The organism is Caballeronia concitans (assembly GCF_001544615.1).
Taxonomy (GTDB): Bacteria; Pseudomonadota; Gammaproteobacteria; order Burkholderiales; family Burkholderiaceae; genus Caballeronia; species Caballeronia concitans.
Genome location: NZ_FCNV02000001.1, coordinates 1,196,489 through 1,254,159 on the forward strand (window position 1 = coordinate 1,196,489; position 57,671 = coordinate 1,254,159).

The 57,671-nt window shown below is 65.4% G+C and carries 50 protein-coding genes, 1 tRNA gene and 1 riboswitch (2 of these 52 running past the window's edge); of the genes, 23 read left to right on the plus strand and 28 right to left on the minus strand.

The features are described from left to right. The 7 genes from rlmH to upp form a co-directional block, all read right to left on the minus strand. Window positions 1-368, minus strand: partial view of a 23S rRNA (pseudouridine(1915)-N(3))-methyltransferase RlmH gene (rlmH, locus tag AWB72_RS05555; RefSeq protein WP_040048839.1) — the 5' portion only. It extends 103 nt beyond the left edge of the window; 368 of the gene's 471 nt are visible here — the first part of the coding sequence; the start codon lies at window positions 366-368; the stop codon falls past the left edge of the window. 12 nt (window positions 369-380) lie between these two features. Beyond that, complete coding sequence (gene rsfS / locus AWB72_RS05560) at window positions 381-833, minus strand: ribosome silencing factor (RefSeq protein ID WP_040048838.1); 453 nt, start codon at window positions 831-833, stop codon at window positions 381-383. Between the two features lie 12 nt (window positions 834-845). After that, window positions 846-1,568, minus strand: a complete 723-nt coding sequence (locus AWB72_RS05565; RefSeq protein WP_084592724.1) for a nicotinate-nucleotide adenylyltransferase — start codon at window positions 1,566-1,568, stop codon at window positions 846-848. Next, window positions 1,559-2,518, minus strand: a complete 960-nt coding sequence (gene hemF / locus AWB72_RS05570; RefSeq protein ID WP_040048837.1) for an oxygen-dependent coproporphyrinogen oxidase — start codon at window positions 2,516-2,518, stop codon at window positions 1,559-1,561. Before hemF ends, AWB72_RS05565 begins: the two co-directional genes overlap by 10 nt. A gap of 110 nt (window positions 2,519-2,628) precedes the next feature. Continuing rightward, the gene (gene purD / locus AWB72_RS05575; RefSeq protein ID WP_040048836.1) at window positions 2,629-3,918 is read right to left on the minus strand and encodes a phosphoribosylamine--glycine ligase; all 1,290 of its coding nucleotides are present in this window, start codon (window positions 3,916-3,918) and stop codon (window positions 2,629-2,631) included. A 223-nt stretch (window positions 3,919-4,141) separates the two neighbouring features. Further along, window positions 4,142-4,870 (minus strand): YebC/PmpR family DNA-binding transcriptional regulator, encoded by a 729-nt coding sequence (locus AWB72_RS05580; protein WP_040048835.1) that lies wholly within the window; start codon window positions 4,868-4,870, stop codon window positions 4,142-4,144. Between the two features lie 334 nt (window positions 4,871-5,204). Further along, complete coding sequence (gene upp, locus AWB72_RS05585; protein ID WP_040048834.1) at window positions 5,205-5,858, minus strand: uracil phosphoribosyltransferase; 654 nt, start codon at window positions 5,856-5,858, stop codon at window positions 5,205-5,207. A 255-nt stretch (window positions 5,859-6,113) separates the two neighbouring features. On the opposite strand from upp, the gene AWB72_RS05590 reads away from it, so the two are divergent. The 4 genes from AWB72_RS05590 to kdpE are packed head-to-tail and all read left to right on the plus strand — an operon-like array spanning window position 6,114 to window position 8,987. After that, on the plus strand, window positions 6,114-6,893 hold the full coding sequence (locus AWB72_RS05590) for an SDR family oxidoreductase (protein WP_040048833.1): 780 nt from the start codon (window positions 6,114-6,116) through the stop codon (window positions 6,891-6,893). 3 nt (window positions 6,894-6,896) lie between these two features. Continuing rightward, window positions 6,897-7,286, plus strand: a complete 390-nt coding sequence (locus AWB72_RS05595; protein WP_040048832.1) for a methylglyoxal synthase — start codon at window positions 6,897-6,899, stop codon at window positions 7,284-7,286. A gap of 31 nt (window positions 7,287-7,317) precedes the next feature. Next, entirely contained in the window at window positions 7,318-8,292 is a 975-nt protein-coding gene (locus AWB72_RS05600) for a quinone oxidoreductase family protein (RefSeq protein ID WP_040048831.1), read from the plus strand. Then, a complete protein-coding gene (kdpE, locus tag AWB72_RS05605; RefSeq protein WP_040048830.1) occupies window positions 8,289-8,987 on the plus strand; it encodes a two-component system response regulator KdpE in 699 nt (232 codons plus the stop codon). Before AWB72_RS05600 ends, kdpE begins: the two co-directional genes overlap by 4 nt. On the opposite strand, the gene AWB72_RS05610 is transcribed toward kdpE, so the two are convergent. The 6 genes from AWB72_RS05610 to AWB72_RS05635 all read right to left on the minus strand — a co-directional run bounded on the left by AWB72_RS05610 (window position 8,984) and on the right by AWB72_RS05635 (window position 19,683). After that, window positions 8,984-9,679 (minus strand): SDR family oxidoreductase, encoded by a 696-nt coding sequence (locus tag AWB72_RS05610; RefSeq protein ID WP_052449698.1) that lies wholly within the window; start codon window positions 9,677-9,679, stop codon window positions 8,984-8,986. The two genes, kdpE and AWB72_RS05610, sit on opposite strands and share 4 nt — an antisense overlap. Window positions 9,680-9,782: 103 nt before the next feature. Beyond that, entirely contained in the window at window positions 9,783-13,118 is a 3,336-nt protein-coding gene (locus tag AWB72_RS05615) for an efflux RND transporter permease subunit (protein ID WP_040048829.1), read from the minus strand. A 3-nt stretch (window positions 13,119-13,121) separates the two neighbouring features. Beyond that, window positions 13,122-16,244: an MdtB/MuxB family multidrug efflux RND transporter permease subunit gene (locus AWB72_RS05620; protein WP_087127892.1), complete on the minus strand. Its 3,123-nt coding sequence runs from the start codon at window positions 16,242-16,244 to the stop codon at window positions 13,122-13,124. Between the two features lie 15 nt (window positions 16,245-16,259). Next, the gene (locus AWB72_RS05625) at window positions 16,260-17,618 is read right to left on the minus strand and encodes an MdtA/MuxA family multidrug efflux RND transporter periplasmic adaptor subunit (protein WP_040048827.1); all 1,359 of its coding nucleotides are present in this window, start codon (window positions 17,616-17,618) and stop codon (window positions 16,260-16,262) included. A gap of 336 nt (window positions 17,619-17,954) precedes the next feature. Continuing rightward, on the minus strand, window positions 17,955-18,797 hold the full coding sequence (locus tag AWB72_RS05630) for an IclR family transcriptional regulator (protein ID WP_052449697.1): 843 nt from the start codon (window positions 18,795-18,797) through the stop codon (window positions 17,955-17,957). A 577-nt stretch (window positions 18,798-19,374) separates the two neighbouring features. After that, window positions 19,375-19,683, minus strand: a complete 309-nt coding sequence (locus AWB72_RS05635) for a hypothetical protein (protein WP_052449696.1) — start codon at window positions 19,681-19,683, stop codon at window positions 19,375-19,377. Between the two features lie 325 nt (window positions 19,684-20,008). Between AWB72_RS05635 and AWB72_RS05640 the strand changes: the two genes are divergently transcribed. Beyond that, window positions 20,009-20,455, plus strand: coding sequence for a BCAL1086 family glycoprotein (locus AWB72_RS05640; protein ID WP_052449695.1), 447 nt, complete (start codon window positions 20,009-20,011; stop codon window positions 20,453-20,455). Window positions 20,456-20,565: 110 nt separating this feature from the next. Next, window positions 20,566-23,208, plus strand: a complete 2,643-nt coding sequence (locus tag AWB72_RS05645) for a mechanosensitive ion channel family protein (RefSeq protein ID WP_040048826.1) — start codon at window positions 20,566-20,568, stop codon at window positions 23,206-23,208. 17 nt (window positions 23,209-23,225) lie between these two features. On the opposite strand, the gene AWB72_RS05650 is transcribed toward AWB72_RS05645, so the two are convergent. Beyond that, on the minus strand, window positions 23,226-23,804 hold the full coding sequence (locus AWB72_RS05650; RefSeq protein ID WP_084592730.1) for a cysteine dioxygenase family protein: 579 nt from the start codon (window positions 23,802-23,804) through the stop codon (window positions 23,226-23,228). Between the two features lie 117 nt (window positions 23,805-23,921). On the opposite strand from AWB72_RS05650, the gene AWB72_RS05655 reads away from it, so the two are divergent. Beyond that, window positions 23,922-24,395, plus strand: coding sequence for an Lrp/AsnC family transcriptional regulator (locus AWB72_RS05655; RefSeq protein ID WP_040048825.1), 474 nt, complete (start codon window positions 23,922-23,924; stop codon window positions 24,393-24,395). A gap of 288 nt (window positions 24,396-24,683) precedes the next feature. After that, window positions 24,684-24,917, plus strand: coding sequence for a hypothetical protein (locus tag AWB72_RS05660; RefSeq protein WP_040048924.1), 234 nt, complete (start codon window positions 24,684-24,686; stop codon window positions 24,915-24,917). Between the two features lie 7 nt (window positions 24,918-24,924). Here AWB72_RS05660 and AWB72_RS05665 read toward each other — a convergent pair whose 3' ends face one another. Beyond that, a complete protein-coding gene (locus tag AWB72_RS05665) occupies window positions 24,925-27,393 on the minus strand; it encodes an FUSC family protein (protein ID WP_040048824.1) in 2,469 nt (822 codons plus the stop codon). Between the two features lie 202 nt (window positions 27,394-27,595). Here AWB72_RS05665 and recC point away from each other — a divergent pair, with 202 nt between their 5' ends. The 4 genes from recC to arfB are packed head-to-tail and all read left to right on the plus strand — an operon-like array spanning window position 27,596 to window position 37,380. Then, window positions 27,596-31,027, plus strand: coding sequence for an exodeoxyribonuclease V subunit gamma (recC, locus tag AWB72_RS05670; protein WP_040048823.1), 3,432 nt, complete (start codon window positions 27,596-27,598; stop codon window positions 31,025-31,027). After that, on the plus strand, window positions 31,027-34,740 hold the full coding sequence (recB, locus tag AWB72_RS05675) for an exodeoxyribonuclease V subunit beta (RefSeq protein ID WP_052449709.1): 3,714 nt from the start codon (window positions 31,027-31,029) through the stop codon (window positions 34,738-34,740). The genes recC and recB overlap by 1 nt, the downstream gene beginning before the upstream one ends. Next, complete coding sequence (locus AWB72_RS05680; protein WP_052449694.1) at window positions 34,737-36,956, plus strand: AAA family ATPase; 2,220 nt, start codon at window positions 34,737-34,739, stop codon at window positions 36,954-36,956. The genes recB and AWB72_RS05680 overlap by 4 nt, the downstream gene beginning before the upstream one ends. A 16-nt stretch (window positions 36,957-36,972) precedes the next feature. Further along, a complete protein-coding gene (arfB, locus tag AWB72_RS05685; protein ID WP_040048822.1) occupies window positions 36,973-37,380 on the plus strand; it encodes an alternative ribosome rescue aminoacyl-tRNA hydrolase ArfB in 408 nt (135 codons plus the stop codon). Window positions 37,381-37,602: 222 nt separating this feature from the next. On the opposite strand, the gene AWB72_RS05690 is transcribed toward arfB, so the two are convergent. The 6 genes from AWB72_RS05690 to thiC form a co-directional block, all read right to left on the minus strand. Then, on the minus strand, window positions 37,603-38,532 hold the full coding sequence (locus tag AWB72_RS05690; protein WP_052449693.1) for a DMT family transporter: 930 nt from the start codon (window positions 38,530-38,532) through the stop codon (window positions 37,603-37,605). A gap of 114 nt (window positions 38,533-38,646) precedes the next feature. Further along, window positions 38,647-40,248 (minus strand): L-lactate permease, encoded by a 1,602-nt coding sequence (locus AWB72_RS05695; protein ID WP_040048820.1) that lies wholly within the window; start codon window positions 40,246-40,248, stop codon window positions 38,647-38,649. A gap of 154 nt (window positions 40,249-40,402) precedes the next feature. After that, window positions 40,403-40,531, minus strand: coding sequence for a hypothetical protein (locus AWB72_RS29635; protein WP_280174554.1), 129 nt, complete (start codon window positions 40,529-40,531; stop codon window positions 40,403-40,405). Window positions 40,532-40,810: 279 nt separating this feature from the next. Continuing rightward, entirely contained in the window at window positions 40,811-41,362 is a 552-nt protein-coding gene (locus AWB72_RS05700; protein ID WP_052449692.1) for a hypothetical protein, read from the minus strand. Between the two features lie 186 nt (window positions 41,363-41,548). Further along, window positions 41,549-41,761, minus strand: a complete 213-nt coding sequence (locus AWB72_RS05705) for a YMGG-like glycine zipper-containing protein (RefSeq protein ID WP_040048819.1) — start codon at window positions 41,759-41,761, stop codon at window positions 41,549-41,551. Between the two features lie 201 nt (window positions 41,762-41,962). Continuing rightward, entirely contained in the window at window positions 41,963-43,894 is a 1,932-nt protein-coding gene (gene thiC / locus AWB72_RS05710) for a phosphomethylpyrimidine synthase ThiC (protein ID WP_040048818.1), read from the minus strand. Window positions 43,895-44,020: 126 nt separating this feature from the next. Then, window positions 44,021-44,161: riboswitch (TPP riboswitch) on the minus strand. Window positions 44,162-44,456: 295 nt separating this feature from the next. On the opposite strand from thiC, the gene AWB72_RS05715 reads away from it, so the two are divergent. Beyond that, window positions 44,457-45,395 carry an EamA family transporter gene (locus tag AWB72_RS05715; RefSeq protein WP_040048817.1) on the plus strand — a complete coding sequence of 313 codons (939 nt, stop codon included), beginning with the start codon at window positions 44,457-44,459 and terminating at the stop codon, window positions 45,393-45,395. 114 nt (window positions 45,396-45,509) lie between these two features. On the opposite strand, the gene AWB72_RS05720 is transcribed toward AWB72_RS05715, so the two are convergent. After that, window positions 45,510-45,644 (minus strand): entericidin A/B family lipoprotein, encoded by a 135-nt coding sequence (locus AWB72_RS05720; protein WP_040048920.1) that lies wholly within the window; start codon window positions 45,642-45,644, stop codon window positions 45,510-45,512. Between the two features lie 170 nt (window positions 45,645-45,814). Further along, entirely contained in the window at window positions 45,815-47,269 is a 1,455-nt protein-coding gene (locus AWB72_RS05725) for a sensor histidine kinase (RefSeq protein ID WP_040048816.1), read from the minus strand. Window positions 47,270-47,432: 163 nt separating this feature from the next. Here AWB72_RS05725 and AWB72_RS05730 point away from each other — a divergent pair, with 163 nt between their 5' ends. The 5 genes from AWB72_RS05730 to AWB72_RS05750 all read left to right on the plus strand — a co-directional run bounded on the left by AWB72_RS05730 (window position 47,433) and on the right by AWB72_RS05750 (window position 49,860). After that, window positions 47,433-47,609, plus strand: coding sequence for a DUF1328 domain-containing protein (locus AWB72_RS05730; RefSeq protein ID WP_040048815.1), 177 nt, complete (start codon window positions 47,433-47,435; stop codon window positions 47,607-47,609). Between the two features lie 108 nt (window positions 47,610-47,717). Continuing rightward, window positions 47,718-47,879, plus strand: a complete 162-nt coding sequence (locus AWB72_RS05735; RefSeq protein WP_040048814.1) for a DUF1328 domain-containing protein — start codon at window positions 47,718-47,720, stop codon at window positions 47,877-47,879. 155 nt (window positions 47,880-48,034) lie between these two features. After that, complete coding sequence (locus tag AWB72_RS05740; RefSeq protein ID WP_040048813.1) at window positions 48,035-48,607, plus strand: ferritin-like domain-containing protein; 573 nt, start codon at window positions 48,035-48,037, stop codon at window positions 48,605-48,607. A gap of 111 nt (window positions 48,608-48,718) precedes the next feature. Continuing rightward, on the plus strand, window positions 48,719-49,351 hold the full coding sequence (locus AWB72_RS05745) for a response regulator (protein WP_040048812.1): 633 nt from the start codon (window positions 48,719-48,721) through the stop codon (window positions 49,349-49,351). A 68-nt stretch (window positions 49,352-49,419) separates the two neighbouring features. Then, complete coding sequence (locus tag AWB72_RS05750; protein ID WP_244285519.1) at window positions 49,420-49,860, plus strand: response regulator; 441 nt, start codon at window positions 49,420-49,422, stop codon at window positions 49,858-49,860. Between the two features lie 88 nt (window positions 49,861-49,948). Here the strand turns inward: AWB72_RS05750 and AWB72_RS05755 are convergent, their stop codons facing one another. Beyond that, window positions 49,949-51,187 (minus strand): MFS transporter, encoded by a 1,239-nt coding sequence (locus tag AWB72_RS05755; RefSeq protein ID WP_040048810.1) that lies wholly within the window; start codon window positions 51,185-51,187, stop codon window positions 49,949-49,951. A 160-nt stretch (window positions 51,188-51,347) separates the two neighbouring features. Here AWB72_RS05755 and AWB72_RS05760 point away from each other — a divergent pair. After that, a tRNA-Leu gene (locus AWB72_RS05760) sits at window positions 51,348-51,432 on the plus strand. A gap of 56 nt (window positions 51,433-51,488) precedes the next feature. Here AWB72_RS05760 and AWB72_RS05765 read toward each other — a convergent pair. Next, window positions 51,489-51,770, minus strand: a complete 282-nt coding sequence (locus tag AWB72_RS05765; protein ID WP_040048919.1) for a hypothetical protein — start codon at window positions 51,768-51,770, stop codon at window positions 51,489-51,491. Between the two features lie 174 nt (window positions 51,771-51,944). Between AWB72_RS05765 and AWB72_RS05770 the strand changes: the two genes are divergently transcribed. The 3 genes from AWB72_RS05770 to AWB72_RS05780 all read left to right on the plus strand — a co-directional run bounded on the left by AWB72_RS05770 (window position 51,945) and on the right by AWB72_RS05780 (window position 53,455). Then, window positions 51,945-52,292: a hypothetical protein gene (locus AWB72_RS05770; protein WP_040048918.1), complete on the plus strand. Its 348-nt coding sequence runs from the start codon at window positions 51,945-51,947 to the stop codon at window positions 52,290-52,292. Window positions 52,293-52,404: 112 nt separating this feature from the next. Continuing rightward, window positions 52,405-52,989 (plus strand): TMEM175 family protein, encoded by a 585-nt coding sequence (locus tag AWB72_RS05775; protein WP_040048809.1) that lies wholly within the window; start codon window positions 52,405-52,407, stop codon window positions 52,987-52,989. A 7-nt stretch (window positions 52,990-52,996) separates the two neighbouring features. Continuing rightward, window positions 52,997-53,455, plus strand: a complete 459-nt coding sequence (locus AWB72_RS05780) for a metallophosphoesterase family protein (protein WP_040048917.1) — start codon at window positions 52,997-52,999, stop codon at window positions 53,453-53,455. A gap of 59 nt (window positions 53,456-53,514) precedes the next feature. Here the strand turns inward: AWB72_RS05780 and proP are convergent, their stop codons facing one another. The 3 genes from proP to argA form a co-directional block, all read right to left on the minus strand. After that, window positions 53,515-54,999 (minus strand): glycine betaine/L-proline transporter ProP, encoded by a 1,485-nt coding sequence (proP, locus tag AWB72_RS05785; protein ID WP_040048808.1) that lies wholly within the window; start codon window positions 54,997-54,999, stop codon window positions 53,515-53,517. 662 nt (window positions 55,000-55,661) lie between these two features. Then, the gene (locus tag AWB72_RS05795; RefSeq protein ID WP_040048806.1) at window positions 55,662-55,934 is read right to left on the minus strand and encodes an oxidative damage protection protein; all 273 of its coding nucleotides are present in this window, start codon (window positions 55,932-55,934) and stop codon (window positions 55,662-55,664) included. Window positions 55,935-55,998: 64 nt separating this feature from the next. Continuing rightward, on the minus strand, window positions 55,999-57,369 hold the full coding sequence (gene argA, locus AWB72_RS05800) for an amino-acid N-acetyltransferase (RefSeq protein ID WP_040048916.1): 1,371 nt from the start codon (window positions 57,367-57,369) through the stop codon (window positions 55,999-56,001). A gap of 22 nt (window positions 57,370-57,391) precedes the next feature. Here argA and hrpA point away from each other — a divergent pair, with 22 nt between their 5' ends. Next, on the plus strand, window positions 57,392-57,671 hold the 5' portion of the coding sequence (gene hrpA, locus AWB72_RS05805; RefSeq protein WP_084592723.1) for an ATP-dependent RNA helicase HrpA. Its footprint extends 4,445 nt past the window's final position; the window shows 280 of its 4,725 coding nt (coding positions 1-280); its start codon is at window positions 57,392-57,394; its stop codon lies beyond the right edge, outside the window.

Consider the following 57,671-nt stretch of genomic DNA (forward strand, 5'->3'; position numbering starts at 1 on the left):
ACGCGCAGCATGATCTCGGCGCGCGCCTTCACTTCGGGCGCAAGCCCGTCCGCGCCGCCGATCACGAAGGCCACGTCGCGTCCGTCCTGCTGCCAGCCGGGCAGGGCGTTCGCCAGTTGCATCGTGGTCCAGTCGCGGCCGCGTTCATCGAGTGCGATCACGCGCGCGTTCTTCGGCAAAGCGGCTTCGATACGCTGCCTCTCCGCAGCCATCACGCTCTCGGCGTTGCGTCCCGACGAGCGCTGTTCGGGCTTGATCTCCTTCAGCTCGATGCGCAACTCAGGCGGCATGCGCTTCGCGTATTCGTCGAAGCCATTCGTGATCCAGTCGGGCATCTTGTGTCCGACGGCAAGGATGACCAGCTTCATGAAGACGCCGCGTTACGCCTGCTTGCGCGTGGTCTTGCGCGCCGGGCGCTTGACGGCGGGCGCTTCGTCTTCGTCCTCGTCTTCGTCATCCGTGACACGCGCGCCGCCGAACATGTTCGGCTTTTGCAGCTTCACGCGCACGGGCTTGTCGCCCCAGACTTCTTCGAGGTTGTAGTACTGGCGCAGCGCCGGCTGAAGAATGTGCACGACCGCGTCGCCGCAATCGACCAGCACCCATTCGCCGATCTCTTCGCCTTCCGTGCTGACGATGTCGCCACCCGCTTCCTTGACCTTTTCGCGCACACTGTTCGCGAGCGCCTTGGTCTGCCGGTTCGACGTCCCGCTCGCCACGACCACGCGGTCGAACAGCGACGTCAGGTGGGTTGTGTTGAACACCTTGATGTCTTGCGCCTTGACGTCTTCGAGACCGTCGATGATCGCGCGTTGCAGCTTTTGAAGTTCCATAATTCCGTGTCTTTACCGTGTCCGGTACAGGTGATGTTGAACAATATAGTCCCATACGGCCGATGGGACCTGGGCGCGGACGCCGCCCGAAACCGGGCTCGCCGCTGCCGTCGATGATTGGCGCGCTTCCTCGCGGATCGCCGTGGCGGATACGTCGATGAGAAGCGTCTCGTCGATCAGCACGTGTCCATGCGGACTCGCGCGCAACACGTCGGCCGATGCGCGGCGCGCTTCGACTTCCGCCGCGACTTCGGCGGGCAGCGTGCCTAAGCCGAAGCCCGGCCGCGTTTCGACGCACACGTGCGCGAAGTCGAAGAGCCGCTTCCATTGATGCCACGAATCGAGCTTGACGAGCTGATCCGCGCCGATCAGAAGTGAGATCGACGCCGCCGCGCCTTCGCGCTCGCGCCAATGAGCGAGCGTGTCGATGGTGTAGGTGGGGCCGTCGCGTTCGATTTCATCGGTGGCGACGGTGATTTCCGCGCCGTCCAGATCGAGCGATGCCGCCGCCGCGCGCGTCATCGCCAACCGATGATGCGGCGCCGATACGCCTTCTTTCTGCCACGGCTGGCCCGCAGGAAGCAGCACGAGTTCGGTCAGCCGCAACAGGTCGGCGAAGCGCCGCGCGAGCGCGAGATGACCCGCGTGGATCGGATCGAAGGTGCCGCCGAGCAAGCCGACGCGCCTCGCGCACATTGCGTTCGCGGCGTGATTCGACGCGCCGGTCACAGCCATTCCCTGCGCACCAGAAAATCCCGATACAGCCGCGCTTCCGGCGTGCCGGGTTCGGGTTGCCAGTCGTATCGCCAGTGGGCGACGGGCGGCATCGACATGAGAATGGACTCGGTGCGTCCGCCGCTTTGCAGGCCGAAGTGCGTGCCGCGGTCGAAGACGAGATTGAATTCGACGTATCGGCCGCGCCGGTATGCCTGAAACTCGCGCTCGCGCTCGGTCCACGGCGTGTCGCGCCGGCGCTCGATGATCGGCAGATATGCTTTCAGGAACGCATCGCCGACGCTGCGCATCATCGCAAACGAGCGCTCGAAACCGGGCTCGGAGAAATCATCGAAGAAAATGCCGCCGATACCGCGCGCTTCGTTTCGATGTTTCAAATAAAAATACTCGTCGCACCACGTCTTGAAACGCGGATACAGGTCCGAGCCGAACGGTTCGAGCGCGTCCCGGCACACACGATGAAAAAGCACCGCGTCTTCCTCGTAGCCATAAATGGGCGTGAGATCCATGCCGCCGCCGAACCAGAAGACGGGCGCTTCGCCTTCCTTCACCGCCGTCAACATGCGCACGTTCATGTGCACGGTCGGGCAATGCGGATTGCGCGGATGCATGACGAGCGATACGCCCATCGCCTCGAAACCGCGTCCCGCGAGCTGCGGACGTGCCGCGCTGGCCGACGGGGGCAGGGCGTCGCCTTGCACGTCCGAGAAACCGATGCCACCGCGCTCGAAGAATCCGCCGCCTTCGAGAATGCGCGTGACGCCGCCGCCACGCAGATGCGCGCCGGGCTCGCGGGTCCAGGCGTCGGTGGCGAAGGGCGTGCCGTCGAACGCGCCGAGCGCATCGGCGATGGAGCGTTGAAGGCCCGTCAGATAATCGCGGACGGCCGCGATGTCGGGCGATGCGTCCAGTCGTGCCTGGTTTTCCGCGCTGCGGTTCGGTTCACTCATCGATCGATGCACTGCGCCAGCCGGCTGGCGCGTAGGTAAATGATGCGCTTGAAACACGCTGCCGGACGCGAGGTCCGGCAGCACGGTGTCGCGTTGAGCTGCGGGGCGCCTCAGCCGTGACGGTCGGACTGCTTGCGGTTGACCGCGCGGTAGCCGATGTCGCGGCGGTACTGCATGCCGTCGAACGAGATCTGGTTGACTGTATCGTAGACCACGGATTGCGCGCCGCGCACGGAATCCGCGAGGCCCACGACGCACAGCACGCGTCCGCCGGACGTCGTCAGCTTGCCGTCAGCGAGCGTCGTGCCCGCGTGGAACGTCACGGAATTGTCCGTTTCGGCCGGAATGCCGGTGATGCGGTCGCCCTTGCGCGGCGTTTCCGGATAGTTGTGCGCGGCGAGCACTACGCCGAGCGCCGTGCGGCGGTCCCAGTCAAGTTCCGCGCCGTCGAGCTTGCCGTCGATGGCCATTTCCACGACCTTCGAGAAATCTCCCTTGAGACGCGCCATGATCGGCTGCGTTTCGGGGTCGCCCATGCGGCAATTGAATTCGAGCGTCTTCGGATTGCCGTTCGCGTCGATCATCAGGCCGGCGTACAGAAAACCGGTATAACGGATGCCTTCGTTCTCCATGCCGCGCACCGTCGGCAGGATGATTTCGCGCATCACGCGGGCGTGCAGTTGCGGCGTGACAATGGGCGCGGGCGAGTACGCGCCCATGCCGCCGGTGTTCGGACCCTTGTCGCCGTCGAGCAGGCGCTTGTGGTCCTGGCTGGAGGCGAGCGGCAGCACGTGCTTGCCGTCCACCATCACGATGAAGCTGGCTTCCTCGCCCGTCAGGAATTCTTCGATCACGACGCGCGCGCCGGCATCGCCGAACTGGTTGTCGGCGAGCATGGAATCGACGGCGGCGTGCGCTTCTTCCGCGCTCATCGCCACGACCACGCCCTTGCCGGCGGCCAGTCCGTCCGCCTTGATGACGATCGGCGCGCCTTTCGCGTCGATGTACGCGTGCGCGGCGGCGGCGTCGGTGAAGGTCTCGTATTCGGCGGTCGGAATGTTGTGGCGCTTCATGAACGCCTTCGCGAAGTCCTTCGAGCTTTCGAGCTGCGCGGCTTCCTTCGTCGGCCCGAAAATCTTGAGGCCGCGTGAACGGAACAGATTGACGATGCCCGCCGCGAGCGGCGTTTCCGGTCCCACGACCGTCAGCGCGACGTGCTCTTTCTCGACGAAATCGGCGAGTTCCGCCGGATCCGTGATGTCGATGTTGCGCAGACGCTCGTCCTGCGCGGTGCCGCCGTTGCCCGGCGCCACATAGACGATCTGCACGCGAGGCGACTGTGCGAGCTTCCATGCCAGCGCATGTTCGCGACCGCCGGAACCGACGACGAGTAACTTCATTTGAATCCCCGAAAAACTGTGTGAAAGCAGTGGCGGCGCACCGGCCGGCGCTCGAACGAGCGAGCGCGAGAGACACGGCAGGACAACGGCGCCGGACGTCCGGCGGCGCGTCGCGACGGTTCGAAGGCGGCTCGCGCGGACATCGGCTGCGTCACGCGCCTTCCCAACCGTGAAGCCTCAAGCGAAAGGCATTCCAATGCCGCGAGGCGGCTTTGCCGCGCGGTTACGCCTCGTTGATCGCGGCGTTTGTATAGACTTCCTGCACGTCGTCGAGATTTTCGAGCGCGTCGAGCAGCTTTTGCATTTTCACGGCGTCGTCGCCGGTGAATTCGACTTCCGTCTGCGGTTTCATCGTCACTTCGGCGAGTTCCGCCTTGAAGCCCGCGGCTTCGAGCGCGTCCTTCACCTTCTGGAAATCGTTCGGCGGGCAGATCACTTCGATGCTGCCGTCCTCGTTCGTCACGACGTCGTCGGCGCCGGCTTCGAGCGCCGCGTCCATCAGCTTGTCTTCCGGCGTGCCGGGCGCGAACAGGAACTGCCCGACGTGATCGAACATGAACGACACCGAGCCGTCCGTGCCCATGTTGCCGCCGAACTTCGAGAACGCGTGGCGCACTTCCGCGACGGTGCGGGTGCGGTTGTCCGTCATCGTGTCGACGATGATCGCCGCGCCGCCGATGCCGTAGCCTTCGTAACGGATTTCTTCGTAGTTCGCGCCATCGACGCCGCCGACGCCGCGCTGGATCGCGCGGTTGATGTTGTCCTTCGGCATGTTGGCGTCGTAGGCCTTGTCGACGGCGAGCCGCAGACGCGGGTTCGAGTCGATGTCGCCGCCGCCCATGCGCGCCGCGACCTGAATTTCCTTGATGAGGCGCGTCCAGACCTTGCCTTTCTTCGCGTCGGCCGCTGCTTTCTTATGCTTGATGTTGGCCCATTTCGAATGACCCGCCATTACCTTTCTCCGTCGCGCGCGGCGAGAAACCGAGCGCCAAATGTGCTGTGATGCGTGCTGAAAATATCCGCGCCGCCTGTGTTCGCGCCTCGTTGCTGCCGAGCGGCGGTATTTTTGCCGGCCGACGCGGCGGCGTGCGCGCGTCTTTCGCGAGGCGTCTGCATGACGCGCCGCCAGGGCTTAAAGGCCCGCTTTGCCGGCTAGGAACAGACCGAAATTTTATCATGACCCCAAGCCCCGGCAGCAGCCACGGGCTTCATTGGGCGATGAAAACAGAACCGCCGCACGGGCGTGCGGCGGCGAAAGAAGTGAAAAGAAGCGAAAAGCGCGTGTGTCAGTTTCTGGTGCCGAACAGGCGATCGCCGGCGTCACCCAGTCCGGGGACGATATACGCATGCTCGTTCAGATGCGAATCGAGCGACGCCACGTAGAGCTTCACGCCCGGATGCGCGTCCTGGAACACCTTCACGCCTTCCGGCGCCGCCACGAGCGCGACGAAGATGATGTTCTCGTCCAGCACGTTGCGGCGCTTCATCACGTCGACGGCGTGCACCGCCGAATAGCCCGTCGCGACCATCGGATCGCAGAGAATGAACACGCGCTCCTCGAGATCGGGCGGCAGGCGCACGAGATATTCGACCGGCCGGTGATCGTCCGCGCGGTACACGCCGATATGCCCGACGCGCGCCGACGGAATCAGGTCGAGCAGGCCGTCCGACATGCCGATGCCCGCGCGCAGCACCGGCACGATCGCGAGCTTCTTGCCGGCGATGACCGGCGCGTCGATCTCGACGAGCGGCGTGGCGACGCGTTTGGTCGTCAGTTGCAGGTTGCGCGTGATCTCGTAGCCCATCAGCAGCGTGATTTCGCGCAGCAGTTCGCGAAACGTGCGCGTGGACGTGTCCTTGTCGCGCATGTGGGTGAGCTTGTGCTGAATCAGCGGGTGATTGAGGATGAAGAGATTCGGAAAGCGGCTGTCTTGTTTCATGGGTCTCGCGCAATGCGCGTCCTGCTCGGGTGATGGTTCTGCCGTGGGCAACCGGTGCGCCGGACAAGGCAGTGGCGACAGTTTACCGAAAAGGCCGCCATCGCTTAGGAATAATCTTCCGCGGTTTGCCCGTCAACGCACGCCGACGTTGCTGCCCCGATTCTTCTAGAATGCGCGAGAGGCGTTTCGAAGCGCGCAACGCACGACGCTTCGGGCCAACGATTCGAACACGCAACAACGACAGGAGGAAGGACGATGGATATGGGAATCGCGGGGCGCACGGCGCTCGTGTGCGCAGCAAGCAAGGGACTCGGGCGCGGCTGCGCGGAAGCGCTCGCCGCCGAGGGCGTCAATCTGGTGATCACGGCCCGCACGGCCGAAACGCTCGAAGCGACCGCCGCGAGCATCCGTTCGAAATACGGCGTGAACGTGCAGGCCGTCGCGTGCGACATCACCACGCCCGAAGGCCACGCCGCCGCGCTCGCCGCGTGCCCGCAGCCGGATATTCTCGTGAACAACGCGGGCGGCCCGCCGCCGGGCGATTTCCGCAACTTCACGCACGACATGTGGATCAAGGCGCTCGAAGCGAACATGCTCACGCCGATCGAGCTGATCAAGCGGACCATCGACGGCATGATCGATCGCGGCTTCGGGCGCATCGTGAATATCACGAGTTCGTCGGTGAAGGCGCCGATCGACGTGCTGGGCCTCTCCAACGGCGCGCGTTCGGGGCTGACGGGCTTCGTCGCGGGCGTGGCGCGCAAGGTCGCGTCGACGGGCGTGACCATCAACAATCTGCTGCCCGGCACGTTCGATACGGACCGCATCGCCGTCACGTTCGAGGCGCAGGCGAAGGCGCAGAACGTTTCCATCGACGAAGTGCGCGCCCGCCGCGCCGAAGCGCTGCCGGCCGGCCGCTTCGGCAATCCGGACGAATTCGGCCGCACCTGCGCGTTCCTGTGCAGCGTGCACGCGGGCTACATCATCGGGCAGAACATCCTGATCGATGGCGGCGCTTATCCGGGGACCTATTGAGCCATGAGCACACGCGTCGCGCTGATCGCGCACGACATGAAAAAGGACGACATCGTGGCGCTCACGGGCCAGTATGTCGACACGCTCGCCCAGTGCCAGCTCGTCGCGACCGGCACGACCGGATCGCGCATCGCGGCGGCGCACGGGCTGGACGTCGAGCGCAAGCTGTCCGGCCCGCACGGCGGCGACCTGCAGATCGGCGGGGAACTGGCGGAGGGCCGGGTCGACGTGGTGATCTTCCTGCGCGACCCGATGACACCGCAGCCGCACGAGCCGGACATCAACGCGCTTGTGCGCGCCTGCGACGTGCACAACGTGCCGTGCGCGACCAACATCGCGACGGCGGGCATGATTCTCGACGAGCTGCGCGCGCGCCTCGTGCACGCGGGCTGATGCATCCACGAAATCAGGAGACGATCGAGCGATGACCAAGGCAATCCGATTCGACAAGACAGGCGGCCCCGAAGTCATGAAGTGGGTCGATGTGGACGTGGGCGAGCCGGGCAAGGGCGAGATCCGCGTGAAGCATCATGCGGTGGGGCTCAATTTCATCGACGTGTACTTCCGCACCGGCCTCTATCCGATGCCGCTGCCCGGCGGTCTCGGCATGGAAGGCGCGGGCGAGGTGACGGCGGTCGGCGAGGGCGTCACGCAGTTCAAGCCGGGCGATCGCGTGGCGTATGCGTCGCGTCCGCCGGGCGCGTATGCCGAAGAGCGGGTGATGGCCGCGGATTACGTCGTCAAGCTGCCGGATGCGATCGGCTATGAAGACGCCGCGTCGATCATGCTGCAAGGGCTGACCGCGCAATACCTTTTGCGCCGCACGTATCGCGTGAAGGAGGGCGATACTGTGCTGATTCACGCGGCGGCGGGCGGCGTCGGCATGCTCGCGTGCCAGTGGGCGAAGGCGCTCGGCGCGACGGTCATCGGCACGGTCGGCTCGGACGAGAAGGCCGAGATCGCGCGCTCGCATGGCTGCGATCACCCGATCGTCTATACGCGCGAGAACTTCACGCAGCGCGTGCGCGAGATCACGAACGGCGCGGGCGTGCCCGTCGTCTACGATTCCATCGGCAAGGACACGTATATCGCCTCGCTCGATTGCCTCGCGCCGCTCGGGCTTTTCGTGAGCTTCGGCAACTCGTCGGGGCCGGTGCCGCCCATCGATTCGTCGGAACTCGCGGGACGCGGGTCGCTGTTCTTCACGCGTCCGACGCTCTTCAGCTACATCGCGAAACGCGCCGATCTCGATGCGATGGCCGCCGAGCTGTTCGAGGTCGTCTCGTCGGGGAAGGTGAAGACGAACGTGCGGCAGCGGTATCCGCTCGCGGACGCGGCGCGCGCGCACGAAGACCTGGAAGCGCGCAGGACGACGGGCTCGACCATTTTGTTGCCTTGAGCGAGCCGTCATTCACCGTCGTCCTGATCGAGGACGAGAAGCAGATTCGCCGATTCGTGCGCGTGTCGCTGGAAGCGCAGGGCATGACGGTGCACGAAGCGGAGAACGGCCAGCAAGGGCTCGTCGCCGCCGCGACGCGCAAGCCGGATCTCGTGATCGTCGATCTCGGCTTGCCGGACACGGACGGCATCGACGTGATTCGCGAGCTGCGCGGCTGGACCGACGTGCCGGTGATCGTGCTTTCGGCGCGTACGCAGGAAGAAGAGAAAGTCGCCGCGCTCGATGCCGGCGCGGACGACTATCTCACCAAGCCCTTCGGCGTATCCGAACTGATGGCGCGGATTCGCGCGCATCTGCGGCGGCGCAATCAGGCGGCCGGCAGCGAGACGCCCGTCGTGACGTTCGGCGATGTCAGCGTCGACCTCGCGTTGCGGCGCGTCACGAAGAACGGCGAGAACGTGCATCTGACGCCGATCGAATATCGCCTGCTCGCGACGCTCGTGCGTGACGCGGGGCGCGTGCTGACGCACCGGCATTTGCTGCGCGAGGTGTGGGGGCCGTCGCATGTCGAGAGTCCGCATTACCTGCGCATCTACATGGCGCATCTGCGGCAGAAGCTCGAGCGCGACGCCGCGCAGCCCGAGCATATCGTCACCGAAACCGGCGTGGGGTATCGGCTCGTCGGCGTGAGCTAGCTTCGCTGAATGTGCCGCGCGAGCACGGGCGAAAGCGGATCGGTGGCGAAGAGCGCATCGAGCGCGTGGTCGATCGGCTCGTTGCCGCCGACGAAGCCGATCTTTATATCCTTCACGCCGCGCATCACGCATCGCACCGCCAGTTCGGCGACATCTTCCCGCGATACAGGCGGCAAGTTCAGCGTGCGCTCGCCGGCCAGCGCGATGCCGCCGTGCGCCGGTTCGTCGGAAAGCGGACCGGGCCGCAGAATCGCGTAAGGCACGCCACGATGCGCGATGTAATCGTCGGCTTCGCGCTTCATGCGCGAATAGTGACGCAGCGCGAACGGACTCTTCTCCGGATGCAAGGCCAGGAGCGCGCTCACGACGACGAGCTGCCGCACGCGGCGGCGCTTCGCGTAATCGGCGGTGCGCATGACGGCGTCGCGGTCGATCGCGCGCTCTTCCTGCACGCCTTCCGTCTCCGCCGATCCGGCCGCGTAGATCACGTGCGTGATGTCGTCGAAGGCGTGGGAGAAGTCGTTGTTCAGGTCGCCGAGCACGATCTCCGCGCCGAGCGCCGCGAACTCGCTCTTCTGCGCGGACTTGCGCAACAGCGCGCGAAAGGGGATGCCGTGTTGATGCAGTCTGCGCGCGACAGGGCGGCCCGTGCGGCCGTGCGCGCCGATCAGCAGGACTTTCATCGCTAACATTCGGGTCGCTCCGTTCCCGTTGCCGGTCTGAACACCCTAGGCGATTTTTACGATGCGCGCCACGTGAACTTGCCCCAAGGCTCACGTGGGCGCGCTTCCCGAATCAGTCGGCCGCGCCCGCCGCCTGCGCGCCGCTCTTGCGACGCGCCCGCCGTGCTTCCGCACGCACGCGGAAGCGGTCCATGTACAGGTAAACCACAGGCGTTGTGTAGAGCGTGAGCATCTGGCTGACGATCAGCCCGCCGACGATCGCAATGCCGAGCGGCGCGCGCATCTCCGAGCCTTCTCCCGTGCCGAACGCGAGCGGCAGCGCACCGAGGAGCGCGGCGGCGGTCGTCATCATGATCGGGCGGAAGCGCAACAGACACGCTTCCTCGATCGCATCGCGCGATGTCTTCGCGCCGTGCCGCGTCGCCTCGATGGCGAAGTCGACCATCATGATCGCGTTCTTCTTCACGATGCCGATCAGCAGAATGACCGCGATCAGCGCGATGATGCTGAACTCCGTCTTGAACAGCAGCAGCGCGAGCAGCGCGCCGACGCCGGCTGAAGGCAGCGTCGAAAGAATCGTGATCGGGTGGATATAGCTCTCGTACAGAATGCCGAGCACGATATACACCGCCGCGAGCGCCGCCAGAATGAGGAGCGGCTGATTGTTCAGCGACTGCTGGAACGCCTGCGCCGTGCCCTGGAAGCTGCCGTGGATGGTCTGCGGCACGCCGATCTCGGCCATCGTCTCGTAGATCGCGGCGGTGGCGTCCGAGAGCGATTTGCCCGGCGGCAGGTTGAACGAAATGGTCGACGCGACGAACTGGCTCTGGTGGTTCACCGACAGCGGCGTGTTGCCCGGCCCGAACTTCGCGATGGCCGAGAGCGGCACCATCGTTTCCTTCGACGTGGACACCGCCGCGCCCGACGACGATCCCGACTTGCCGCTCGCCGCGATCGCGTTGGTGGCCGAGTTGCGCACCGATTCGAGCGCGAGCGCGGAGGCGGTGTCGGCTGCGCTCGTCGACGAACCGCCCGCGCCGGTCGATCCGGTGGCCGCGGTGGATGCGGTGCTCGTCGCGCTGGACGTGGTCGTCGAATTCGTCGATGCCGATCCGCTCGCCGTGCCGCCCGACGTGCTGATGTAAAGCTGCTTCAGCATCTCGGGGTCTTGCCAGTATTTCGGCGCGACTTCCATCACCACGTGATACTGCGACAGCGCGTTGTAGATGGTCGAAACCTGCCGCTGGCCGAACGCGTCGTAGAGCGTGTTGTCGATCTGCGCGGGCTTGATGTTCAGGCGTGCGGCGGTCGCGCGGTCGAACGTGACCATCGCCTCGAGCCCGCCTTGCTGCTGGTCGGAATTGACGTCGGTGAGTTCGGGGCGTTTCATCAGCGCGTCGGTGAGAAGCGGTCCCCATTTGTAAAGATCGGCTGTGGTGTCCGAGAGCATCGTGAACTGATACTGCGCGTTCGACTGCCGCCCGCCCACGCGAATGTCCTGCACCGCCTGAAGGAAGGTGCGCGCGCCGGCGACATCGGAGAGCGGCTTGCGCAGGCGATTGATCACCTGATCCGCCGAGACCTTGCGCTCCTTCTTCGGCTTGAGCGAGATGAACATGAAGCCGGAGTTGGTCGAACGGCCGCCTGTGAAGCCGGCGACGCTGTCGACCGCCGGATCGGCTTCGACGATGCGCATCATCTCCGAGAACTTCGTCTTCATCGCCTGGAACGACGTGCTCTGGTCCGCCTGAATCCCGCCGATGATGCGCCCCGTGTCCTGCTGCGGGAAAAAGCCCTTCGGCACGATCACGTAGAGATACCCGTTCAGCACGATGGTCGCGATCAGCACGAGCAGAATGAGCAGCGGATGCCCGAGCGCCCAGCCGAGCGTGCGCGCATAGCCGCGCTGCAGGCGGTCGAACTGCCGTTCGAGCCAGCGCGCGACGCGTCCTTCCTCGCGCTTTTCATCCGATTCGGCGAGCAGGCGCGAGCACATCATCGGCGTGACGGTGAGCGACACCACGAGCGATACGCCGATGGCAAGCGAGAGCGTCAGCGCGAACTCGCGGAACAGCCGCCCGACGATGCCGCCCATCAGCAGGATCGGCAGGAACACGGCGACGAGCGACACGCTGATCGACAGCACCGTGAAGCCGACTTCGCGCGCGCCGACGATCGCGGCCCGCCTGCGCGGCACGCCGTTTTCGACGTGCCGCGAGATGTTCTCCAGCACGACGATCGCGTCGTCCACGACGAAGCCCGTCGCGATGGTCAGCGCCATCAGCGAGAGATTGTCGAGCGAGAAGCCGAGCAGATACATCGCCGCGAACGTGCCGATGATCGATATCGGCACGGCGACGCTCGGTATCAGCGTCGCGCGCCAGTTGCGCAGGAACAGGAATACGACCATCACCACGAGCGCGACCGCGATCACGAGCGTGAGTTCGGTGTCGTGCAGCGACGAGCGGATGGTGGTGGAGCGGTCGGCGGTCGGCGTGATCTGGACGTCGGCGGGAAGCGCGGCCTGCAGTTGCGGCAGCATCGCCTTCACGCGGTCGATCGTCTCGATAATGTTCGCGCCCGGCTGGCGATACAGAATGACCAGCACGGCGCGCTTGTTGTTGATGAGGCCGAGGTTGCGCAGGTCCTCGACGGAATCGACGACTTCGCCGACGTCCGACAGCTTCACCGCCGATTTATTGCGGTACGCGACGACGAGATCCCTGTACTGCGACGCCTTGCTCGCCTGATCGTTGGTGTAGAGCTGGACGTGCGTGCCCTTGAATTCGATGGCGCCTTTCGGGCTGTTCGCGTTCGCCGACGCGAGCGCCGCGCGGACGTCTTCGAGGCCGATTCCGTAGTGAAACAGCGCGCCCGGTTCCAGCTCCACGCGCACCGCCGGATTCGCCGAGCCGCTCACGTCCACTTCGCCGACGCCCGGCACCGTCGAAAGCGTCTGCTGCAGCACGGTCGCGGCGGAATCGTAGAGCGACCCGGCCGTGCGCGTGGGCGACGAAAGCGCGAGCACGAGAATCGGCGCGTCGGCGGGATTGACCTTGTGGTAGGTCGGGTTCTGGCGCAGCGATGTCGGCAGGTCGGCGCGCGCCGCGTTGATCGCGGCCTGCACGTCGCGCGCGGCGCCGTCGATGTCGCGGTTCAGGCCGAATTGCAGCGTGATGCGCGTGCTGCCGACGGAGCTCATCGAGGTCATTTCGCTCACGTCGGCGATGCTGCCGAGATGCCGTTCCAGCGGACTCGCGACGCTCGTCGCCACCGTCTCGGGGCTCGCGCCCGGCAGCGTCGCCTGCACGGAGATGGTCGGGAAATCGACCTGCGGCAGCGGCGCGACCGGCAGCTTCACGAACGCGAACATGCCGGCGAGCGCGATGCCGATGGCAAGCAGCGTCGTCGCGACGGGCCGGTCGATGAAAAGGCGCGACAGGTTCATGGCTTACTCCACGTCGCTCGCGGGCCGGGCGTCGGGCAGGCCGCGCCCGAAGCGCGCGCGCAGCCGCTGCCCGAGCGAATCGAACGCGAGATAGATCACGGGCGTCGTGAAGAGCGTCAGCAATTGCGAGACGATCAGGCCGCCGACGATCGCAATGCCGAGCGGATGCCGCAACTCGGAACCCGCGCCCCAGCCGAGCATCAGTGGCAGCGCGCCTAGGAGCGCGGCCATCGTCGTCATGAGAATGGGGCGGAAGCGCAGCAGACACGCCTGGAAGATCGCCTCGCGCGGCGGCTTGCCCTGCTCGCGCTCCGCTTCGAGGGCGAAGTCGATCATCATGATCGCGTTCTTCTTCACGATGCCGATCAGAAGCACGATGCCGATGATCCCGATGATGTCGAGATCGTGCCCCGTGATCATCAGCGAGAGCAGCGCGCCGACGCCCGCGGAAGGCAGCGTCGAAAGAATGGTGATCGGGTGGATGAAGCTCTCGTACAGCACGCCGAGCACGATATACATCGTGACGATGGCCGCCAGAATCAGAAACAGTTCGTTCGACAGCGACGCCTGGAACGCGAGCGCCGCGCCCTGATAGCGGATCTGGAACGAAGCGGGCAAGCCGATCTCGTTCTTCGCCTGTTCGATGGCCTTCACCGCCGCGCCGAGCGATGCGCCCTTGGCGAGGTTGAACGAAACGGTGGTCGCGGGAAACTGGCCGAGGTGCGTGACGAGTAGAGGCGCGGCGCGCTCGTGGAACTTGGCGATGGCCGAGAGCGGCACCTGCCCGTTCGTCGCGGTGGAGGAGGGCAGATAGATGCCGTTGAGCGTCTCGCTGTAGTGCGCGTCGCTCGGTTCAGCTTCGAGGATCACGCGATACTGGTTCGACTGCGTGAAGATGGTCGAGATGATGCGCTGGCCGAACGCGTCGTAGAGCGCGTTGTCGACCGTGGCCGGTGTGATGCCGAAGCGCGCGGCCGTCGCGCGGTCGATTTCCACGTACACCGACTGGCCGTTCTGCTGAAGGTCCGTGGCGACGTCCGTGAGGATCGACGTGTGCTGCAGCTTCTCGACGAGCTTCGGCACCCATTCCGCGAACTCGGCGGCGTTCGGGTCCGTGAGCATGAACTGGTATTGCGTCGGGCTGACGGTGGAGTCGATCGTCAGGTCCTGAACCGGCTGCATATACAGCTTGATGCCGGGAATGTCCGCGACTTCGTCCTGAATGTTGCGGATGATTTCGCTCGACGTGTTGCTGCGGTCGTCGCGCGGCTTCAGGTCGATGAGCATGCGCCCGCTATTGAGCGTGATGTTCGTTCCATCGACGCCGATGAACGACGTGAGACTCTCCACGTCCGGGTTCTGCAGAATCTGCTTCGCGAGCGCCTGCTGCTGTTCCGCGACCGCCTGATACGACGCCGCCTGCGGCGCCTGCGTGATCGCCTGAATGACGCCCGTGTCCTGCGTCGGGAAAAAGCCCTTCGGAATGAACACGTAGAGCACGGCGGTCAGCGCGAGCGTGAGCACGGCGACGACGAGCGTCGCGCGCTGCCGTTCGAGCACCCATTCCAGCGCGACCGCGTAACGGCCGATCACGTAATCGATGAACCGGTGAGCCCGCGCTTCGAAGCGCTTGCTGTCGCGCGGCGGCGTGTGGCGCAGGAGCTTCGCGCACATCATCGGCACGAGCGTGAGCGAGACGATCGCCGAAATGACGATGGTCACTGCGAGCGTGATCGCGAATTCATGGAACAGCCGGCCGACGACATCGCCCATGAAAAGCAGCGGAATGAGCACGGCGATGAGCGAGACCGTCAGCGAGATGATGGTGAAGCCGATCTGCCGGCTGCCTTTCAGCGCGGCTTCGAGCGGCGGATCGCCTTCTTCGACGTAACGCGCGATGTTCTCGATCATCACGATGGCGTCGTCGACCACGAAGCCGGTCGCGATGGTCAGCGCCATCAGCGAGAGGTTGTCGAGCGAGAAGCCGCACAGGTACATGACCGCGAGCGTGCCGACGAGCGAGAGCGGCACCGAAAGGCTCGGGATGATGGTTGCGTAGACGTTGGCGAGGAACAGATAGATGACCATCACGACCAGCACGACGGACAACGCCAGTTCGAACTGCACGTCGCGCACGGACGCGCGGATGGTCGTGGTGCGGTCCGTGACGACGCGCACGTCGAGTGCCGCCGGCAACGACTGCTGCAACTGCGGCAGCAGCTTCTTGATGCCATCGACCACCTGAATGACGTTCGCGCCCGGCTGGCGCTGCACGTTCAGGATGATCGCGGGCGTGGAATCGACCCACGCGCCGAGCTTCGTGTTCTCCGGCCCCTGCACGATGCTCGCCACATCCGTCAGCATCACTGGCCGGCCGTTGCGGTACGCGACCACCGCGCTCTTGTACGCGTTGGCATCGGTGAGCTGGTCGTTCGCGTTGATGGTGTACGCGCGCGTCGGGCCGTCGAAGTTGCCCTTCGGCGTGTTGACGTTGAGATTGGAGATGGTCGTGCGTAGATCGTCGATATTGAGTCCGTACGACGCCAGCGCGCGCGTGTTCGCCTGGATGCGCACCGCCGGGCGATTGCCGCCGCTGATCGACACGAGACCCACGCCCGCCACTTGCGAAATCTTCTGGGCGAGGCGCGTATCGGCGAGATCCTGCACTTGCGTGAGCGGCAGCGTCTTCGAGCTGATCGCGAGCGTGATGATCGGCGCGTCGGCGGGATTCACCTTCGCGTAGATCGGCGGCGCGGGCAGGTCGGACGGCAGCAGGTTGCCCGCCGCGTTGATCGCGGCCTGCACTTCCTGCTCGGCGATATCGAGCGGCAAATCGAGACTGAACTGCAGCGTGATGACCGATGCCCCCGCCGAACTCTGCGACGACATCTGGTTGAGGCTCGCCATCTGCCCGAACTGCTTTTCGAGCGGCGCGGTGACGCTGGAAGTCATCACGTCGGGCGACGCGCCGGGGTAGAACGTCTGGACCTGGATGGTCGGATAGTCGACGGCGGGCAGCGCGGACAGCGGCAGAAAGCGCAGCGCGACGAGGCCGACCAGCATGATCGCCGCCATCAGGAGCGCCGTGCCGACCGGGCGCAGAATAAAAATGCGGGAGGGATTCATGCGTTGGCCTGACGATTACTGCGGCTGCTGCTGATGCCGATGATGACGTGCGCCCGACGCTGCCGTTGCCGGCGCGGCGGCGGAAGCGGCGGAAGCGCCCGACGCACCGGAAGCACTCTTGGGCTTGTCGGCCGGAATGGTGATCTTCGCGCCTTCCTTCAGGCGATCCGACCCGTCGATCACGACGCGCTCGCCCACTTGCAGCCCGGACTTGATGCTGGTGCGCTCGCCATCGACAGGACCGGTCTTCACGTTGCGCACGGTCACGGTGTTGTCCGGCTTCACGACATACACGAACGCGCCCGACGACCCGTTCAGCACGGCGGAAGTCGGCACGATGGTCGCGTTCTTGATGACATCGACGAGCAGCTTCGTGTTCACGAACTGGTTCGGAAACAGCATGCCTTCCTTGTTCTGGAAGGTGGCGCGCAGCTTGACGGTGCCGGTGGTGGTGTCGATCTGGTTATCGACCGTTTCCAGATAGCCGGCTTCGATCGCGGTGGTGTTCGCGCGGTCGTACGCAGTCACGGACATCTTCGAGCCCGTGTGCAGCGGCTTGAGAATGGCCGCGAGGTTGTCTTCGGACGTGGTGAAGATCACGCTGATCGGCTGCAACTGCGTGATGACGACGACGCCGTTCGTGTCGCCCGTGGTCACGTAGTTGCCCGGATCGACCTGCCGCAGTCCCACGCGGCCCGACACCGGCGCGGTAATGCGCGCGTAGGTCAGATCGAGCTTGTAGGTATCGACGTTTGCCTGATCAGACTTCACTGCGCCTTCGTATTGCTTGACGAGCGATGCCTGCGTGTCCACCTGCTGCTTCGCGATGGAGTCCTGCGAAAGCAGCGTCTGATAGCGCTGCAAATCCAGACGCGCGGTTTGCAGCAGCGCCTGATCGCGCGCGAGCGTGCCTTCGGCGTTGCGCAGCGAAATTTCGTACGGACGCGGGTCGATCTGCGCGAGGAGATCGCCTTTCTTGACCATCTGGCCTTCGGTGAACGCGACGTTCATCAAGGTGCCGTTCAACTGCGTCTTCACCGTGACGTTCGCGAGCGGCGTGACCGTGCCGAGCGAATTGATGACCACGGGCATTTCGCCTTGCGCGACGGTGGCGACATGAACCGGCTGCGGCTGATTCATCGGGTTCGCGCCGCGGCGTCCGCCCTGACGCGCTTCCTGCGGCTGGCCCGGCGTGCCGTCGCGATTCCACGGATGCCACCACGCCACCGCTCCCGCGACGATCAGCACCGCGACCACGAGCGGCACGAGCCGGCGACGGCGCGGCGGCGTGACGGCGGTGACGGGCGGGGCGGGATCGGCGGGACGCGTGGGTTGCTGGCGTGACTGCGCGGGAGTGGTCTTTTGATCGTCCATCGTTCGGTGGCTGGGTGTTTCCAAGTCTGTCGTGCGGGGCGCGGATGGGCGGCATCTCGCGATGCGGTCGGGGCGGGGGCCGGGAATGTTGCGGCGGGAGAAGCCCGCCGGTTCGAGGAAACCGATATGCGGCAAGCGTTCGCCAGCGTTCCCGCGCGGCCCCGGTGCGCGCGAAGCATGATGCTACGTCCCGCGCCGATGCCCGTCCACACGGCATTCTTTCTGTTGATTACGGCTGTTACATGAAGCCTTCGATCCGGCTTTCGATGTCCACCGATCTCTCGCCGGCGATGACTTCGCGCAGCAGCGCGGGCCATCGACACCAGGCGCGACAGTTTACTTAATCTCGCGCAGGGGCGTCTTGTTGCCCGCCGTGCCGCCGATTTCGCGCGCGATATAGTCGACGCATTCGAGCAGCGCCGGAGCGATGGTCCCGACAAGCGTTTCGTGGGGGCATTGATGCGCGGCGCCGCCGCAGTTGACCGAATAATGCTCTTCCGACGGACCGACGAAGCCCGCCGCCACCGCATTCAGCCCGAGATGCCATTCGCCGAGCGAGGTCGCGAAGCCGTAGCGGCGCGCATCTTCGAGACCGCGCTGCAGGCCGCCGGCGATCGCCGGCCAGTCGTCGCCCGATGCGGTCTGCAGGCTTCCGATCAGCGCCAGCCTGTCGGCATCGGGCAGCACCGAAAGGTACGCGCGTCCGACCGCCGTTCGGCTAAGATCCATCCTTCCGCCGACTTCGAGCCGCGAAACGAGCACGGCCGAGCGCGGCCGGATTGCGTCGATGACGACCATTTCCAGCCGGTCTCGCACGGCGAGATGGACGCTCAGGCCGGTGCGTTCCGCCAGCGCGATCAGAAACGGCCGCGCCCGCGCGCGGATGTCGAAATTGCGCAGGAAGCCGTTGCTCAGTTCGAGCACGGAGGCGGTGAGCACGAAGCGCTCGCTGTCGGGCAGACGAAGCAGCAATCCGGCGCCGACGAGCGTCGCCGTGATGCGCGAGACGGTCGGCTTCGGAATGCCGGTCCAGTCGGTCAGTTCGCGATTGCTGACAGGCGCGTCCGCCGCAGCGATCCGGCGCAATACGTCGAGTCCGCGTGCGAGCGCGGTGACTTCATCGCTATCTTTCTCTCTCGTCTTGTCCCGGTTCGGCGACCGGCTGCTCATCGTATGCATTGGTATTTGTGAAACATCGTTTCGGATGCGAGTTTCGTGGACGACTATGACGACGCCGCTGCAAGTTTGCAAGCCATGCAAGCCCAGATCATAAGTGGTACGGCGTATGTAACTTTTTGATGATACGTCGCCGCAACACACCCTTCGGGCAGATGCCCGGACGCAGAAATTTTGCTTGACTTGAGCAGTGATCCCGTAAAAAATGGAACCCGATTTCGAAACCGGCCGGCGATGTGCGCGAGCGCTTTCCGCCCCCGAAACTCGGATACAGGCTCTCAGGTTCTAGCACGGCCCTCGGAATGGCTAGAACTTTTAAGGCGCTACGGAAACGTAGCGCCTTTTTTTTTCGCCGACGATTTTTGGTCGATCGGCTCCGACGTGGCCCTGAATATACGCTGAAAGCGCGCAAAGCGCTTAATTTATAAGCACTGGAACGAGGGGCTGCGGAGGCGAAGTAGGCGGCAGATCGGGCGCAAATCGGGCGGCAAATCGGGCGGCGACGGATGCGGCGCGGGCGGAGCAGTGCGTGACCGCGTGCCGGTCGCAACGCCCGTTCGGAGCCAGCGGAAACTTCGATTCAGTGAAGCGCGTTGAACACGCGACGCTGCCTCAAGAGCAGCCTGCCGCGCACGAGCCAGTACACGCTCGCTGCGAGCAGCACGATGGCAATGGCGAACGGGAGGAGCGGATTGATCCGTTCGGGTGCGGGTTGACTCGTTGCCACCAGCAATGCCGCGAAAAAAGCGCCGGCGGCTTGGCAATAGGACCGCTTGGCGAGGATCCGCCGCATGCGATGCGTGGCAAAGCGGGACACGGGAGCGCGCGTAAACGGTTCGAACAGCATCAGCCCTGCGACGAGGGCGACGGCGATATTCATGTAAAGCATGGCAGGACTTCGGTAGGAGGGCGGAAACTGCCGGCGAATATATGCCGAGGCGGGATCGCTCAAAACCAGAAGTCTCCTAAATATAGAGGAAAGACTCTACTGCGCCGCGCTTTCGCTGGCGTTTTTCACCTAGGCGCAGTTCGCTTTCGATGCAAGCTTCGCCGGTGAACGATTGCGGACAGCGTATGATGAGCGCGCATTTCGAGCTGGACGGCGCGCGTACCTAACGCATGCCTGACGCGCACCTAACGCGAATGTCATGCGTATCTGACGCGCCGCGCATCCGTGCGCCGAATCGCGCACGTTTCAACGTAGGAGCAAGACCATGCAGATGACTCCCTTTACTCGCATCGCGGTGGCGCTGGCGGCGTTAGGCCTCCTGGCCGCGTGCGAAAAACACGACGCCACTGCGGGACAGGCCGCGAGCGCGCTGAACAATCTCGCGAGCCAGACGAACCAGAAGTTCGATCAGGCGGCGAGCTACGTCGGCCAGAAGGTGGATGCCGCGAAGCAGTCGGCACAGCAGAATCTCGACAAGACCGGTTCCATGCCGGATCTGTCCGCGAGCGATGCCGTGGCTTCCGCGCGGGCGAACCTTCAGGGCGCGGCGAGCGCGACGAACGCCGCCATCGCCGATGCCGCCAGCGCGACCGGCGCGGGCCTCCAGTCGGCGGGACGCAAGCTGCAGGAGTGGTCCGCGAAGGACGGCGGCGCGTCCAGCACGAGTCCCACGGCCGATCCGTCCGGCACGCGCACGGACATGGACAAGTAGCGCGCCTTCATCGACTTCGCACGCCGCGCTTAACATTCGGTTACCTCACCGATGCGCGGCGCGTCGAAGTCAGCCGGTAAACTGGCGGGCTTTCGGATATCGAGACCGTTATGAAGCTACGCAAGCTCGCGCATCGCGTCGCGCTGGCGTTCGTCGCGAGATCCCGGATGCCGGTGTTCGCCGCCACGCGCGCGCGGCCGGCGCTGACGCTCGCGACCTTCCTCTTCGCCGCACTTTCCTTCCTGGCGATCTCCTCCGCAGAAGCCGCGCCCGCGCTCGATCTGCCTTCGTTCCAGGAACTCATCGCGCCGCCCGCGCCGGCATCGTCGGCTGACGGGCAGGGCGCTGCGTCCGCGCCCACGGTGTCGGATGCCGACGTGCTCCGTTCGCTCGACACCGTCATCGCGACGCTCGACAACGATCGCCAGCGCACGGCGCTCGTCGCGCAACTCAAGCGCCTGCGCGAGGCGAAGCACGCGGCGGCGTCGGCGGCGAGCACGTCGTCCGGTTCGTCGGGTTCGACCGCTCCGTCCGCTTCGTCAGCCGATAAAGCGCCGCCCACCGCCGATGCCGCCGCAGCCTCCGCCGCCAGCGCCGCCGCGAGCGCGCCGGTGGTGCCGTCGGTGGTGGCGAGCATCGCGCAGAACGCGGGCTTGCTCGGCGCGATCGCCTCGGCGGTCACGAGCCTCGAAGCCGACGTGAAGCGCGGCAAGACGCCGCTCGCCTATTGGGGCGGGCGCTTCAACGCGGCGGGCAACGAGCTTTTCACCATCGTCACGAGTCAGAGCCGAGAGCCGTTCGGCCGCACGCTGCTCAACTACTTCGGAATGCTTGCCGGCTGGGGCGCGTGCGCGTTCGCGCTCGTGTATTTGCAGCGGCGCGTGTTGAACCGCTATGGCATCGACAGGTCGCTTCATTCGAATCCGACGACGCGCGAACTGCTGCTCTTCGCGATGCGCCGCGTCGCGCCGTATCTCGTCGCGTTCCTCGCGGCGCTGACGTTCGCGCGCCTGATGCCGCAATCGCTCGGCCGCACGCTCGCGATGGTCACCGCGTACGCCATCGTCGCGGGCGCGGTGTTCTCGGCCATCTGCCTCATCATGTTCTCGCTGTTCGGCTCGGCGCACCGGCGCGTGGCGGTGAACGTGCTGATCATCCACGCGCGGCGTCTGCTGTTCCTGATCGGCACGCTCGGCGCGCTCGGCGATGCCGCCGCCAACTACGACGTCGCGCAGCAGCTCGGCACCAACCTGTCCGCGCTTATTTCGACCTTCGCGAACATGGCGGCCGCCGGGCTCACGGCCTATTTCGCGCTCGCGTTCCAGCGGCCGGTCGCGCATCTGATTCGCAGCCGCACGTACGAGCAGCGCTTCACGCGCAAGGCCGCGACCGAAACGTTCGATGTCGTCGCCTCGCTCTGGCAATTGCCCTTGCTGCTGCTCGCGTCGGCGTCGGTGGTGGCGACGCTCGCGGGCATCGGCACGTCGGAAAACGTGCTGCAAATGGCGATTGCAACGGCGGGCTTGCTCGTCGTCGCGTTCTTCCTGTCGGCCATCGTGATCCGCATCACGCGGCCCAAGTCGCGCCGGCCGCGCCGCCAGTCGGCGTATGTGCGGCGGCTCGTGAAGTTCGTCGGCACGATGATCGTGGTCGGCGTATGGCTCGCGTTCCTCGAAGTGTCGTCGCGCTTCTGGGGCTTCTCGCTCGCGGACATGGCCGAGCGCAGCGTCGCGGCGCGCGGCATCACGCACGCGGTCAGCATGATCGTGCTGACGTTCTTCGTCGTATGGCTCGTGTGGATTCTGATCGACACCGGCATCCAGGAAACGCTCAAGCCCGACTCCGCGCGGCGCGGCGGGCGCGGCCCGAGCATGCGCGCGCGCACCATGCTGCCGCTTCTGCGCAACGTCGTGTTCGTCGTGCTGCTGCTGATCGCGGCGATCGTCACGGCGGCGAACCTCGGCCTCAACGTGACGCCGCTGCTCGCGGGCGCGGGCGTGATCGGTCTCGCGGTCGGCTTCGGCGCGCAATCGCTCGTGGCGGATCTGATCACGGGGCTGTTCATCATCATCGAGGACACGATTTCGGTCGGCGATTCGATCGAGGTCGAAGGCGGCCACGCGGGCATCGTCGAAAGCCTGACGATCCGCACCGTGCGCCTGCGCGACGGCCAGGGCGCCATTCACGCGATTCCGTTCTCGCAGATCAAGACGGTGAAGAATCTGTCGCGCGATTTCGCTTACGCGGTGTTCGAAGTGCGCCTGCCGTTTTCCGCCGATGTCGATCAGGCAACCGAAATGATTCGCGAGGTCGGTGCCGAACTGATAGACGATCCGCGCTACCGGCGCGAGATGCTGGGGCCGGTGGAAGTGTGGGGACTGGACCGCTTCGATCCGAACTGGATGGTCGTGAAAGGGCAGATCAAGACGCGGCCGCTACAGCAATGGAGCGTCGCGCGTGCGTTCAATCTGCGCATCAAGCGGAAGATGGACGAAGCCGGCATGGAGATTCCGGTGCCGCAAATGCAGGTGCAGATGTCACGCGATCCGGGCTATCACGGTGATTCCGACGATCGCGCGGCGAAGTCCAGACGCATCTGGATCGACGAGGAAGACGCGGCCGATGCCGCCGAAGCGCCGCGCGCCGTCGCGGTCGATGTATCGCACGAGCCGCGGCCCGCGCCGCCTCCGACGGATCACTCGGTGCAGATTCCGCCGCAGATACCGACCGCGCCGGAGCCGGGCAAGGGCTGATGGTCAGGCTTCACTCGTCACGCGGCGAGCAGGTCGTTGACGTGCGTCGCAATGTGCTCGCCCGCGACGCCGTAGATGTGAATCGACACGGCGCGCGTGGCGGCATCGGCGGGATTGCCGAGTTGATGGATCGCGCCGCGTCCGGCATCGGCATATGACACGGCGCCCGCTTCGCGCGGATGACGCCGCGTTTCGACCGCGCGATGCGTCTCTGCATCCCAGCGATAGAGCGTTTCCGACAGCGCGCCCTCGATGACCGCGTACCCGCACCACGTCTGATGCGCATGCACGGGGCTCGCTTGCCCGGGCTCCCACACGAGCGCCGCGACGGCGTAACGATCGAGCGGATCGGCTGCGAGCACATGACGGCGATAGCCAAGCGGACTGCCGATGCGCTGATCGGGGCCGAGGAGCGCGGGATCGGCGATCGCACGCGTGAGCGCCGCGCGCACGCCCGGCCCGAACGAAGCTTGCGGACCGTGCAGCGCTGCATCGATTTCACTGCAGAGACGGCGCACGGCCGGATTCGCATTCGCGCAAGCGTTGAAGGCGTCGGCGTGATGCCGCATCGGGCGGACGATGGATTCGAGATTCATGATGACGTTGCGGTTCAAATCGGAACGTCATTTATAGCGGCTTGCATCTGGAATTTGTTTTCATATAATTCCGCCGATACTTCGAAAAATAGAAAATTTTCCTATCGGGGATGCAGTATGGGAATGGACCTCATCGACCGCAAGCTGCTCGAACTGTTGCAAAGCGACTCGTCAATGCCTATCGCCGAGCTTGCCCAGCGCGTCAATCTTTCGCAGACGCCGTGCTGGAAGCGCGTGCAGCGGCTCAAGGAAACGGGCGTGATCCGCGCGCAGGTCGCGCTGTGCGACCCGAAGAAGCTCGGCGTCGGCACGACGGTGTTCGTCGCCGTGCGCACCAACCAGCACACGCAAAGCTGGGCCGACGAATTCACGCGCGCCGTGCGCGACATACCGGAAGTGGTCGAGGTGTACCGGATGAGCGGCGAGACGGACTATCTGCTGCGCGTGGTGGTGTCGGACATCGACGATTACGACCGCGTCTACAAGCAGCTCATTCGCGCGGTGCCGCTTTACGACGTGAGCTCCAGCTTCGCGATGGAGCAGATCAAGTATTCGACGGCGCTGCCCGTGCGCCCCGCAGCTGACGCCTGAGCGCGCGGCGAACGACAACCGCAAAAAGAAAGCCGCCCGGGGAGGGCGGCCGAACACGTCCGGTCACGAGGTATCCCGGCCAGCCCCTTTCAACCCTGGCCGGAATCGGACGCGCATGGAACCCGCTGGAGTATGGTCAACGGGGCGGGCATCGTTCAAGCGGGACGGTGCAGCAGAGAATTTCGGCGATGCCGTTCGCTTGGCGAAACGCCGGGCGCAATCCAACTGAAAACGAAGCCGGGTACGATGTCGGCTTATCTCGAAAACTCCGAAGAGCCGCCGCGCCCCATGACCGACGATCCCCGCAACAGCCGCCCCAACGACCGCCGCGACGCCCCGCAAAGAAAGAAGAATCCGACGCTCGGGATCAGCGTGTTCATTGTCGTCGTGGTGTTGCTCGTGATCTTCACGCTGCTGTTCAACGCGATCCGCGAGAAGCGCGATTTCGAGGAGCAGAACGCGCCGCCCGCCGCCACGAGCGATGCACGTCCCGCGTTGCCGGCGACCGGCGCATCGCAATAACGCGTTCTTACGACGGCAGATGAATCTGCGCGGCGTCCTTGCGTATCAGCGTGGACGCCGTGAGCATCTGCTTGCATTGATGCGCGAGCAGCTTGAGGTCGTGGATCGCGCCGGCGGGAAGCGTCTGTGCGCGCTCGGCGGCGGCGACCATCGTGTCGAGATCGCGGCGTAGATTCTTGATGGCGTCGTCGCTGGAAACGACGCTTCCCGCGTCGGAAAGATTGTCCCGGACGATGCCCAGCGTGCGCTGCAGCGGCTCGAACGGCTGCGCCTCGGCCTCGTTGATGGCTTGCAGAAGCGGCGCCGCCGCCGTGATCTGCGACGCGAGCACATGACTTTGCACGAGCAGGTCGTTCAGTTCGGCGACGTATTTCTGCTGCGGCTTCGGCTCCAGCATCATGCGCTGGAACGCCTGCGCGAGATTCGCGAATGCGACATGCACGTTCTTGCGCGCGAGCCGATAGCGGAAGTCGCGATCGAGCGCCGTGGCGGCGACCGTTGCCGCAGCGGATGCGCCCTTGCTCGTCGTCGCCGCCGTGCTCTCGCCGATATTCACTGCCGACAGCCGCTCCGCCGTCGCGCTCGCCGCCTTGATGACGGGCGCGTCCTCGGGCTTGATCGCGGCTTTGATTTCAGCGTCGGCCTCGACCTCGGTTGCGACATCGGCATCCGCCGCCGACACGAGCGCGGCACCTGCATTGGCGTCGGCGAAAGCGGCGCTCGGCACTGACGCCGGCGCACGCGAAGCCGCCGTTGCGGCCTTGGCCTTCCACGACCAGCTCGCTTCGAGATAATTTCGCGTCGCACCGAGGAGATCCTTCACGAGCTTGCCCATCAGCCGGTATTCCCAGTACGGGAAGAGATGGCTCGCGGCGATGGCGATGGTGCAGCCGACGACCGTGTCGATGGCGCGCTCGCCGATCAGCCGCAAGCTGCCCGGCGCGAGCAGGTGGAACATGAGCAGCACGTAAGACGACGTGAACACCACGCTGCCCGCGTAGTTGAAGAGCAGCAGGCTGTAGCTCATGACCATCGACGCGAACATCGCGACGAGCAGCACATGCGGGTCCTTCACCACCAGAATCAGCGCGATGGTCACCGCGCAGCCGATCGCCGTGCCGATGATCCGCTGCGTATTGCGCTGCTTGGTGAGCGAATAGCCCGGCTTCAGGATGATGACCGTGGTCATCACGATCCAGTATGCATTGGTGAGCGGCAAGAGCCGCCCGAGCCAGAAGCCGACGCCGACCGCGATCGTCACGCGCAGCGCATGGCGGAAGCTCGGCGAGGACATCGTGAGATTCGAGAAAATCTGCCTGAACGGCACGCGCCTGCTCGATATGAAACGCGACAGCGCGTGATCGATCTGCAGCTCGGTTTCATTCAGGCTCGCGTCGTCGTGCGTGCGGCGGCGCATCTTGTCGATGAGACGCGTCGCGCTCCAGAGTCGCCGGAACACGGCCGCGGCCGCCGCGTAGGCTTCGGGATTCTTCTCGGGCAGCGCCTGCTTGCGCATGAGTTCGAGTTCGTATTCGATCGCGCGCAACTCGGCCTTCATGCTGATCTGCTTCGGCGCGGGCCGGTTTTGCAGCACCGCGAGGCCGATTTCGTCCAGATCTTCACTCGCCTTGCGCATCAGGTCGCGATAGAACACGAGCACGTCGGAGCCAGCGAACGTCTTGCGCACGAGCGGATAGTCCGTGTGCGCGCCGACGAAGAACTCGTGCAAATCCACGATGTTGATGAAGAGATTGAAAAGCCGCGCGCGCCGGGCGTCGAGCTTGCCGCTCTTGACCTTCGGCAGATTGCGCAACACGATTTCGCGCGCACCTTCCTGCTGCTCGACCGCCGCGATCTGCTTTTCGATAAGCTTTCGGTAACACTCGTCGAGGTCGGCGTCGTTGTCGTAGAAATCGGCGCGCGCCTGAAGATACTCCGCGCAACTGAAGATGCTCTGCGCCAGCGCCTGCCGCTCGATGCGGTACACGAGCAGATGCGAGACGAGCGTCGCCCAATACGTGTACCAGAGGCCGCCGAGCAGAATCCACGACGCGTTGATGAGCGCCTGCATCGGCGTGAAATGCTCTTCGAGCGTCACGATCATCATGAAGAGCGTGGCGAAGCTGATTTGCGGCCAGCGGTTGCCGTAGACGACGATCAGCGAGAGCACGAACGTGAGCGGCACGACGGTGAGCCAGAGCGTCAGCGGATTCGCCGTTGCGATGCCCGTGGCGAGCGCCGAGAAGAAGCCGATCACCGTGCACGCGAGCATCTCGTTGTGCTTGTGCTTGAGCGGGCCGGGCATGTCGACGACGCATGCGCCGAGCGCGCCCGTGGCGATGGTGAAGCCGAGCTCGCGATTGTGGAACACCGTGAGCATCAGCACGGCCGGAAGCGAGATGCCGAGCGCGCTGCGCAAGCCGCCGAAGAAGTACTGGCTGTAAATGAACTTTCTGATTTCGAACGAGTAACGCATCGACTTCCTGACTGGACGATCGAGGGGCGGGCCAAGGGCAAGAGCGAGGTCGAGTCTAACGCACTCGACCCGCCTTCGGACCTCGGCCGAACGGCCAGGTTCTCGCCGCCAGGCCCCTTTGTTATGCTGGCGCTTGATTTGACAAAGCTTTGCATCTGACGCCTTGCCAGGTTGTCCGGCAGCGCACCCAATCCCGCTCTTCATGCTCGAACTCTTTTATTCGAACCGCCACGAAACGCTTGCCGCCGCGCTTTTCGAGGACCTCGACGCATTCGCGATGCGCGAGGGCGATCCTTTCGCGAGCGAATCGGTCATCGTGCCGAGCGCGGCCGTGCGACGCCGGCTCGAACTCGACATGGCCGAGCGCTTCGGCATTTGCGCGAACGTCGAGTTCTGCTATCTCGCGCAGTGGCTGTGGGCGCAGATCGGCCGCGTGCTGCCGGTGCCCGCGCGTTCGCCGTTTTCGCCGGACCGGCTCGCGTGGCGTTGTTATCGCCTGTTCGACGAACCGTCGTTCAGACAGGCGCCGCGTCTGTCGACTTATCTCGATGCCGCCGACGATTCCATGCGCTACGAACTCGCGCGCCGCATCGCGACGGTCTTCGATCACTACCTGACGTATCGCCCGGAATGGCTCACGCACTGGCAGGCGGGCGGCTCGATTCTCGCGGGCGGCCGCGCTCAGACGGACGCAAGCAGCGACTCACGCGGGCCGCGTCTCGCGGGCGCGAGCGACATCCAGCGACAGGACGAACGCTGGCAGTCGGCGCTGTGGCGCGCGTTGCTCGACGATCTGAAGGCCGATCCTGAAGCCGATCCCCACGCGCCCGCCGCCGATCAGGACCCGACGCCGCCCGCGTATCGCTTTCTCGCCGAAGCGCCGCGTTTCGATCTCGATACCGCGATGCGCGCCGAATGGCCGAGCCGCATCAGCGTGTTCGCGCTGCCGACCATGCCGCCGCTGCATATCGCGTTGCTGCGCGAGCTGTCGCGCTGGATCGACGTGCGTATTTACGCGCTCAATCCGTGCCGCGAATTCTGGTTCGACATCGTGAGCGAGGCGCGCGTCGAGCAACTGCAACTGAAGGGCGAGGCCGATTTTCAGGAAGTCGGTCATCCGCTGCTCGCGGAGTGGGGCCGTCAGACCCAGGCGCAGCTTCACATGCTGCACGAACTGACGGAAAGCGCGGCATCGAGCGAGCGCGAATTGTTCGAAGAGAACACCGCGCCGACGTGGCTCGCGCGCGTGCAGAACGGCATCCTGACGCTCGACGAAGAGAATGCGGAGCCGCAGCCGGACGAGATCGTCGATGCCGGCGTGGAAGTGCATGTCTGCCACAGCCTGTCGCGCCAGCTCGAAGTGCTGCACGACCGCCTGCTCGACTGGTTCGACGAGATCGAAGGGCTGGAGCCGTCCGATGTGCTCGTCGCGTTTCCGGATCTCGCGGTGGCCGGTCCGCTCATCGACGGCATATTCGGCACGGCGCCGGCGGGCGCGAGCAACGAGCGCAGGCGCATTCCGTATCGCATCACCGGCCTGCCGCCGTCGCAGGCGAACCCCGTCGCGCGCGCGATGCTCGACTGGCTCGCGCTCGCCGAACGCGGCGTCGGCGCGCCGGAGCTGATCGAATGGCTGCGCGTCGATGCCATCGCAACGCGCTACGCGATCGATGCGGCATCGCTCGAAACCGCGCAGGAATGGCTCGCGGCGGCGGGTGCGCGTCGCGGGCTGCGTCCGACGGAAGCCACCGGCGAGCACGTGCCCGCCGCGCGCCACACCTTCGCCGATGCGCTCACGCGCCTCTATCTCGGCTACGCGCTGCCGGGCGGCGGCGCGCCGGTCGCGGAATGGCTGCCGGTGGAGGGCGCGCAAGGCTCGGAGGCCGAGTTGCTCGGACGCCTGACGCGTTTCATCGACGATATCGACGCCTTCGCCGCGCAAATCGAAACGCCGCGCACGGCACGCGCCTGGGGCGAGTTGCTGCAGGACACGCTCGCGCGTTTCTTCGATGCGGGCGTCGCGTTCAACGACACCATCGGCGACGTGCGCCACGCCATCGACGCGCTGATCGTCGCGATGGACGAAGGCGCGCGCGACACGGAAGTATCGGCCGCCGTGATCCGCACCGCGCTCACCGACACGCTCGACGATCCCGCGCGCGGCGGCGTGCCGTGGGGCGGCGTGACGTTCTCGTCGCTGACGAGCTTGCGCGGGCTGCCGTATCGCGTGGTGTGTTTGCTCGGCATGGACGACGGCATGTTGCCGAGCCTCGCGCGCGCCGACGAATTCGACCTGATGGCGAGCTTCGGCAAGCTGGGCGACCGCCAGCGCCGCGACGACGAGCGCAATCTGTTTCTCGACCTGATGCTCGCGGCGCGCGACCGGCTGATGATCGCGTACACCGGGCGCAGCATCCGCGACAACGCCGTGCTGCCGCCCGCCGCGCTCATCGACGAATTGCTCGATTATCTGGCCGAAGCCGTCGCGGGCAAGCACGCCCCGCCGGAGGAGCTGGCGAAGGCGCGGGCGTTGTTCGTTCACGAGCATCCGCTGCAGCCTTTCGCGCCCGAGTATTTCGAGCCGAACGGCCGGCTCTTCACCTACGAGCCGGAGCGCGCGGAACTGGCGCGGGCGCTGGCGGCGGGCCGGGCGCAGCCGAGTGCGCCGTTCTTCGCATCGCCGTTGCCGGCGGAAGAGGAGGACGCGGGCATCGTCGCGTTCGACGATTTCGTGCGCTTCTGGCGGCATCCGGCGCGCGCGCTGCTGCGCGACAGGCTGGGCATTGCGCTGGTCGATGCCGAAGCCGAACTCGATATCACCGAGCCGTTCGAACTGGGCTTCGCTGGCCGCGATGCGCTCGCCGCGCGCGTGCTGCCGTCGCTGCTCGAAGTGGAAGACGAAGCCACGCATCGCGCCCGCGAACGCGCGCGGCATGTGGCGCGCACGAGTCCCGAGATGCCGGGCGGCGCGACGGGCGCCGTGTGGCAGGCGCGCGAGATGCACGCGCTCGCGAATCTCGCGGACCGCATTCGCGTGTCGGTGGCCGAAGGCGCGGCGCGTCTGCCGTTCTCGCTCGACATTGTGCCGCGCTGGCCGGACACGGGCGGCGTCGCGCTTTTCGGCTCGCATGACGATGCGCTCATCGACGAGCGGCCGCTCACACTGTCCGGCACGCTCAATCGCCTGACGCCGCAAGGGCAGGTGATCTATCGCTACGACCAGCCGCGCGCCCGCGATTACCTGTCCGCGTGGCTCGCGCATCTCGCTTACTGCGCGGCGCTGCCGGACGGCCCGCGCCGCACGATCTGGCACGGGCGCGGCGCGCAGTCGGCGGATTTCGAGCTGACGCCCGTCGCGAATCCACACGCGCATCTGGCGGCGCTCGCGGCGTTGTATCGCGCGGGACGCCGCATGCCGCTGCGTTTCTTTCCCAAGAGCGCGTGGCTCAAGATGACCGAAGGCGATTCGAAGGCGCATGCCGCGTGGGAATCCGACCGCACGCGCGCCGAATCGGACGATCCCGTTTATCGCATCGCGTTTCGCGGTGAATCGCTCGCGCTCGACGACCGCTTCGCCGCGCTCGCGCGCATCGTATTCGAGCCGCTTTCGCAACACCTGCAAAGCGACGCATGATGACGACCGCCATCCAAGCCATGAACCCCGCCGCCGTGCAGGAGCTCGACGTCTTTTCCTGTTCGCTTGACGGCGTCAATCAGATCGAAGCGTCCGCCGGCACCGGCAAGACCTGGAACATCTGCGCGCTCTACGTGCGGTTGCTGCTCGAAAAGCAGTTGAGCGTCGAGCGCATTCTCGTCGTCACGTTCACGAAGGCCGCGACCGCCGAGCTGCACGAGCGCATCCGCACGCGGCTCGCGGGCGTCGCGCATGCCATCGAAAACGGCGATCCGGCCGGCGATCCGTTCATCGAACGGCTCTTTGAAACGACGCTCGCGGACATCGATTCCGACGAGGCGCTGCAACGCATCCGCATCGCGCTGCATACGTTCGATCAGGCCGCGATCCACACGATCCACGCGTTCTGCCAGCGCGCGCTGCAGGAAGCGCCGTTCGCCGCCGCGATGCCGTTCGCGTTCGATATGGAAGCCGATGACAGCGCGTTGCGCTTCGAGCTTGCCGCCGATTTCTGGCGCGAGCGCGTGGAGCCGGCGGCGGCGCGCACGCCGTCGTTCGCGTCGTGGCTCGTCGCGAAGGGCGCGGGGCCGGCATCGCTCGATGCGCAACTGGCGCGCCGTCTCAAGAAGCCGCTCGCGACACTGCGCTGGGGCAAGAGCGAAGCGGAACTCGCCGCCGAAGCCGTCGATGCGCAAGCCTTGTTCGACGAAGCCTGCGCGGTGTGGACCGCCGAGCGCGGCGCGATCGCGAAGCTGCTCTTCGACGCCGAAGCAATGCTGAAGCAGACCTCGCACAAGCGCTCGATGATCGAAGCGGCCCTCGACGCGTGGGCGCGCTATTTCGCCGATGCCGACTGCCACGCCGAACCGCCGAAGGAAGCGCTGAAGATCACGGCGTCGGCGCTTGCGAAGGGCACGAAGGTCAAGCACGCGCCGCCCGCGCATGAATTCTTCGAGCACGCCGAGGCAATCGCCGCGTCTGCCGCCGCTGCCGAGGCCGCGCAGCGCGCGATATGGCTCGACATCGTGCGCGAATGGCTCGACTACGCGCCCGCCGAACTGTCGGCGAGAAAGCGCGCGCGGCGCGTGGTGTCGTTCGACGACTTGCTCTCGAACCTGCATCGCGCGCTCGTCCAACATGCGTGGCTCGCACAGACGTTGCGCGAGCGTTATCCGGCCGCGCTCATCGACGAATTCCAGGACACGGACCCGCTGCAATACGCGATCTTCAACCGCGTGTTCGCGCCGCACGGTCCGCTTTTTCTCGTCGGCGATCCGAAGCAGGCCATCTACAGCTTCCGCGCCGCCGACCTGCACACGTATCTCGCCGCGCGCGACGGCGCGAGCGCGCGCTACACGCTCGCGGTGAACCAGCGCTCGACGCCGCGCATCATCGAGGCGTGCAACCGCGTGTTCGGCGCGAATCCGTCGGCGTTCATTCTCGATGGGCTCGACTATCAGCCGGTGCGCGCGGGCGCGCGTGCGCGCGGGCCGTTCGTCGATGCCACGCCCGCCGCCGCCTATTCCGATATCGCCGATTTTTGCGTCTGGATGCTGCCGCACGGCGACGCCGCGCTCTCCAAGGGCAACGCGCAGCGCGAGGCCGCGCAAGCGTGCGCCGCCGAGATCGCGCGCCTGTTGAGCGGCGCGCAGCGCGGCGAAGTGCACATCGGCGACAAGGCGCTTTCCGCGGGCGATATCGCCGTGCTCGTGCAGACGCATCGGCAGGGCAGCATCGTCAAGCGCGTGCTCGCGGCGTGGGGCATCGGCAGCGTGGAACTGGCGCAAGCGTCGGTGTTCGGCTCGCTCGACGCCGAGCAGATCGAGCGCGTGCTCGCCGCCATCGACACGCCCGGCGACCTGCGCCGACTGCGCGCCGCGCTCGCGACCGACTGGTTCGGGCTGGACGCCGCCGCGCTGTGGCGGCTGGAACACGCGGCATCGACGGATGAAAGCGGCGCGAACGACTCGACGAGCTGGGTCGAACGCTTCTCGCGGTATCGCACGATCTGGCACGAGCGCGGCTTCGCGGTGATGTGGCGCACGCTGGCGCGGGAACTGTCGATTGCCGCGCGCCTCGTTTCGCGCGCCGACGGCGAACGCAGGCTCACGAACGTGAACCATCTGGCGGAATTGCTGCAGGCGCGCTCGGCGGAGCAGCCGGGCATCGCGCCGACCTTGCGCTGGCTCGCCGCGCAGCGTGCCCAGCAGGGCGGCGGCGAGGATGCGCAACTGCGCCTGGAATCCGACCGCAATCTCGTGCAGATCGTGACCGTCCACAAGTCGAAGGGGCTGGAGTACGCGGTCGTGTTCTGTCCGTTCCTCAACGACGGCGCGGCGCGCGATGCATCGAAATCCGGCTTGCCCGACGCGAAGGAGTACCACGACGACGCGGGCGAGGCAGTGCTGCACTATGGAATCGACGACGAGGAATCGAAAGAGGTGAGCGCGGCCATCGCGCGCGAACAGGCGGCCGAGCGCGCGCGTCTCGTCTACGTGGCGCTGACGCGGGCGGTGTATCGCTGCTACGTGGTCGCGGGCGTCTACATCTCGAACATGTCGAACAAGTCGACGAAGGAATCGCGCAGAAGCGTGCTGAACTGGCTCGCCGCCGGCGCGGGCCGGGACTTCGACGCGTTCTGCGACGAGCCGCCCGACGAAGCGGGCATTGTCGCGGCGTGGCGCGCGCTGGAAGCCGAAGCCGATGGCGCGATCGGCGTGACGCCGCTGCCGGTCATCGATGCACGCGAGCCGCTTGCCGCCGAAGCGTCCGGCGCGCACGAGATCGCCGCGCGCACGAACCGGCGTCTGTTGCGCGACCGGTGGCGCATGGCGAGCTTCAGTTCCCTGGTGGCGGCCGGCGCGCGCGACGAGGCGAATCAGCCGCAGCCCGCCGAAGCGCGTCCCGATCACGACGAACTCGCCGATTCCGCGCTGCCACCCGAAACGCCATCGCGAGCCGAAGCCGCGCTCCCCGACGACGACATTCTCGCGTTCCCGCGCGGCGCGGCGGCGGGCGAGTGCCTGCATCGCATGTATGAGCTGGCGGATTTCACGCAGCCGTCCACGTGGCCCGAGGCGGTCGAGCGCGCGTTGCGCGAGCATCCGATTCCCGCGCCCGAGCCGCTCGCGCAGCGTCTTCGTCCGATGATGCTGCGCCTGCTCGCCGATACGCTCGAAAGCGAGATCGCGCCGGGCATGCGGCTGTCGGGCATCGCGATGAAGCGGCGCATGAACGAACTGGAGTTTCTGTTCCCCGCGCCGTCGCTGGATTTCGCGGCGCTGCGCCGGCTTCTGTCGATGCACGGCTATCCGGATGTCGCGCTCGAAGCGGGCGCGTTGCGGGGCTTCGTCAAGGGATTCATCGACATGATCGTGCTGCACGGCGGGCGTTACTGGATCATCGACTGGAAATCGAATCATCTGGGCGATGCCGCCGCCGATTACAGCGCCGCGCCGGTCGCCGAGGCGATGGCGCATCACGCGTATCACCTGCAGGCGCTGGTTTATGTAGTCGCGCTGCATCGTTACCTGCGCGCGCGGCTCGCCGATTACGACTATGAAACGCATGTCGGCGGTTATCTTTATTTGTTCGTGCGCGGCGTGCGTCCGGACTGGCGCGACGGCGAGAACGCGAGCGGGGTCCATCGCGGACGGCCCTCGTTGGAACTGGTGGAAGCGCTCGATCGGGTGATGGGCGGAGACGCGGTATGAGCACAATGGAAAGAATCAACGTGGCGGCTGCGGCCGCGTCCGCCTTCGCCGATGAAAGCGCCGCGCTCGCCGAAGGTTTCGCGCGGCGCATCGGCGAGCTGTCACGATGGTCAGGCGCGGACGCGCGCGCCATCGCGTGGGCGGAACGCGCGGCGCTCGCCATCAGCCGGGCGACGGCACTCGGGCACGTCTGCATGCCGCTCGCCGCGCTCGCGCGCCGTCACGGAGAAAGCATGCGCGAAGCCCGCGATGCGCTGCTCGCCAGCGGCGTCGCGACGCTCGCCCGCACAGAGGCGCGCATCGACGCTGCCGATCTGCGGCCGCTCGTCATCGACGAAGACGGGCGGCTCTATCTCGCGCGCTATTTCGATTACGAACGGCGGCTCGCGGTCGCGCTGGTCGAGCGGGCGCGGGGCGCGCGGATCGACGTTTCGCAGCGCGAACTCGCGCAAGAGGCGCAGCGTATCGCGCACTATTTCGGAGAGGCCTCACGCGACGCCGACGACATCGACTGGCAGCGCGTCGCCGCGCTGGTCGCGCTGGCGGGGAGGCTGACGATCGTGAGCGGCGGACCGGGCACCGGCAAGACGACGACCGTCGTCGGCGTGCTCGCGTGCCTGCTCGACGCCGATCCGGGCTTGCGCATCGCGCTCGCCGCGCCGACCGGCAAGGCGGCGCAACGCATGCAGGAAGCGTTGATCGAGCGCGCGGACAAGCTGCCACCCGAGCTTGCAGGGCGTCTGCCGCGCACGTCGTTCACGTTGCAGCGGTTGCTGGGCGTGCTGCCGGACGGCGGCTTCCGGCATCATCGCGACAATCCGTTGCCTTATGACGTGATCGTGGTCGACGAGGCTTCCATGATCGACGTCGCGCTCGCGGCGCATTTGCTGGAAGCGGTCGCGCCGTCGAGCCGGCTCGTGATGCTCGGCGACAAGGATCAGTTGTCGGCGGTCGAGGCGGGCGCGGTGTTCGCGGAACTGAGCGCGCAGCCGTCGTTCAGCGAGGGCGGGGCGCGGCGCATCGCGGGCGCGTTGGGCGTGGAGCTGGCGCGGTTGCGGGCGGCGTTGCCGTCGGTCAACGCGGCGCATAGGCGTGCCGGTGATGCAAGCGAGCCGGCGCCCGATACATTCGACGACCTGTTCGCAAGCCAAGACGATCTCACCGACCGAGCGGACCTTGCACATCGCCGTACCGAAGCGCACGACGAAGGCTACGCCGATCTTTTCGCGGACCACGACGCCTACACGAGCGACGAAGCATCGGACGCGGACGATGAAGGCTACGCCGACCTTTTCGCGACCATCGGCGACACGTCGCGCGACGAAGACAACGAACCAAGCGACAAGGCCCCGCTCACCGATTGCGTCGTCTGGCTCGCGCGCAACTATCGCTTCGGGCTGGATTCGGCGATCGGGCGCTTGTCGATCGCGATCCGCAACGGCGACGCGCAAGCCGCGCTCAACGCGCTCGACACCACGCCTTCCACGGCATCGGAAGCGCCCGCCGCCATCCTGATCGACGATGACCACGCGACCCTCTCGGACCGCACGCTCGCCCATCTGGCCAAGGGATTCGCGCCGTACGCCGATGCGCTCGCGTCGCTGCTGCGAAACGATCGCGCGCCATCCGACGAAGCCCGGCTCTTCGACGCGCTCAACCGCTTCCGCGTGCTATGCGCCACGCGCAAGGGCCCGCGCGGCGTCGATGAAGTAAACGCGCGCATTGCGTCCAAGGTTCGCGAGCAGGCGGGCATTGCGCTTGCACTCGGAGCACAGTGGTTCGCGGGCCGCCCGGTGATCGTCACGCGCAACGACTATGCGCTCGGACTCTTTAACGGCGACATCGGCATTGCGCTGCCGGGCGCGAACGGCGCGCTGCGCGTCGCGTTCCGAATGGCGGATGGCTCGCTGCGCTATGTGTCGCCCGCCGCGCTGCCGCCGCACGACACGGCGTTCGCGCTGACCGTCCACAAATCGCAGGGCTCGGAGTTCGAGCACGCCGCGCTCGTGTTGCCCGGCAGTTTCGTGCGCGTGCTGTCGCGCGAGCTGGTCTATACGGCGATCACGCGGGCGAAGCGCCGCATCGAAGTCATCGGTTCGGCGGCCATCTTCGCACAGGCCGTCGATACGCCGACGCGTCGCGATTCCGGTCTCGCCGCGCGAATGGCGCGGCTGGCGCGCTTGGCGCAATCGGCGCGTTCGCGGCAACGGTCTTGAACGGAGGGAGCCAAACATGTCCGATAGCCTCATGGTGCCGCCGGGCGAAGTCGAGCTGACGGCCGTGCGCGCGCAAGGCGCGGGCGGCCAGAACGTCAACAAGGTATCGAGCGCGATTCATTTGCGGTTCGATATCCGCGCGTCGTCGCTGCCGGAGCACATCAAGGCGCGGCTGCTCGCGCTTTCCGACAGCCGCGTCACGCGTGAGGGCGTGATCGTCATCAAGGCGCAGGAGCATCGCACGCAGGACATGAACCGCGCGGCGGCGCTCGCGCGGCTCGACGAGCTGATCCGCAGCGTGAGCGTCACGCGGCGCAAGCGCATCGCGACGAAGCCGACGCGGGCGTCGCAGGTGCGTCGGGTCGAAGGGAAGATCAAGCGGGGCGCGGTCAAGGCGGGGCGCGGGGCGGTGCGGGGAGAGTAGTTCGTCGCGCGCTTGCGTTGAATGCGCGCGGCGCAGTCGTCGCGGAGGCTACGGTTCGCGCGATCAAGCATCAACGACGACAGCACGCGCGAACCGCGCGGTGAGCCTCAGGTCGCCTGTCGCGTGCCGCCGCGTCATCGCGACTTCATCGGCGGCGCGGTTTCGGGCAACCCGGTCGCGAGCGGCATCGTCGACAACATGCCTAGCCAAGCCGCCATCCCATCACCGCATCATTCCCCGTCGCGCGAGAAACGGCACCTGCTTCACGATTCCGGTCGCGAGCGCCGTCCCCACGAGCACGACAGCGCAACCTTCCAGCATCGCCACCGACACATGCTCGCGCAAGAACACCGCGCCCCACAGAATCCCGAAAAGCGGAATGACGAACGTGACCGTCATCGCGCGCGCGGGTCCCGCAGCGGCAACCAGCCGGAAATACAGGAAATACGCGATGCCCGTGCAGCACACGCCCAGCGCGATCACCGCCGACCACGCGTGCGCGGACACCGGCGTCGCGGGCCACGTGAGCAGGGCGATCGGTGCGAGCGTGATCGTCGCGCCGATCATGCTGCCTGCGGCGTTCGTCGTCGCGTCGACGTCCATCAGATACTTCTTCGCGAAATTGCCCGCCACGCCATACAGCGCCGATGCCGCGAGGGCAGCCGCCGCCGCCAGCATGCCCCGGACGGGCAGCCCGCCCGATGCCGGCCCGCTCGTCGCGATCTGGTTCCACACGAGCAGCAGCACGCCCGCGAAACCGATCGCCATGCCGATGGTGCGCATCGTCGTCAGCCGGTCCTTCAGCCACACGTAGGCGACGAGTGCGCCCCAAAGCGGCGTCGTCGCGTTGATGACGGACGTCGCGCCCGCCGACAGCGTCAGTTCCGCGAACGCGAAGAGGCAGAAGGGCGCGGCCGAATTCAGTATGCCGACGACGAAGAGCGCCAGCGCGCGCTTGCGCATCGTCGCGAGCGTGGCAGCGGCGTTGCGGCGTGCAAGCAGCATCGCGACGAGAAACAGCGCGCCGATGCCGACGCGCACCGCCATGAGCGGCGCGACGCCGAACTCGGCCACACCGACACGGATGAACAGGAACGATGCGCCCCACAGCGCGGCGAGGACGATCAATTGCAACAAATTGGCGATGGACATGACGATGCGGACTTCAAGACTGCTGATGAAAAAAGTCCGCGCATGTTAGCACCGCATCGCGCGTGAAAGAACGCAAAAGAACGCGCGTGGAATGAGACCGCAAGAAGCCGGAATTCAGTGCGGCGGAATCATCCATGTCAGCACGTTCTGCTGCAGCCAGACGAGCACGCCGAGAATCACCGTCAGGAGAATGGAATGCTTGAACGTGCGCGCGAAGACGAGGCCTTCCTTGCCCTTGAGTTCGGTCGTCGCGACGCCGGTTGAAATATTTTGTGGCGAAATCATCTTGCCCATCACGCCGCCGGACGAATTCGTCGCCGCCATCAGCACCGGATTCAGATTGAGCTGATGCGCCGCGACCACCTGCAGATTGCCGAAGAGCGCGTTGCCCGACGTATCGCTGCCGGACAGGAACACCGCCACCCAGCCGAGGAACGCCGACACGAGCGGAAAGAACGGCCCGACCGACGCCACGCCGAGACCGAGCGTGTAGTTCATGCCCGAGTAGTTCATCAGATAGGCGAGGCCGACGATCGTCGCGACCGTGAGAATCGCGATGCGCGTCTGCACCCACGTATCGACGATCGCCGCGCCGTACTCGCGCGCCGGCAGCCGCACGAGCGCCGCCGTGATGATCGACGCGACGAGAATCGCGGTGCCCGTCGCGAGCGGCTGGAAGTCCCAGATCGCGCCGTAGGGCTGGTTGTACAGCGTGATGTAGACAGCCTTGTCGAGGCCCGGCCACGCAATCTTCACGTCGCCGATCAGGAAGATCTTCGCGACCGTCCACACGATCACCACCACCGACACCACGATCCACGGCAGCCAGCCCTGTCCGCCCGAGACGGTCCCGCGCGTCTGTCCGAGCCGGTCGACGTTCACGGCGAAACGCCCATCGGCGACGGGCTTCCAGACGCGCAGGAACGCGATCGTCAGGATCAGCGAGACGAGCGACGAAAGCACGTCGGTGAGCGCATAGCTGATGTAGTTCGACGTCACGTACTGCGTGAGCGCGAACGCCCCGCCCGAGACGAGCAGCACCGGCCATACGCGCATCATGTTGCGGAAACCGGCGTAGATGCCGATCACGTAGAACGGCAGAAAGAACGCGAAGAACGGCAACTGGCGGCCGACCATCTTGGCGAGCGCGTCGGTGGGAAGGTGCGTCACCGCGCCGAGCACGGTGATCGGCACGCCGAGCGCGCCGAACGCGACCGGCGCGGTATTGAAGATCAGCGTGAAGGTGAGCGCTTCGAGCGTCGGAAAGCCGAGCAGGATCAGCAGCGAACTGGTGATGGCGATCGGCGTGCCGAAGCCGGAGATGCCTTCCAGCAGCGCGCCGAACGAAAAGCCGATGACGACCAGCACGATACGCCTGTCGTTAGGCAGATTCTCGACCATCCATACACGGAACGCCTCGAAGCGGCCCGAGCGTTGCGCGACGTTGTAGAGCAGGATCGCGGCGAACACGATCCACATGACCGGCCACAGCGCGAACACGGCGCCGGCCGCCACGGAATCGAGCGCGAGGCCGACCGGGAAATGCCACGCGCCCACCGCGATGACGAGCGCGACGATCAGCCCGGCGAGCGACGCCTGCCACGCGGGACGCCGCGCCCAGCCGAGCAGCGCGAGCACGACGGCGATCGGCAGCGCAGCGACGATGAACGACAGCGCGAGCGAATTCGCGACCGGGGTGAGCAGCTGATGGAACATCGAGGTCTCCTGTCGACAGGCGTCGCATTCTTATACGCAGGCGGCGTCGAGCCGCGATGCGCGTCGCGAGCCGGTGCTTCCGCGGCCTTAAGCAGTTGCCTAAAGTGCAGACTAAGAATAGGTGACCGATGGCCTCCGTCAAGCGGAAAAGCGCTCAGCCCTCGACGGCTGCTCCGGGCGCGGGGGCATCGTTGCCCGATTGCGGCGTTTGCCGGAACACCCAGACGGTCAGGAGCGCGAGGGAAGCGAGCATCCAGAGCAGGAAAAACACAAAGGCCATCATGTCCGATCCCCGAGAACGAAGTTCGCGACGGCGGGTGTGCCGTCGCGTCAAGCGATTTGCGAGGGTGATTAGCCAGAACCGTGCCAATTGTCTGGCGAAATCAGCCGGAGGCTTGTCGGAAAAGGGAAGAGCTTTGTCGTGTGGACGCGAAATGCGGACGCGAACCGGATCTGTCGACGGTTCGCGTCGGAAAATGTTGCAGAAGTGTTACGTCAGACGAATAGACGGCCGTCCGGCGGGGTTTCGTTTGTATCGTCCGCGAAACATGGTTTACGCGAGTCAGTGACGTCCCCCGTGGCCGCCGCCGTAACCGCCGCCATAGCCGCCGTGCCCACCCTGCCATGAGGTGTTGCCGCCGTGCCATCCGCCACCGCCGTGCCATCCACCGCCGTGCCAGCCGTGGCCGTGTCTCCAGCAGCATCCGCCGCCGCCCCAGTATCCAAAGCCTATGGAGATTGCCGGGTAGCCCCAGCCGTAATACGGCGGATACGCGGGATAAGCCGCGTAGGCCGGATAAGGCGCGTAGTACGGGTAAGCGGGCACGGCGTAATAGTCCGCACTCGGCGACGCCGCCACGTATTGATACTCGACCTGCGCGGTCGAATACGTGGCGCCCGGTGCGGAAGCCGTTGCGGCGCCCGATGCACCCTGCGCCGGCACGGCGAACTCGCGCTGCGTGTAGGCGGCAGGCACGGTCGGGTAGTAATAGGCCGGGTAGTCGGGATAAGCGGGGTAGTAGCATCCGCCGACGAGCACGCCCGTGGCGAGCGCTGCAACGATTGCCCTGATTCCGGTGATAGGAGAGGTGACGGTGAAGCGGGCGGGGATCATGGTGCTGCTCCTTGCGTGATGCTTGCCGGACTCTTGGCTCGCACCGGTCCGTTAAGAGGAGCTTACTCGAACGCACTGCGCCGCGCTTCCGAGGTTCTGTGAAAAAGTATTGCGATGCGGCGTCTTGTAACAGTCCTGAAACAGCGGCGCAGGCGATGGACGCCGCGCCGCCTGTGCGTGGTCTCGTTACTTGCCAACCTGGTTGCCGATGACTCCCCCGACTGCCGCGCCGCCGAGCGTCGAAAGCGCGCTGCCGCCGATCACCGCGCCGCCCGCTGCGCCGACGCCCGCGCCGATCGCGGTATCGCGTTGACGGGTGGTCATGCTGTCGCAGCCGGTGAGGCCTGCAAAGAGTGCAACGACCATTGCAGCGGCGCCGATTTGTTTGATGTTTTTCATGTCGACTCTCCAATACGATGTTGAGGTGAATCGGCTGCGGCTCGCATGGAACGGCGCCGCAAAGTCTCGCCGGTTCATCTGGCTTACAGCAGGAAAGGTGCCTGATTCGTCCGATCCGCCAGCCACGCAGAAATGAAAACGGCCCGCCGCACGCACAGTGCGACAGGCCGCCGTCAACATCGAATCACCATCAAACCCGCATCAAGTCGGCTGATAAATCTCCGCGCCCTTCTTCACGAACTCGATCGCCTTCGTCTGCATGCCGTGCGTGAGCGCATCGGTTTCGCTCACGCCTTGCTTCGCCGCGAAATCGCGCACGTCCTGCGTGATCTTCATCGAGCAGAAGTGCGGGCCGCACATCGAGCAGAAATGCGCGACCTTGGCGGAATCCTTCGGCAGCGTTTCGTCGTGGAATTCGCGCGCCTTGTCCGGATCGAGGCCGAGATTGAACTGGTCTTCCCAGCGGAACTCGAAACGCGCCTTCGACAAGGCGTTGTCCCGCACCTGCGCGCCCGGATGACCCTTCGCCAGATCCGCCGCGTGCGCCGCGAGCTTGTACGTGATGATGCCTTCCTTCACGTCGTCCTTGTTCGGCAGGCCGAGGTGCTCCTTCGGCGTGACGTAGCAGAGCATCGCGGTGCCGAACCAGCCGATCATCGCCGCGCCGATGCCCGACGTGATGTGGTCGTAGCCCGGCGCGATGTCGGTGGTCAGCGGCCCGAGCGTGTAGAAGGGCGCTTCGTCGCACCATTGCAGCTGCAGGTCCATGTTCTCCTTGATGAGCTGCATCGGCACGTGGCCGGGGCCTTCGATCATCACCTGCACGTCGTGCTTCCACGCGACCTGCGTCAGCTCGCCGAGCGTCTTGAGTTCGCCGAGCTGCGCTTCGTCGTTGGCGTCGTAGATCGAGCCGGGACGCAGGCCGTCGCCGAGCGAGAACGAGACATCGTATTGCTTCATGATTTCGCAGATGTCTTCGAAGTGCTCGTAGATGAAGCTTTCCTTGTGATGCGCGAGGCACCACTTCGCCATGATCGAGCCGCCGCGCGACACGATGCCGGTCATGCGGTTCGCCGTCAGCGGCACGTATTGCAGGCGCACGCCCGCGTGGATCGTGAAGTAATCGACGCCTTGCTCCGCCTGTTCGATGAGCGTGTCGCGGAAGATCTCCCATGTCAGGTCTTCGGCTTTACCGTTGACCTTTTCGAGCGCCTGATAGATCGGCACCGTGCCGATCGGCACCGGCGAATTGCGGATGATCCACTCGCGCGTTTCGTGAATATGCTTGCCGGTCGAGAGGTCCATGACCGTGTCGCCGCCCCAGCGGATCGCCCACGTCATCTTGTCGACTTCCTCGCCGATCGACGACGTCACCGCCGAATTGCCGATATTCGCGTTGATCTTCACGAGGAAATTGCGTCCGATGATCATCGGCTCGCTTTCCGGGTGATTGATGTTCGCCGGGATGATCGCGCGGCCTCGCGCCACTTCCTCGCGCACGAACTCGGGCGTGATTTCCTTTAGCGCGTCCTTGCCGAATGCCGCCGCGCCGAACGCCTGACCGGGATGCTGGCGGCCCATCATCGCGGCGAGCTTTTCGCCGTTCGGCCCGCTCGTGCGAAGGCTTTCAAGGTATTCGGCGCGGCGCTGGTTTTCGCGGATCGCGATGTATTCCATCTCAGGCGTGACGATGCCGGCGCGCGCATAGTGCATCTGCGTGACGTTCTTGCCGTCGACGGCGCGGCGCGGCTTGCGATGCAGCCCCGGAAAGCGCAGTTCGGCGGTCTTCGGATCGGCGGCGCGCTCGCGGCCGAATTCGCTCGACAATCCCGCGAGTTCCTCGGTGTCACCGCGTTTGTCGATCCAGCCGGCGCGCAACGCGGGCAAGCCCGAGCGGATGTCGATTTTCGCGTCCGGATCGGTGTACGGACCCGACGTGTCGTACACATATACGGGCGGATTCTTCTCGCCGCCGAAGCCGTCGGGCGTGTCGGACTGCGTGATTTCGCGCATCGGCACGCGGATGTCCGGCGTCGATCCGCTCACGTAGACCTTGCGCGAGTTCGGCAGCGGCGCGATGGCGGCTGCATCGACAACGGCGTTTTCGGACAGAAACTTCGGATTGGCATTCATGTGCTGTATGTCTCCTGCAGGGACGAAAATTCCAGCGCGAACGTAGACGCACGGCTGACTCAGGAGCTAAACAGGGAGGAACGAGACGGAAAGGTGCGGGTTCGGAAGAAGTGGTCTGAGGCGAAACCGACGAACCCGAACGCTTCCCTGCGCTGGCATTATCCAGATCAGGTTCAAAGGGTATTTCTCACCCACGATACACGGGCGATTCGACCGGTCATGCCGACTCGAATCGCGATGTGCAGCGCAGGACCCCCGCGTTAGCAGCCGCCACCATACACCGCACCGTGGCGTGTTGGCAACCATCGACGATTTGCCCGCTTCACGTTCCGTCGTTCCTGCATAATGGCGAGCGCCGCGTTTTAGGTACTTACCCCAGAGGTACTTACCCGAAAACGTGGTTTCGCGACCGCCGCCGCGCGTTCGCCTCTCGATCGCCTTCCATCGCTTCATCATGCCGTCGTGTCTTCTTCGTCCTGCCGCGCTTTGCAGGCGTCGCACCACCAGCCGTCCGATGTGTCCCTCTCGTGCCGCATGTGGCGCGGCCTTCGCGGAGTGATGCATGTCCGCCTTGCCGCCGCGTCTGCCGTTCTCGCTTCCCGACCGCTTTCCGTTTCGCGTGCCGCGCTCCCATAAGGGACAGGTCGCGTTCGCGCTCGCCGTCGTGTATGTCGTCTGGGGATCGACGTATCTCGCCGTGCATCTGTCGCTCGAATCGTTTCCGCCGCTTTTGCTGTCCGGAATGCGCAATCTGTTCGCGGGCATCGGACTCTTCGCGCTCGCCGCGCGCCGCCAGCCCGTCTGGCCGACGATGGCCGAAGTGCGCAACGCCGCGATCGTCGGCACGCTGCTCGTCGGCTTGTCGAGCGGGATGCTCGCGTACGGCATGCGCACCGTCGAAACCGGCACCGCCGCCGTGATGGTCGCGACGGTCCCGCTTTTCGCGACGATCATCGCCGCGCTCACCGGCCGGCGCATCGCGAAAGGCGAGTGGGTCGCGGTCGGCCTCGGGCTCGCCGGCATCGTGCTGCTCAACCACGGCAACCAGGGCTCGGGCGCGACCGCCGGCAGCGTGGCGATTCTCTGCGGCGCGATCTTCTGGTCGGGCGGCGCGCATCTCGCGAGCCGCCTGAAACTGCCGTCGGATCTTTTCGTGTCGACGGCGCTGCAGATCGGCCTTGGCGGTTCCATTTCGACCATCGTCGCGCTCTTGTCGGGCGAGCGGCTGACGAGCCTCGGCTGGGTGCCCGCGTTCTCGTTCGTCTATCTGATGCTGATCGGCACGATGGCCGCCTACGTCGCGTATGGCTTTCTCATTCGCCACACGAGCCCGATCATCGCGAGCAGCTGCATGTATGTGAATCCGGTCGTCGCGGTGCTGCTCGGCGCGCTGCTGCTCGGCGAGGCGATCACGCGCTGGACGGTCATCGCGACCGTCGTGATTCTGGTGAGCGTCGGGTTGTCGTTCTGGTTCGAGCGTCGCCGGCGCGGGCTCGCCTGAATTTGCTTCCCTTCTTGTGACGCCCGCAAAAAGGCGCGCACAAAAAAATCCCGCCGCGCGAGGCGGCGGGAAAGACAGGGAACTACGTTTAAATCGAGTCGGAGACCGGCTGGCTTACTTATGCTCTTCAGCCGAGTTCGAGATGGCCTGGCCGCCCTTCGAGAGATCCTGGCCTGCGCCCGAAATGGTGTTGCAGCCCGCGAGCGCGGCCGTGCCGGCGATCAGCAGCAAAGCGATGATTCGAGTCATGTTCATTCCCCTTGAAGTGAATGGCGTGGTTGATCGTGTCTGGATTGGCCGCTGATCGTTCGACGGGCCTCACCGGTGTAAACAATCATAAAAAAAGCGGGTGGGCCTCGGCTGTAGGCACGCATGTGTTTTTTCTGTCGGTGTGATCCGTACTTGGCGTCGGCATCGTCCTACGCAGCGGAGCGGGCCGGCGCGGGCTCTGCATCGCCATGAACGCGCTCGCGCGGCATCGATACGCTGATGCTCGTGCCATGCGGCTTCACGCGCTCGATCTCGAAGCGTCCGCCGCGCGCCGACACGCGCTGCCGCATGCCGACGAGCCCGTGCGTCTGCGTGCGCTTCAAATCTTGCGGACGGATGCCGACGCCGTCATCGGCGATATGCAGCGACACGACTGCCGCATCCATCGTCAGCGCGACGCGTATACGGCTCGCGCGCGCGTACTTCGCCGCGTTCGTGAGCGTTTCCTGCGCGACGCGAAAGAGCGCGATTTCGATGGCCTCGCCGAGCTTCACGTCCTCGCCCGGCAGATCGAATTCGACGGTCCAGTTGTTGCGCTGCGCGGCTTCGTCGACGAGCGAGCGCAGCGCGGTCACCAGGCCGAAGTTGGCGAGCACGGTAGGCCGCATGTCCTCGATGATGCGGCGCTTGAGCGCAATGCCCTGATCCAGATTGACGATGGCGCGCGAGAGTTTCTCGGCCATCGCCGGTTCGCTTTCGCGTAGCTTGCCGCGCACCCACGCGACATCCATCTTGCTCGCGGTGAGAATGGAACCGAGTTCGTCGTGCAGTTCGCGGGCGAGCTGCGTCTTCTCGTCTTCGCTCACCGACTGCAAGTGCCATGCGAGCGCTTCCAGTTGCCGTGTGCGTTCGAAGACGAGCTGATCGAGTTCTTCCTGCTGCGTGATGAGTTCCTTTTGCACGCGATCCTGCTTGTCCAGCTGAATGCCGAGATTCCGAAAGAGCAGCAGAAACAGCACGATGTTCAGCGCGCACAACGCGCCGACGCACAACGTGGAAATGCGCTGATCTGCGCGGCTCGTATCGAGCGCGTGCTGCGCGCGCTGCTCTTCGTTCAGGCGCAGGAGGGAGAGGGCGGCGTCGAGCGTGGAGTTGTCGGAAGCGGAAGGCTCGGCGGCGTCCGGCGATGATCCCGCGAGCCGCGCCGCGCCGCTTTCGATCTCCTCATTCGCCGCCGCGCTGACCTGCGCGAAGCTGGCGAGCGCGGTGTCGTCGCCGATGCGGCGGTAATAGGCATCGAGCGTCGACAGCGCGCGGCGCACGTGCGCGGCGGTCGAATCGAACTGCGACTTGTAGGCCGGGTCCGGCTGCAACACGAACGCGCGCCGTTGCGCGGAGAGCGTCGCGATGTCGGCGGCGAGCGCGGAGAGATCGGCGGTGGCGGTTTTTGCATCGAGCGCGGTCTCGTATTCAGCGGCGATGCGCATGCGTCCCGATTCGAGAATCACGAGACCGCCGACCGTGATGACGATGGCGACCGTCATTGCCACCAGCCAGCTATAGCGGCGCATCCATTCGTTGATGCGGGCAAGTCCGGCGCGCGGCGGCGCGGACGGCGGGTCGTGGGCAACGGGCGACAGAGTCGCGCGAGGTACGTGGCTCATGGCGTGGTCTCAGGCGTCGCGGGGGCGAACGATGATTCGCTCGCGGAGCCGATTGAAAGCTGATGTCGGTGGATTCTCACAGCAAAAAAGGAGCCAGCCCGAATGCGCATCGGTGAGTGCACCGCTAGGATGGGCTCACTATCCATTCCTACGGGGAAAGATCATGCTGAAGTGGGCACTGTTCTTTGCAATCGTGGCCGTGATCGCCGGTCTGCTCGGCTTCACCGGCATCGCGGCGGGCGCGGCGTCGATCGCCAAGTTCCTGTTCATCCTGTTCCTGATTCTGTGCGTCGTGTTTCTCGTGCTCGGGTTCGTCATTACCAAGAAAGCGGTCGATTAGCGGGGCTTCATCGCATCCCTAATCACACTGGAACGTGAGGGCGGCGGCATTTCCGAGCTGAGCCCCGCCCGAGCGGACTCTGACAAGAACGATCAACGAGGAGGTTCCATGCTTCATTACGCCGCCGTTTTCTTCGTGATCGCGATCATCGCCGCCGTGTTCGGTTTTACCGGCATCGCAGCCGGCGCTGCGGAAATCGCGAAGATCCTGTTTTATATTTTTCTCGTGGTGTTCGTCGTCACGCTGTTGCTCGGCGTGTTCAGGACATGACGGCCACGCACTTTTGATACGCGGTTCCGGCGCGCCGTCCCGAGCGGGCACGGCGCGTGCATCGAAGACGATGATCGGATAGCAGGGCGCTATGAAGAGAACGCGCGGACCTGCATCAACGACCGCCAATCACCCCATCCACAGGAGCCAATCACATGTCCAAATCGTCTGCTGTAAATGCGCCGGGCCAATCCTCGGACGCTTTCGTCCTCGACGTGGAGAAGATCCGGAACGACGCGCGTCAGCACATGGACGAAGGCCCGGTCACGTCGACGTACAGCGCGGACCGCGAGACCGTGCTGAAGCTGCTCAACGACGCGCTCGCGACCGAATGGGTCTGCACGCTGCGTTACAAGCGCCACTATTTCATGGCGAAGGGCATTCATTCGGAAGCCGTCGCGAAGGAATTCGCCGAGCACGCGACCGAAGAGCAGGAGCACGCCGACATTCTCGCGGAGCGCATCGTCCAGTTGGGCGGCGAGCCGAACTTCGCGCCCGATAGCCTCAAGTCGCGCTCGCATTCCGAGTACAAGGAAGGCACGGATCTCATCGACATGATTCGCGAGAACCTGATCGCCGAGCGCATCGCGATCGACACGTACCGCGAGATCATTCGCTATCTGGGCGACAAGGACGTCACCACGCGCCGTATCTTCGAAGAGATTCTGGCCGTGGAAGAAGAGCATGCCGACGACATGGCCGACCTGCTCGAAGGCCGCAACGGCTGATTTCGCGGAACCTCAGGATGCGATGCGCGGGCGAGCGGAACCGCGCATCGCGCATGAACGAAGCATGCGTACAATGACCGCTCACCTATTCAAGCAGTGCGGACGGCGCGAATGATTCGAGTCTTGATAGCCGACGATCATGCGATCGTGCGCAGCGGGTTCAGGCAGTTCGTCGCCGACGAACCCGATATGGAAGTGGCGGCGGAAGCATCGACCGGCGACGAAACCATCGCGCTCGTGCGCGAGCAGGCATTCGACGTGGTGCTGCTCGACATCGCGATGCCCGACAAGAACGGCGTGGACACCTTACGCGTCATCAAGCAGATCAGGCCGCAGCAGGGCGTGCTGATGTTGTCCGGCTTTCCCGAGAGCCAGTACGCAATCAACCTGCTCAAGGCCGGCGCGAACGGTTATCTGAACAAGGACGCCGCGCCCGACGAGATCGTGCGCGCGATCCGCACGGTGGCGCGCGGGCATCGGTATCTGTCGGAGTTCATCGCCGATGCGCTCGCCGACAAGCTCGACAAGCCCGCAGCCGAACGGCCGCATGAAATGCTTTCCGAGCGCGAGTTCCAGATTTTCTGCAAGCTCGCGGGCGGCCGGATTCCGACGGAGATCGCGCAGGAGCTGCATCTGTCGGTGAAGACGGTGAGCACGTATCGCGCGCGCGTGCTGGAGAAGATGCGGCTCGCGAACAACGCCGATCTCACGTATTACGCGATCAAGAACGGGTTGATCGAATAGAACGGAACCGAGAACATAACCGAGCGCTTGCCGCCGACGAGGACGCAGTAAAGCGGAGGATGCCCGCCGTGGGCCACATCACCATCGACGATTCGGCAGAACAGCACAGACCGCGCGGCGCGCCGCTCGCGGTGCTGCTGATCGAGGATTCGCCGCTGATCCGCCGCAGTCTCACCGAAGCCATCGACGCGCTCGGGCCGTGGCGCGTGACCGCTTTCGCCGATGCACCCGACGAGGCCATCGCGCTGTTGTCGTCGCAGCCGTTCGATGCGGTAATCGTCGATCTGCAACTGAAGCGCGGTTCGGGCATCGACGTGCTCGCGTGGCTCAAGGGCGCGGAAACGCGGGGCGTCGCGAAGGGCGCGTTCGTCGTCGTGCTGACGAATCACGCGTTGCCGGCTTATCGCGAGCGGTGTCTGCAATACGGCGTGCGCCATTTCTTCGACAAGTCGCTCGAGTTCGATCGCGTGCTCGATGCGATGGAGGAGTACGCGCGGGAGCGGGTTTGAACGGCCGCACGGAACGGTGTTCGCACACTGCGCGCTTCTATCCCACCGTCAGCGCTTCTCGCGGCTCCATCGTCCCGCTATTCCCCGCTCACGCGCCGCTTTCCCGCACCGCGCGCGTCTGGCGCCCGCGCCAGTGACTGAAGCCCGCGAGCGCCGTCGCGCCGAGCCCGACGATGCACACGCCTGTCCAGCCCATCGCGTGCCATGCGAGCGACGCGAGCGCCGATCCCGCCGCCCCGCCGATGAAGTACGCCACCATGTAGACCGTGTTGACCCGGCTGCGCGCCTCGGGCTTGAGCGCGTAGATGCGCGACTGGTTCGAGATCTGCGCGGCCTGCACGCCGACATCGAGCACGATCACGCCGATGACGAGTCCCGCGATGCTCTTCGCCGACAGCGCGAACACGACGAACGACACCGCCACGAGCACGATCGACAGCGTGATGACCGCGCGCGGCCCGCGCTTGTCCGCGGACTTGCCGGCGAGCGGGGCGGCGAGCGCACCCGCCGCACCGACGATTCCGAAAAGTCCCGCCGCCTGCGGTCCCATGTGAAACGGTTCGCCCGCGAGCAGGAGCGTGAGGAGCGACCAGAACGCGCTGAAGCCGGCGAAGAGCGCGCCGCCCGTGAGCGCGGCCTCGCGCAGCGCCGGGCTTTCGACGGTCAGATGCCACATCGACGCGAGCAGCTTGCCGTAGGAAAGCGTGGATGTCGGACGGCTTTTCGGCAGCCGCAGGATCACGACGATGGCGAGCGCGATCGTCGCCGCTACGGACGCCGCGAACACCGCGCGCCAGCCGAAATATTGCGCGACGAAGCCCGACACCGTGCGCGCGAGCAGGATGCCGAGCAGCAGGCCGCTCATCACGGTGCCGACGGCGTGACCGCGCTCGGAGGCGGGCGCGAGTTCGGCGGAGAAGGGCACGGCCTGCTGCGCAATCGTCGATACGACGCCGATCGCGAGGCTCGCCGCGATGAGCACCGCGAGCGTCGGCGCGGTGCTGGCCACGATGAGCGCGACCCCGAGCGCCGCGAGTTGCAGGAGGATCAGCATGCGCCGGTCGAATCGATCGCCGAGCGGCGCGAGCACGAGCATGCCGAACGCGTAGCCGAGCTGCGTGGCGGCGGGCACGGCGCCGATCAGATAGGCGCTTTCGGGAAACGACGCGCGGAAATCGCCGAGCAGCGGCTGATTGAAGTAGATGTTGGCGACGGAGACGCCCGCGATGGTCGCGAGCAGCCAGAGCGTCGCGCGCGAATAGTGCGGATGGCGCTCGGGCGTTTGATCGTGAGAAGCGTGCGGCGACTGATGCGATGACGCGGACATGGTTCGTTCCGTCGGACGGGCAGGAGGGCGGCTTGAGGCAAGCCGCCGATCATACTGGAGACGGAGAAGGTCTGCTGGCGGGGCGATGATACGAAGCGGCTTCGCGCGCCGTCACACGGTCCTGACACGGCGCACACGATGGTAGAATCGCGTCCGCCCTGCCGGGGTGATGAAATTGGTAAACATAGCGGACTTAAAATCCGCCGCCTAACGGCTTGCCGGTTCGAGTCCGGTCCCCGGCACCAGGCGTGAATCACTGCATGGCCGACCAACGGCATTCCTACGCCGAAACCGTCGCGCTCTAAACCGCATGCCCCAGCACGCGCGCCACGTAATGCCGTCCCCAGGCTTCCCCATGCGCGAGCGCCTCGGCGACCGTCTCGAACGGACCGTGATCGCCCGTCATTTCGCCTGAGTCGTCGGTGAGCGTCGAGCCGTGCACCGGTCGCTGATCCACGCGCGTCACGCGCACGCGAATCGCGTAACCTTCGACGGGCGCTTCATCTTCGCCGTCGCGCTGCAACGGCGTGGGCACCGCGCTCATGTTCAGCATGTAATCGCCTACTTCGATGTCCTTCTGCATGGCGGCCTCCGCATCGTCGGGCGGGAAACGAATCATCAAACGAGACTTGCGCCGATTGTGCTACCGCGCCCGAGCGTCGAACAAGTGGCTTCGCGCGTGTTATAAAGCTTCGCCGCAAACTCACATTTCGCTCCGATGCGCCCGCGCCGCGTCGGGCATCGACCGATTCCATCGATGAACATCCGCTCCCGCCTGCTTCCGCTTCTCACGATTCCGCTCGCGCTCATGGCCGGCTGCACGTCCTATTACCGCAACATCGACGCGTGCAAGGAACGGATGCACGCCGAATATCCGGATGCCGCGAGCGCGCCGCTGAAAGTCACCGGTTCGGGCGCGGCTATCCACGGCACGCGCGTCGTCGTGCACGGCACGATCAAAACGCCGGCGACGCCGCCCGCGACCAAGACCACCGACACGCCCGCCGCCGCCGAATGCACGTTCACCGACAACACGCTGACGGCCTTCCAGTGGCTCGCGCCCGCGAAGCTCGTGCCGAAGCCGCAGGCGGACGACGACCAGTAGGCATCGCCCGGACGCGCGATATTGAAAGCCATTCGACAACCTCGCGCACCTCACGCATAATCGGCGACTCACTTGCCACGGCTCGTTCGAAGCCAACTCGCGAGGACATCCAATGGGCAAGACCCGGCTCGAAGCGTTCAGCGATGGCGTCATCGCGATCATCATCACGATCATGGTGCTGGAACTCAAAGTCCCGCACGGCGACGACCTCGCCGCGCTCGCGCCGCTCGTTCCCGTGCTCGCCGCCTACGTGCTCAGTTTCATCTACGTGGGCATCTACTGGAGCAATCATCACCATCTGCTGCACGCCATCAAGCGCGTGAACGGCTCCGTGCTGTGGGCCAACCTGCATCTGCTCTTCTGGCTCTCGCTTTTTCCGTTCACGACGAACTGGATGGGCGAGAACCATCTCACCGCCGTGCCGACCGCCTGCTACGGCTTCGTGCTTTTCATGACGGCCGTCGCGTACTACATCCTCACGCGCACGCTCATTTCGATGCACGGCGAGAACTCGCCGCTCGAACGCGCGCTCGGCGCGGATCGCAAGGGCAAGATATCCGTGCTGCTGTATCTCGTGGCGATCGCGGCGTCGTTCTGGCAGCCGTGGATCGCCGCCGCGATCTATGCGATCGTCGCGGTCGTGTGGCTCGTGCCGGATCGACGCATCGAAAACATGCTGGTGAGCGAGGAGCAATGACGCGGTGATTCGCATCGGCCTCATCTCCGATACGCACAACCTCGTGCGCCCCGAAGCGCTCGACGCACTGCGCGCGTGCGATCACATCATCCATGCGGGCGATATCTGCAAGCGCGAAGTCCTCGACGCGCTTGCGTCGCTTGCACCGCTCACCGTCGTGCGCGGCAACAACGACATCGGCGAGGACGTCGCGTCGCTGCCGGAGCACGCGCGCATCGAACTCGGCGGCGCGACGATCCACGTCGTGCACGATATCGCCGATCTTCCCGCGCAACTCGACGGCATCGATGTCGTCGTGACCGGGCATTCGCACAAACCTGTTGTCGCGCGGCGCGACGGCGTGCTGTTCGTGAATCCGGGCAGCGCGGGGCCGCGTCGCTTCAAGTTGCCGGTCACAGTCGCATTGCTCGACGTCGATACCGATGCTGAAACGATCGATGCGCGCATCGTGACGCTCATCGCCTAGGGACAAAAAAAGGGCCGGCGCTTGACGCGCCGGCCCTTCTTCACATCGACCCAAATCGCTTATGCGCGGGCGGCGTTGTCGAACATGGAATCGTCCATTTCCGCAGCCTCGCGATGGCCGCGCAGGATCGCATGCGCTTCCGAATGCGACGCCACCGCGGGCGGCGAGCCCTTCAGCGGCTTCTTCGCCGTTTCGTGCAGCGCGAGCACCGACACGATGCCGATCACCGATGCGCCCATCAGATAGTACGCGGGCATCATCAGCATGCCGGTCTTGTCGACGAGCCATGCCGTGACGAGCGGCGTCGTGCCGCCGAACAGCGACACCGACACGTTGAAGCCGATCGCGAGCGCGCCGTAGCGGATCTTCGTCGGGAAGAGCGCGGGCAGCGAGGAGGGCATCACGCCCGTGAACGTCGAAAGCAGCGCGCCGAGAATCATCATGCCCGCGAAAACCGACGGCATCGTGCCGACGCGAATCAGCGTGAGCGCCGGAATCGAGAGCACCAACAAGCCGACGCAGCCCGCGAGCATCACCGGCTTGCGGCCGATGGCATCCGACAGACGGCCCGCGAGCAGCGTGAGCGGCACCATCAGCACCATCACCACGAGCACGATGAAGAGGCCATGCGTCTCGTTGAACTTGAGCGTCGCGGACAGATAACTCGGCAGATACGACAGCGCCATGTAATCGGTCACGTTGAAGATCAGCACGAGGCCGACGCATTGCAGAAGCGGCTTCCACTGCTGCACGAGCGTTTCGCGGAACTGCGTCTTCGTGGTTTCGTGCGCGGCCGCTTCCATCTTGTCGGCTTCGCGCTGGAACGCAGGCGTCTCTTCGAGCTTCATGCGGATATACAAGCCGATGAGCCCGAGCGGACCCGCGACGAGGAACGGAATGCGCCAGCCCCAGCCGAGCAGCGCGTCCTTCGACAGCACGCCGGTCAGCACCGCGACCACGCCCGCGCCGAGCACGTAACCGACGAGCGTGCCGCATTCGAGGAAGCTCGACATGAAGCCGCGCTTCTTGTCCGGCGAGAATTCGGCGATGAACGTCGCTGCGCCGCCGTACTCGCCGCCCGTCGAAAAGCCCTGCACGAGCCGCGCGACGAGCAGCAGCACGGGCGCCATCACGCCGATCGTGTCGTAGCTCGGAATCAGGCCGATACAGAACGTGCCGATGGCCATCATGATCATCGTCATCGCGAGCACGCGCTTGCGGCCGATGCGGTCGCCGAGCGGGCCGAACACCATGCCGCCGAGCGGACGCACGAGGAACGCGGCCGCGAACGTGCCGAAGGTCGCGAGCAGCTGCGCGGTCGGGCTGCTCGACGGGAAGAACACCTTGCCGAGCGTCACGGCGATGTAGCTGTACACGCCGAAGTCGAACCATTCCATCGCGTTGCCGATGGCCATGGCGCCGACGGCGCGCTTGAGAAGTGATTGATCGACGATGGTGATGTCGTCGAGCGTGAGACTGGTCGATGCATTCGATGCTTGGGACGCACTGCGCTTGCGCCAGAGGCCGTCGTGTAGAGCGGTCATAGGGTGAAGAACTCCGTGTTCAAATGCCCAGCGCTCCCGCGAAAACGGCTCGCGAAAAGCGTCGGGCGCGCCGGCGAGCGGCGCGTATTGCCGGATAGTGCAGTTTCGTGACGGCGCCGCAGCGCATTCGGATCGTCGATGCGAAAGACGATGGTTCTTCGCGCGCCGGACGAGGAAGTCCGAAGCGGAAGATCGAATGGCAAGCACGGTGCCGGTGCCTCGCGGCGGAAGTCGCGAAATTGCACTCGGGATGAAACAAACGAATTTGACGGGCGGACGGCGAACTCGGGGAGCTGCCGCGGGTGGAACCGCTACGTCGGCGAAACTACAAGGCTTGGAACGAAAAAGGCCGGCGTGCGCGAAAAACGCTAAATACCGACAAGCCTCTTTGTATAAAAACTGTCACTACCACGCAGTGCTTGATGCAACCGCCTGCGCGTGAATGATGGTGAATTGCTGTTGATAACGAGCGAGATAATAACACGATGACAGACGATGTGCAAACCGGCCCGTCGGACGGGTTCATTGCGCATCGCTGAATCCCTTGTGGGACATAGGATTCGGCCTAGTTGCGTCTTAACTTTTTAGTACGTATTTCGGACGCGCCGGCCAACAAAAAACCGACCACGGCGGGTCGGTTTTTCGTCTAAGCAAAGGCCGGATCAGCTTTGCGGCGGCACGTAGCCGGAAGCGGTATCGGCGCCTTCGCCGAAGAAGTACTTTTCGGTCTGTTTGATCAGATACTGACGGGCGCGCGGATCGGCCATGTTCAGGCGATTCTCGTTGATGAGCATCGTCTGCTGCTTGAGCCAGCCTTGCCATGCTTCCTTCGAGACCGTCTCGTAGATGCGCTTGCCGAGCTCGCCCGGCAGCGGCGGAAAGTCCAGTCCCTCGGCTTCCTTGCCGAGCTTTGCGCATTGAATCATTCGGGCCATCGTGTGTTTCTCCTGTATCGGGTGCGGGACGCGTTTTATGAGTGCGCGCGTCCGGAAATCGTGTTCAAAGCTGTTTCATCAGCACGAGCGACTTGCGCTGCCAGTTGTAGAGGCGGCGGCGGTCTTCGGGCAGATCGTCCACCGTGACTTTCACGAAGCCGCGTTTGAGGAACCAGTGCTCGGTGCGCGTCGTGAGCACGAAGATGCGCGTGAGGCCGCGCGCGCGGGCGCGCTGCTCGATGCGCTTCAGGAGCCGCTCGCCGTCGCCCGAGCCTTGCGCTTCCGGCGCGACCGTCAGGCACGCCATTTCGCCGATGCGCTCCTGGGTGTACGGATAAAGCGCCGCGCAGCCGAAGAGCACGCCGTCGTGCTCGATGACCGAAAAGTGGTCGATATCCCGCTCGATCTGGTGACGCCCGCGCCGCACGAGCGTGCCGTCGGATTCGAGCGGCTCGATCAGCGTGAGAATGCCGCCGACGTCGTCGGGCGTGGCTTCGCGCAGGCTTTCGAGGTTCTCGTACGAGATCATCGTGCCGACGCCGTCGTGCAGGAAGAGTTCGAGCAGCACGCTGCCGTCGAGCGCGTACGGAATGATGTGCGCGCGCGCCACGCCGCCGCGGCAGGCGCGGATCGCGTGCTTCAGATAGAAAGCGGTGTCGCCCTGAAGCTCGCCGGATTCGTGCAGGCGATACGCGTCGTCGAGCGACATTTCGCGCACGAGCTCGCCTTCCTGATCGACGAGGCCGGGAATTTCGGTGACGAAGATGATCTTGTCGGCGCGCAGCGCGATGGCGGCGGCGGACGCGACGTCTTCCATCGACAGATTGAACGCCTCGCCCGTCGGCGAAAAGCCGAGCGACGAGAGCAGCACGAGCTTGTTGCTCGCGAGCGACTGGCGGATGGAATCGCCGTCGATCTTGCGCACGACGCCCGTGTGCTGGAAATCCACGCCGTCCAGAATGCCGACCGGCCGCGCCGTCACGAAGTTGCCCGACACGACGCTGATGTGCGCGTGAGCCATCGGCGTGTTCGGCAAGCCTTGGCTGATCGCGGCCTCGATGTCGAGGCGCACTTCGCCGGCGGCTTCCTTCGCGGATTCGAGCGCGCGGGCATCGGTTATGCGAAGCCCATGCGAGAACGACGATTCGACGCCGTGCAGGCTCAACTGTTCGTCGAGCTGCGGGCGCGAGCCGTGCACGAGCACGACGTGGATGCCCATGGCGTGCAGCAGGCCGACGTCCTGCACCAGCGCGTTCAGCCGTCCTTCCTGCACCAGTTCTCCGCCGAACGCGACGACGAACGTCTTGTTTCGGAACGCGTGAATATACGGGGCGACGGAGCGCATCCAGTCGACGAACTGGGCGAGGGGATTGGGCGCGTCGGCTTCCATTGCAGCCGGCTGCGACGCGAGGGCGAGGTCGGTTTGGGAATTCATGCCGGGATTATAATGCGACGCTATGCCGAATGTTTTCAAACGCCCCGCGCAGCCGGGCAAGCCGCAATCCGCCGATAAAGCCCTCGATACCCAGGAGCAGTTGAAGAAGCTGCGTGAGAATCTCTTGCGCGAGGCGAAGTCCGGCGCGGAAGAAGAGGGGCTCAGCAAGAAGGAACTGGCGGCGCGCCGCTTCGCCGGGGCGGGGGATGCGCAGAAGCAGCCCGCGACGTCATCGGTTCGCGATGCGGGTGGCAGCAAATCGTCGATGCGTTCGCAAGATGCGGTCGGGTCGAAGGCGGTCG

Coding starts and splice junctions, on each gene's coding strand:
- thiC (WP_040048818.1), bottom strand. CDS start 43,894: ATGAATGCCAATCCGAAGTTTCTGTCCGAAAACGCCGTTGTCGATGCA.
- AWB72_RS05690 (WP_052449693.1), bottom strand. CDS start 38,532: ATGTCCATCGCCAATTTGTTGCAATTGATCGTCCTCGCCGCGCTGTGG.
- AWB72_RS05715 (WP_040048817.1), top strand. CDS start 44,457: ATGTCCGCCTTGCCGCCGCGTCTGCCGTTCTCGCTTCCCGACCGCTTT.
- AWB72_RS05775 (WP_040048809.1), top strand. CDS start 52,405: ATGGGCAAGACCCGGCTCGAAGCGTTCAGCGATGGCGTCATCGCGATC.
- AWB72_RS05645 (WP_040048826.1), top strand. CDS start 20,566: ATGAAGCTACGCAAGCTCGCGCATCGCGTCGCGCTGGCGTTCGTCGCG.
- AWB72_RS05625 (WP_040048827.1), bottom strand. CDS start 17,618: ATGGACGATCAAAAGACCACTCCCGCGCAGTCACGCCAGCAACCCACG.
- AWB72_RS05745 (WP_040048812.1), top strand. CDS start 48,719: ATGATTCGAGTCTTGATAGCCGACGATCATGCGATCGTGCGCAGCGGG.
- recB (WP_052449709.1), top strand. CDS start 31,027: ATGACGACCGCCATCCAAGCCATGAACCCCGCCGCCGTGCAGGAGCTC.
- AWB72_RS05695 (WP_040048820.1), bottom strand. CDS start 40,248: ATGTTCCATCAGCTGCTCACCCCGGTCGCGAATTCGCTCGCGCTGTCG.
- AWB72_RS05565 (WP_084592724.1), bottom strand. CDS start 1,568: ATGGCTGTGACCGGCGCGTCGAATCACGCCGCGAACGCAATGTGCGCG.
- hemF (WP_040048837.1), bottom strand. CDS start 2,518: ATGAGTGAACCGAACCGCAGCGCGGAAAACCAGGCACGACTGGACGCA.
- AWB72_RS05660 (WP_040048924.1), top strand. CDS start 24,684: ATGACCGACGATCCCCGCAACAGCCGCCCCAACGACCGCCGCGACGCC.
- AWB72_RS05705 (WP_040048819.1), bottom strand. CDS start 41,761: ATGAAAAACATCAAACAAATCGGCGCCGCTGCAATGGTCGTTGCACTC.
- AWB72_RS05640 (WP_052449695.1), top strand. CDS start 20,009: ATGCAGATGACTCCCTTTACTCGCATCGCGGTGGCGCTGGCGGCGTTA.
- AWB72_RS05700 (WP_052449692.1), bottom strand. CDS start 41,362: ATGATCCCCGCCCGCTTCACCGTCACCTCTCCTATCACCGGAATCAGG.
- AWB72_RS05650 (WP_084592730.1), bottom strand. CDS start 23,804: ATGAATCTCGAATCCATCGTCCGCCCGATGCGGCATCACGCCGACGCC.
- AWB72_RS05795 (WP_040048806.1), bottom strand. CDS start 55,934: ATGGCCCGAATGATTCAATGCGCAAAGCTCGGCAAGGAAGCCGAGGGA.
- AWB72_RS05590 (WP_040048833.1), top strand. CDS start 6,114: ATGGATATGGGAATCGCGGGGCGCACGGCGCTCGTGTGCGCAGCAAGC.
- AWB72_RS05600 (WP_040048831.1), top strand. CDS start 7,318: ATGACCAAGGCAATCCGATTCGACAAGACAGGCGGCCCCGAAGTCATG.
- AWB72_RS05740 (WP_040048813.1), top strand. CDS start 48,035: ATGTCCAAATCGTCTGCTGTAAATGCGCCGGGCCAATCCTCGGACGCT.
- AWB72_RS05665 (WP_040048824.1), bottom strand. CDS start 27,393: ATGCGTTACTCGTTCGAAATCAGAAAGTTCATTTACAGCCAGTACTTC.
- AWB72_RS05765 (WP_040048919.1), bottom strand. CDS start 51,770: ATGCAGAAGGACATCGAAGTAGGCGATTACATGCTGAACATGAGCGCG.
- AWB72_RS05620 (WP_087127892.1), bottom strand. CDS start 16,244: ATGAATCCCTCCCGCATTTTTATTCTGCGCCCGGTCGGCACGGCGCTC.
- AWB72_RS29635 (WP_280174554.1), bottom strand. CDS start 40,531: ATGATGGCCTTTGTGTTTTTCCTGCTCTGGATGCTCGCTTCCCTCGCG.
- upp (WP_040048834.1), bottom strand. CDS start 5,858: ATGAAACAAGACAGCCGCTTTCCGAATCTCTTCATCCTCAATCACCCG.
- proP (WP_040048808.1), bottom strand. CDS start 54,999: ATGACCGCTCTACACGACGGCCTCTGGCGCAAGCGCAGTGCGTCCCAA.
- AWB72_RS05770 (WP_040048918.1), top strand. CDS start 51,945: ATGAACATCCGCTCCCGCCTGCTTCCGCTTCTCACGATTCCGCTCGCG.
- rsfS (WP_040048838.1), bottom strand. CDS start 833: ATGGAACTTCAAAAGCTGCAACGCGCGATCATCGACGGTCTCGAAGAC.
- AWB72_RS05735 (WP_040048814.1), top strand. CDS start 47,718: ATGCTTCATTACGCCGCCGTTTTCTTCGTGATCGCGATCATCGCCGCC.
- purD (WP_040048836.1), bottom strand. CDS start 3,918: ATGAAGTTACTCGTCGTCGGTTCCGGCGGTCGCGAACATGCGCTGGCA.
- AWB72_RS05580 (WP_040048835.1), bottom strand. CDS start 4,870: ATGGCGGGTCATTCGAAATGGGCCAACATCAAGCATAAGAAAGCAGCG.
- AWB72_RS05755 (WP_040048810.1), bottom strand. CDS start 51,187: ATGTCCGCGTCATCGCATCAGTCGCCGCACGCTTCTCACGATCAAACG.
- AWB72_RS05730 (WP_040048815.1), top strand. CDS start 47,433: ATGCTGAAGTGGGCACTGTTCTTTGCAATCGTGGCCGTGATCGCCGGT.
- AWB72_RS05655 (WP_040048825.1), top strand. CDS start 23,922: ATGGGAATGGACCTCATCGACCGCAAGCTGCTCGAACTGTTGCAAAGC.
- AWB72_RS05630 (WP_052449697.1), bottom strand. CDS start 18,797: ATGCATACGATGAGCAGCCGGTCGCCGAACCGGGACAAGACGAGAGAG.
- argA (WP_040048916.1), bottom strand. CDS start 57,369: ATGAATTCCCAAACCGACCTCGCCCTCGCGTCGCAGCCGGCTGCAATG.
- AWB72_RS05725 (WP_040048816.1), bottom strand. CDS start 47,269: ATGAGCCACGTACCTCGCGCGACTCTGTCGCCCGTTGCCCACGACCCG.
- AWB72_RS05635 (WP_052449696.1), bottom strand. CDS start 19,683: ATGCTTTACATGAATATCGCCGTCGCCCTCGTCGCAGGGCTGATGCTG.
- AWB72_RS05680 (WP_052449694.1), top strand. CDS start 34,737: ATGAGCACAATGGAAAGAATCAACGTGGCGGCTGCGGCCGCGTCCGCC.
- AWB72_RS05595 (WP_040048832.1), top strand. CDS start 6,897: ATGAGCACACGCGTCGCGCTGATCGCGCACGACATGAAAAAGGACGAC.
- arfB (WP_040048822.1), top strand. CDS start 36,973: ATGTCCGATAGCCTCATGGTGCCGCCGGGCGAAGTCGAGCTGACGGCC.
- AWB72_RS05610 (WP_052449698.1), bottom strand. CDS start 9,679: ATGTTAGCGATGAAAGTCCTGCTGATCGGCGCGCACGGCCGCACGGGC.
- recC (WP_040048823.1), top strand. CDS start 27,596: ATGCTCGAACTCTTTTATTCGAACCGCCACGAAACGCTTGCCGCCGCG.
- AWB72_RS05720 (WP_040048920.1), bottom strand. CDS start 45,644: ATGACTCGAATCATCGCTTTGCTGCTGATCGCCGGCACGGCCGCGCTC.
- AWB72_RS05615 (WP_040048829.1), bottom strand. CDS start 13,118: ATGAACCTGTCGCGCCTTTTCATCGACCGGCCCGTCGCGACGACGCTG.